This is a genomic window from Sphingomonas sp. (assembly GCF_019635515.1).
Lineage (GTDB): Bacteria > Pseudomonadota > Alphaproteobacteria > Sphingomonadales > Sphingomonadaceae > Sphingomonas.
Genome location: NZ_JAHBZI010000001.1, coordinates 165354 through 218893 on the forward strand (window position 1 = coordinate 165354; position 53540 = coordinate 218893).

Here is a 53540-nt window from a genome sequence, read left to right on the forward strand (position 1 = left end):
CGGCGAGGACGCCGATCATGATCCAGGTGACGAGATCGTCGGCATGGGTGCGCGACATCGGCGCGCCGGGGCGGGCGATCAGCTTCAGCAGGTACCACCAGCCGATCGCGATCATCGCGACATAGCTGATCGCGTACCAGCGCAGCTGGAACAGCCCGAGATCGAGCGCGACGGGCGAGAGGCCGAGATCGGCGAAGTGGATGGGCATGCGCGCGAGCTTAGCGCGGTGCTTTGCGGGGGCAATACAGTGCTTTGTTTCGGGGGCATCGCGCGTGGCGATCCCCCTCCACCACCCTTCGGGTGGTCCCCCTCCCCGTGCCGGGGAGGATTTTTATGAGCGGGAGAATGAGCATGATCGAAGTGAAGGCGGATGCGCTCGAAGCGAGTTTCGAGGCGGTGGAAAAGGCGGGGCTGCCGGCATCGCGGCCGATGCTGATGGGCGGGCGGCCGGTGGCAAGCGCGGCGTTCGAGACGTTCCTGCGCTCGGGCGGCGGGTCGCTGGAGATGAAGGCGCTGTCGGGCGCGAGCGACGGCGCGGGCGGCTATGCGGTGCCGGAGGAAATCGACACGCTGATCGATGCGACGCTCAAGGGCATTTCGCCGATCCGGGCGATCGCCAATGTCGTGCAGGTCGGGTCGGGTGGCTATCGCAAGCTGGTGACCAGCGGCGGGTTCGCATCGGGCTGGGCATCGGAGACCGGCACGCGCGCCGAGACCGATACGCCCGTCTTCAACGAGATCGCACCGCCCAGTGGCGAGCTGTTCGCCAATCCGGCGGCGAGCCAGGCGATGCTCGATGATGCGGCGTTCGACGTCGAGCAATGGCTGGCGGGCGAGATCGCGCGCGAATTCGCGGCGGCCGAGGGGTCTGCGTTCGTCAACGGCAACGGCACCAACAAGCCCAAGGGGTTCCTGGCAGCGACGCTTTCGGCTGCGGGCGATGCATCGCGGACGTTCGGCCAGTTGCAATATGTGCCGACGGGTTCGGCGGGCGCGTTCGCGGCCAACCCCGAGGAGAAGCTGATCGATCTCGTCCAGACGCTGCGCGCACCCTATCGCCAGGGCGCGAGCTGGGTGATGAATTCGGCGACGCTCGCGAAAATCCGCAAGTTCAAGACCAGCGACGGGGCGCTGCTGTGGGCGCCGTCGCTCGCCGCCGGGCAGCCGGCGACTTTGCTCGGCTATCCGGTGGTCGAGGCCGAGGACATGCCCGACATCGCCGCCAATTCACTGTCGATCGCGTTCGGCAATTTCAAGGCGGGCTATCTGATCGCCGAGCGCGGCGAGACGCAGATCCTGCGCGATCCGTACAGCAACAAGCCGTTCGTGCACTTCTACGCGACCAAGCGCGTCGGCGGGATGGTGAGCAACAGCGAGGCGATCAAGCTGCTCAAGTTCAGCGCTTCGTGACGGGCGGCGCCCTCCCCGCTTCGGCGGGGAAGGCGCGGCTTGCTCTGGATCTTTCGGGAGAGACGATATGGATGCTCCGCCCTTTCCGGCGGCGGCGCTGGCGGCTGCGCGCGAGGCGGCCAAGGCGCAGTTGCGCGTGACCGGTGACAATGAGGACGCGCTGATCGCGAGCTATGCGGCAAGCGCCCTGACGCTGTGCGAGGCGTTTACCGGGCGGGCGACGATCGCGCGCGAATGGCGGGCGGTGCTGCCGGCGGCACGCGGCTGGCAGGCGCTCGGGATCGGCGGGGTGACCGCGATCGGCGCGGTCAACGGACTGTCGGCGGATGGCGATACGATCGCGTTCGGGATCGACGCCTATGCCGTGGATGTGGATGCCGAGGGGTGCGGCTGGGTGCGGGTGATCGCGCCGGGAGCGGCGGGGCGCGTGGCGGTGACCTTCAGTGCGGGGATCGCTGGGGATTGGGCGAGCCTGCCCGCACCCATCGCGCAGGGCGTGGTGTTGCTGATCGCGCATCTGTTCGAGGCGCGCGACGGGGCGAGCCCGCCGGCGGCGGTGAGCGCCCTATGGCGGCCATGGCGGCGGCTGCGGCTGGCGCGGGCGGAGCGGGCGGCATGAGGGTGCGCATCGAAGCGGTGGCGCAGCGCGTCGCCGACGCGATCCGCGCCGAGGCGCCCGAACTGCGCGTCACGATCGAGGGCGACGATGTGATCGTCGAGGGCCGGGCGCTGGCGACGGATCCGCGGCTGCGCTGGATCGGAGGGCTGGTGCGATGAGCGTGCAGGCATTGCTGCAGGCCGCCGCCGCCACGGCGCTGGGTGAACATGACGCGCTGCGCGAGACGCTGACCGAGATTTTCGATTGCCCGCCGGTACGCGGCAGCCGGCCGTTCGCGGTGATCGAAGAGGCGGTGATGGCCGATTGGGGAACCAAGGATCTGGCCGGGCGCGAAGGGCGCTTCGCGGTGCGGGTGATGGATGTCGGCGAACGGCCGGTGCGGCTGCGCGGATTGGCCGGGGCGGTCGAGGATGCCGTCGAGGCGATGCCGCGGATGCTGGGCGAAGGCTGGGCGGTGGCGAGCCTGGTGTTCCTGCGGGCGCGGATCGTGCGCGACGGGGAGGGCTGGGCCTCGGTTTCGGAATTCCGGGTGCGGATGCTGCGCAGTGAAGTTTGATGGTCGCGGTGCCGGCCCGCTCCCCCACCCGACCTCCCATGAATTACTGTCGTCGGGGGATCGGGTGGGGAAGCGAGCCGGCACCGTCATGAACGAGGAGGATGGATATGGCGGCGGAGAAGGGTAGCGCGTTTTTGCTGAAGGTCGGCAACGGTGCGACACCGGTGGTCTATGCGACGGTGGCGGGGCTTCGGACGACGCAGCTGAGCGTCAATGGCGAGGCGGTGGCGATCACTTCCAAGGACAGCGGCGGGTGGCGCGAGCTGCTGTCGGGGGCGGGGGTGCGATCGGTCAGCGTCTCGGGCGCCGGGGTGTTCACCGGATCGGCGGCGGAAACCCGGGTGAAGAGCAATGCGCTGTCGGGCGTGCTCGACGATTACCGGCTGAGCTTCGAGAGCGGCGAGACGATGACCGGGCGGTTTCTGGTGACGCGGCTCGACTATGCCGGGGATTTCAACGGCGAGCGTTCGTACACGCTGAGCCTTGAGAGCTCGGGCGCGGTGGTTTCGGCATGAGCATCGCGAATCCCGCGCGGGGCGAGGCCGAGCTGCGGGTGGGCGGCGTGATCCTGGTGCTGCGGCCGAGCTTTCAGGCGCTGGTCGCGGCGGAGGCTGAGGTCGGGCCGTTGTTTGCCTTGGTCGAACGTGCGGCGGAAGGGCGGCTGGGGCTGGCGGAGATGGTGGCGTTGTTCTGGCACTGCCTGAGCGGGCGGCCGGAGGGGCTGACGCGCGAAGCGTTTGGCGAGGCGGTGATGGCGCGCGGGCTGGCGGCGGCGACGCCGGCGCTCAAGGTGCTGATCGGCCAGATCCTGGCGGGGCGGTGATGGCGGAAATGATCCTCCCCGGGACGGGGAGGGGGACCAGCGAAGCTGGTGGAGGGGGCGGGCCGCGAACGTTTCGTTTGCGGCCCGCCCCCTCCGTCAGCGCAGTCGCGCTGCCACCTCCCCGTGCCGGGGAGGATCGATTTGCCACGACGGCCGCGAAACTGGCGGGGGCGGCGGGCGTGATGTTTGGCTGGAGCCCGTGCGCGTTCTGGCAGGCGACGCCGGCGGAGCTGGGCGCGCTGATCGACGCGCTCAGGGGTGAGGCGGGGGTGGAGGCCGCGGATGCGGCGACACTGGCGCGGCTCAAGGAGCAATTTCCCGATGGATGAAGAAATCGAGCGGCTGATCGTGTCGGTGCGTGCCGATACGGCGGGCTTCGCCCGCGATGTGGCCGAGATGCGCGGCAGCCTGGAAGGGCCGATGGAGGCGGGGGCGAACCGCGCCGGGCGGGCGATCGAAGGCGCGCTGCTGCGCGCGGTGCGGACCGGCAAGCTGGGGTTCGACGATCTCGCCAAGGTGGCGCTGGGCGTGATGGACGAGATCGCCAAGGCGGCGCTGCGCGGCGGGATTTCGGCGGTGACCGGGCAGGGCGGGATCGGCGGCGTGCTGGCCGGCCTGATCGGCGGGCTGGCAGGGGCGCCGGGGCGGGCGACGGGCGGGCCGGTCAGCCCGTCGCGGCCCTATCTTGTCGGCGAGCGCGGGCCGGAATTGTTTGTGCCGACCGCCGCGGGGCAGGTGATGCCGGCCGGCGGCGGCGCGCGCGACGTACGGGTGGCGATCACGGTCAACGCCAGCGGCGCCGATGCGCCGCGGGCGCTGGCGCAGTCGAGCCGGCAAGTGGCGCGGGCGGTGAAGGCGGCGCTGGCCGGGGTGGACTAACGTTTCTGGAAGACTTCGAGGCGCTGCGCCACTTCCCACTGACCCTCACCCTTGGTGAGGCGGACGATCAGGAAGTTGCGGCCGGTGCGGTAGTGGAAGGTCGCCTTGCAGGTGACCGTGTTCTCGTCCCGGTCAGGTCTTTCGCAGAAGACGTCGGTGACCTGGCGGACGGGATTCTGGTCGTCGATCAGGATGCCCGTGCCCTTGTCCTCGTCGCGGAGAATCGCGAGGCGCAACTCGGCGACGGTCGGACAGAAGCCCGGGTCGGCGCAGTGCGCCGGCGCGGCGGCAAGCAGCATGGCGGTGATCATGATGGCGCTCCCGAATCTTGACGCGCCAGAGCTAACCAAAAATGACGGGAGTTCCTATGGGGCATTGGCTTGCCGGGCAGCGTCAGGGCCAGATCGAAGGCGTGGTATCGCGGTTCGATCCGGCCTTGTGGGCGGTCAATTTCCCCCGGCCGATGATGGCGGCGGTGACGGCCACCGCGCCGGATGCGCTGCGGGTGGATGCGGTGTTCTATCGCGCCGACCAGGCCGGCGGGCTGATCTGGGAGGCGGAGGACCGGCACGACCATCCGTTGCTGCGCTACGAGACCGCGCGGGATTTCCGCGGGTGCCGGTTGCGGTTTCGGTGGCGGGCTTCGGGGTTGCTCGGGCTCGACGCCGTCAACGGACCGGTGCTGACGATCGAGGGGCGCGACGCCACGGGCGCGGCGCGGGCTTGGTATGTGCGGCTGTGGAACTATGCGGCGGGCACGCCAGCGGACGCCCTGGTCTCGATCGACTTCGCGGCGGTCGATGGCGGCTTCCTGCTGCCGGGCGAGGCGGATCCGGTCTGGGCCGGGGATGTCGACCGGATGTTCGTGTCGCTGGTTCCGGAGGGGTATTCGGGGGTGGATACCGCGCTGGCCGCACCGGTCGAGGCATGGGCGGAGCTTTCCGGCATCGTCTGCGAGGGGCCGGGGGCGGTGCTGGCGATGGGCGACGTGGTGGTCCCCGAACATGGGCTGCAAATCGCCAATGGCTATGACGATTGCTACCATCTGACCCCGGCGCGGGTGCTGAGGAACATCCTTCAGCTCGGCTATCGCGGCAGCATCCTCCACTATGTCGGGATGAGCCATTTCCCGCGGCTCGAGGGGGTGGCGGGCGGCTATTATGCGAGCCCTGGCGACAGCGCGCTGAACGTGGCGTGCCAGGCCTGGCATCGCGATTTCGCGGCGCGGGCGAGGGCGCTGGGATATTCGGTGATCTGGTCGCTCAGCTATGAATTGCTCGAACGGCATTGCTGGGACGACTGGAAGCAGCGGGCGGCGGACGGATCGCCGGCGCTGACCGGCTGGGAGCCGCCATCGGCGCTGCTGTCGCCGGCGCGGCCGCAAGCGATGGCGTATCTGCGGGCGGTGGCGCTGGCGTTTTGCGGGATCGCGGCGGATGCGGGCCTCGCTGTGCGGTTCCAGATCGGTGAGCCGTGGTGGTGGACGCTGCCCGACGGAAGTCTCTGTATTCACGACGACGCGGTGGCGGGGCGCGACCCGGGGGCGTTGCTGGCCGATTCGACGCTGATGCTGCGCGATGCGGTGAAGGCGGCGCACCCGCAAGCCGAGGTGCTGCTGCTGGTCTATCTGCCGACGGCGCTGCGCAATCCGGAGGCGAACCTGCCGCCCGGCTGGGCGGCGCCGGCGTTCGATGCGCTGCAGCTCGAGGATTATGACTGGGCGGCGGCGGGGGATATCGCGGCGAGCGATCGCGGGCTGGCGCTGGCCGAGGCGCGGCTGGGGTATGGACCAGGCGACCAGCACTATCTGAGCGGGTTCGTATTGGCGGCGGAGGATGCCGCTGACTGGCGGAATATCGATGCGGCGGCAGAACGGGCGCGAGCGCGCGGCGTGGCCGAAACCTTCGTCTGGGCGCTGCCGCAGGTGCTGCGCGATGGCTTTGTGCATTTCGGCGCCTTTGAAGAAGAAACCTGGGAGGATGATGTGGACGCGTTCGACGACGTGCTGTTTCCGATCGCGCTGGGCCGCGAGGCGGAGGTGGCGCCCGAGACTTCGACGGCGATCGTGACCAGCGCCGGCGGAGCCGAGGCGCGCAATGTCGAATGGGCCGAGGCGCGGACGCATTACGATGTCGGGCCCGGAGTGCGCTCCGAGGCGGATATCGCGGCGCTGCTGGGGTTCTTCCGCGCGCGGATGGGGCCGGCGCGCGGGTTTCGCCTGCGCGACCCGTTCGACTGGCAGGGGGACGATGAGGTGCTCGGCATCGGCGATGGCGAGACGCGGACGTTTCCGCTGGTGCGGCATTATGGCGGGGTGACGCGGCGGATCACGCGGCCGGTTGCGGGCACGGTCTCGGTGGCGGTGGACGGCGTCGAGGCTTCGGATTTCGTGCTCGGCGCGGGCGGGGTGGTGACGCTCGACGCGGCGCCGGCGGCGGGCGCGGCGGTGACCGCGAGCTTTGTGTTCGACGTGCCGGTGCGCTTCGCCGAGGACCGGCTGACGGTGAGCCGGGCGACGTTCCTGGCCGGGGCGGCGGCGAGCGTGCCGCTGGTCGAGGTGCGCGAATGAGCTGGCTGGACGGGACGCTGACCAGCATCGCCCTGTGCTGGCGGATCGAGCGGCGCGACGGGGTGACGATCGGGCTGACCGCGCATGACCGCGATCTGATGATCGGCGGGCTGGTCTATCGCGCCGCGCCGGGGATGACGCCGAGCGCCATCCAGCGCGGCGCGGGGCTCGATGCCGACAGCATGGACGTGACCGGGGCGCTGAGCAGTTCGGCGATTTCGGAAGGCGATCTGCTGGCCGGGCGCTGGGACGGGGCGCGGGTGGAAGTGTTCGCGACCGACTGGACCGATCCGGGCGAGCGGGTGGCGCTGGGCGCGGGCACGATCGGGACGGTCGAGATCGCCGACGGGATGCTCACCGCCGAGCTGAAGGGCGTGGCGGCGGGGCTGGAGCGGCCGGTGGTCGAGGAGACCTCGCCCGAATGCCGCGCCGAGCTGGGTGACAAGCGATGCCGCGTGGCGATGGCGGGGCGGCGGCGGTTCGCGGTGGTGACGGGGATCGACGGGGCGGTGCTGACGCTCGATTCGGAAGAGCCGGAGGCGGGCTGCTATGGCGGTGGGCGGTTGCGCTGGTTTGGCGGGGCCAATTCGGGACTGGAGGATGCGGTTGCGCGGTCCGACGGCGCGACGGTGACGCTGCGGCGGGCGCCGCGCTTCGCGAGCCCGGGGCGAATCGAGCTGATCGAGGGATGCGACAAGAGCCTGGCGACCTGTGCGGGGCGCTTCGCCAACGTTCTCAACTTTCGCGGCGAGCCCTATCTGCCCGGGACCGACTTGCTGACGCGCTATCCGGGGGGATGAGCGCGGAGCGGGCGCGCCTGGCGATCGGCGCGCGCTTTCGCCCGCATGGCCGCGATCCGGCGACTGGGCTCGATTGCGTCGGGCTGGCGGCCTGGGCCTTCGAGGCGAGGGTGCCGCGCGATTACGCGCTGCGCAGCGGCGATGCCGCGCGGGTGTGCGCGGTGGCGGCGGCGCTGGGACTGGTCAAGGCGGACGACCGTATGGCGGGCGACCTGTTGCTGCTCCGGATGGGGCCGGGCCTTTTGCATCTGGCGATCGATAGCGGCGGCGGCGTGATCCATGCCGACGCGATGCTGCGCCGCGTGGTCGAGCGGCCGGGCGCGATTCCGGGCGACGTGATCGGGCGCTGGCGCAAACAAGGGGATTGAGATGGCGACATTGGTGCTGACCGTCGCGGGCGGACTGATCGGCGGGCCGGTGGGCGCTGCGATCGGATCGGTGGTGGGAAACGCCATCGATCGCGAAGTGCTGTTCAAGCCCAAGGGCCGCGAGGGGCCGCGGCTGAGCGAACTGAAGTTGCAGACCAGTTCCTACGGCACGCAGATCCCGAAGCTGTTCGGGACGATGCGGGTGGCGGGATCGGTGATCTGGGCGACCGACCTGATCGAGCATCGCAACACATCGGGCGGTGGCAAGGGGCGGCCGGGCACGACGAGCTATTCCTATACGGCGAGCTTCGCGGTGGCACTGTCGGCGCGGCCGGTGCTGGGCGTCGGGCGGATCTGGGCGGACGGGAAGTTGCTGCGCGGGCAGGCAGGCGACTGGAAGGCGCGGACCGGGTTCCGGCTGCATCCGGGCGGCGAGGATCAGGGGGCCGATCCGCTGATCGCGGCCGTCGAAGGCACGGGCGCGGCGCCGGCGCATCGCGGAATCGCCTATGCGGTGTTCGAGGATCTGGAGCTGGCGGAGTTCGGCAACCGCATCCCGTCGCTGACGTTCGAAGTGACCGCCGATGCCGGGCCGGTCGAGGCGGGAGCGATCCTGCGCGGGATCGGCGAGATCGGTTGCGACGAGCCGACGGTGGCGCTGGAGGGCTTCTCGGCGCACGGCGCGAGCGTGCGGGCGGTGGCGGAGACGCTGGCCGGCGCCTGTGGCGGCTGGTTCCGTGGCGATGCCGGGCTGACGCTGATCGGCGGGTCAGGCGCGGCGCTGGCGCTGGAGGATAAAGGCACGCGCGCGCGCGATCACGCGCGCGCGAGGCGAACGATCGCCGCCGCCGATACGGCTCCGCGGACGCTGACGCTCAGCTATTACGATCCGGCGCGCGATTATCAGGCGGGCGTGCAGCGGGCGGTGCGTCCGGGGGCGGGGAACCGCGAGGCGCGGCTGGAGCTGCCTGCGGCGATCGGCGCGGGAGCGGCCAAGACGATTGCCGAGAGCGCGCTGGCGCGGTTCGATGCTGAGCGCGAGCGGCGCAGCGTCGCGCTGGGCTGTGATCGACTGGATGTGCGCCCCGGCGAGCGGGTGACGATCGCGGGCGCGCCGGGGGTGTGGCGCGTCGACAGCTGGTCGCTCGAAGCGATGGTGGTGACGCTCGATTGCGTCTCGGTGGCGCCGGGCGCGCTGGCGGTGGCGGCCAGCCCGGGCCGCGTGCTGGCGGCGCCAGACGCGGCGATCGGCGGCACGATCGTGCACGCTTTTGAATTGCCGCCGCTCGACGAGGCGCTGGCGAGCGTGCCGCGGCTGGCGGTCGCGGCGGCGGGCACCGCCCCCGGCTGGCGGAGCGCGGCGCTGCTGACCAGTCTCGACGATGGCGCGCATTGGACGGCGGCGGGATCGACCGCGGCGGCGGCGGTGCTGGGAAGTATCGCCGTGCCGCCGGGGGCGGGATCGCCGGCGCTCGAGGATTTGCGCAACCGCTTCGAAGTCGAGCTGGCCCGGCCGGATATGATTCTGGCCGATGCCGACGGGGCGGCGCTGGCTGCCGGCGTGAACCTGGCGATGGCGGGGGACGAGCTGATCCAGTTCGGCCGCGCCGAGCGGCTGGGCGGGGCGCGCTGGCGGCTGAGCCGGTTGTGGCGCGGGCGGCGAGGAACCGAGGCCGCCGCGATGCAGGTGACCGGCGACCGCTTCGTGCTGATCGATGCTGACACGCTGGCGCTGCGCGATCTGCCGCTTTCGGCGATCGGGAGCAGCGTCGCCGTGCTCGCGCAGGGCGCGGGCGACGGTAGCGGCGCGGGCGAGGCGGTGGCTGGCGCCACCGGCATCGCTGTGATGCCGCCATCGCCCGTTCATTTCATGGCCGTGCCACAGCCTGACGGTGGCGCGCTGCTGCGCTGGGTGCGGCGCAGCAGAAACGGATGGGGCTGGATCGACGGCGCCGACGCGCCGCTCGGCGAGGCCAGCGAGCGCTACCGCGTCACGGTCACGCCCGCAGGTGGCGCTGCCTGGACGGCGGAACTGATGGCATACGGAATGCGGATACCGCCCGAGGCCCGCGCGATCACCCTTCATATCGCGGTGCAACAGATGGGCACGCACGGGCTATCGCGTCCTGCGACTCTGATCCTTCCAGCAATTGGAGATGCTTGATGACCGATTCTCTCACGCCCCGGCTGGCGCTGCCGTTGCTCGCCGCGGGCCAGGCGCAGAAGGAGATGTCTCATAATGAGGCGCTGGCGCGGATCGATATGACACTGCACGGAAACATAATTGCGGCGGACGCCGAGATTCCGCCGGGTGCGCCGGAACCGGGACAGTGCTGGATCCTCGGGAGCGTGCCCGAAGCCGATTGGGCGGGGCATCCGCACGAGCTGGCGGGGTGGACCGGGGGCGGCTGGCGCTTCGTGGCGCCATGCGAGGGCATGCGGCTGTGGCTGGGTATAAATGGCGGATTCGCGTTGTTTTCGGGCGGCGAATGGCGACTGGGTGACGCGTATGGACGGCTGATTGTTGCTGGCGAACAGGTGGTTGGGCCGCGGGTTGCGGCGATCACGGAACCTAGCGGCGGCGCAACGGTTGATGCCGAGGCGCGGGCCACAATCCTGGCAGTGCTGAATGCGATGCGCGAACACGGACTCGTCGATGCAGGCTGAATCTGTGACGTTCATGCAACAGTACCGGGATTTGTGCGCTTGCGTGGAAACCTTCGTTTCGGTACTGAGTTTGTCGCTGTCCGGAAGGACAACTTTGAAAGGGGATTAAGATGCGGAAGCTCGCCATTACTCTGGCACTTGCTACCACCGCGCTCAGCACGCCCGCTCTCGCTCGCGATGATGCGTGGTATGTGGGTGTCGAGGGCGGCACGATGCTGGTCGAGGACATTCACTTCGACGTCGGCGCTCAGAAGGACGCCGTTTCGGTCGATCACAAGGCTGGTTGGGACGCCGACATGACTGTCGGTTACGACTTCGGCGGTTTCCGCGCTGAAGCGGAAGTCGGCTATCGTCGCGCTTCGGTAACCGGCGTGAAGTCGGTTATCTCGCTGCCGAATGGCACTGCGATCAATTCGCCGGCGGGCACCTATCCGCTGGCCGGTGGCCGTACCTCGGCTTTGAGCTTCATGGTCAACGGCATGTTCGACTTCGGCGACGATGACGGCGTGCAGGGCTTTGTCGGCGGCGGCGTCGGCGTTGCCCGCGTCAAAGCGCGCTATGGCCTGAACGCGCGCAGCAACTTCATCGACGATTCGGATACCGTGTTCGCGTGGCAGGCGATCGCCGGCCTTCGCGCTCCGTTGTCGGACTCGATCGACGTGTCGCTGAAGTATCGTTTCTTCAACGCGGATAACCTGGACTTCGGCGCCGCCCGGGCGCGCTTCCGCTCGCACAGCATCCTTGGCGGTCTGACCTTCAACTTCGGCGCACCGCCGCCGCCGCCGGTCGAGCCGACTCCGGAGCCGACGCCGACGCCGACCTGGACCCCGACTCCCGAGCCGGCTCCGACCCCGGTTGAGGTGCAGTGCACGCCTGGGCCGTACATCGTGTTCTTCGACTGGGATAAGTCGAACATCACGCCGGAAGCGGCTTCGATCCTCGACAACGCCATCAGCAACTACCAGAGCTGCGGCAATGCGCAGGTGATGCTGGCAGGCCATGCCGACCGTTCGGGCTCGGCGAGCTACAACGTCGGCCTCTCGCAGCGTCGTGCGGATTCGGTGAAGGCATACCTCACCTCGCGCGGCATCCCGGGTGGCGTGATCGGTACCGAAGCGTTCGGTGAGAGCCGTCCGCGTGTCGATACCGCCGACGGCGTTCGCGAACTGCAGAACCGTCGCGTGGAAGTCATGTACGGCCCCGGCTCGGGCTACTAAGCCAAGCCGGTCCATACGGACTGACAAGATTTGGGGAGGCCGGGTAACCGGCCTCCCCTTTTCTTTGTGCCGACTTGCTATCGCGAGTCGCATAGCTGCTCCGCCGTGACCAAGTCTGCGGAAGAATGGTCTCGCGCGAGATGATATGTGCCGATACCTTGCAACCGTTCATCGGCAGGCGAAGCGAGGTTGGAGATGCGCAGGCTCACCCGCGGATGGCCCGCCCCCGGTAGAGACCGGGGTGCTGCCCGACGGCACAAGCGTCGTCGCCGGGCCCCAGTTCATGATCCTGAGCTCGGGCGATCCCGGACTGCTGAACATGAACGACGATATGCAGCACACGCCGTCCGGCTTTCACTGTCCGCGACGCTTCGAGGGCCTCGCGGTCTTGCTGATGACGATAGAGCCGAAGGCGGATCGCCTCACCTGCAGCTATCGTGCGGGAACCGATCTGCGCCTGCGCGACACCGATGAGGCCCGCTATCAGATTGTCCTGATCAGAGCCGGGAGCGGCCAGACACCGCGCAGCATTTTCGACGGATTGGTGGCGAGCGCGCGTGCCGGCCTGCGGATCAAGGGCGATCACCTTCCTCCACTGGCGGTCGGGCGGTCGCCGGCTCCGCTGTTTGTGGCTTATTGGGATACTGAGGGCGCGGGGGTGCAAGGCGTATGGGTCTACAAGGCGGGAAGGTGGATCGTCTGGCTGCGGGCGCAATATCCGCCAGCTTCGGCCAACGACGCCGAAGCCGGAAGTATCGCCCACATATTATTCGCCGAGGCCGGTAGGTTGAACTGATTCCGCAAGCGCGGCCTTCAGCCATTCCGGCACCAGCGCGTCGCCGAGCGCTTCGACGCGGCGCAATTCCACCATCAGCCCGAGTGCAGGATAGATCGCGCGGGTGCGGTCGCCGGGTTCGGCGAGCGGGGCGACGACCAGCCGGCGATTGACCTTGGCGCGGTAGTGCATGCGGGCGGTGTTTTCCTGGCCGACATAGCAGCCGGCGGTGAAGCTCACGCCGTGAAGCTCGGCGGCATTGGCCTCAAGCCAAAGCGTCTTGTCCTGACCGAGCTCGGCTACGCCCTCGGTGACACCGAGGGAGAGGCGATGGGCACGCCACTCCGCCGAGGTTGTTCCGCCTTCTTCGCCTCCCAGCCAGCGATAGCCCAATGCCGGGAGGCGCGGATCGGATACGCCTTGGCCGGGGTCACGTGACCAATGGACGCCGCCGTCAATCGCCTCGATGGTGATGGCGCGGCGGAGACGATACAGAGCGAGGCGGCGGAGCAGGGCCTCGCGCTGGTCGGCCTCGCAATCGATCAGGATCGCGTCGCCATCGGCCCAGAGCAGGAAATCGAACAGTGCCTTGCCCTGCGGGGTGAGAAGACCCGCCCATTGCGGAGTCTCGGGCGTCACCGTGGCGAGGTCCTGGGTGACGAGGCCCTGGAGGAAACCACGGACATCGTCCCCGGCGATGCGGATCAGGGCGCGGTCTTCGAGGCGGGTGGCATCGGACATGGTGAAGAGGTAGGGGGCATACACGCGCAACGGAAGAGGCCGGGCTTATGAACGTCGATCTCAAGCTGAAGGGCGGAACGGTATATCTGCCCGGAGGCCCGGCGCAGGTCGATGTCGGGGTGAGCGCGGGCAGGATCGTGGCGATTGGCGCAGTCGGCGGCGCCGGCGAGACGATCGATTGCGCGGGGCTCGACGTGCTGCCCGGGGTGATCGACAGCCAGGTCCATTTCCGCGAGCCGGGGCTGGAGACAAAGGAAGATCTCGAGAGCGGCGCGCGTTCGGCGGTGCTGGGCGGGGTGACGGCGGTGTTCGAAATGCCGAACACCAAACCCAATACCGATACCGCCGAGGCGGTGAACGACAAGCTCGCTCGCGCCAAGGGGCGAATGTGGTGCGACCACGCATTCTATGTCGGTGCGACCAATCATAACGCCGAGAGTCTCGCCGAGCTCGAGCGGATGCCGGGCACGGCGGGCGTCAAGATCTTCATGGGCGCATCGACCGGCGACCTGCTGGTCTCCGACGATGCGAACCTCGCCAGGGTGCTGGCGAGCGGGCATCGTCGCGTCGCGATCCATGCCGAGGACGAGTTCCGGATGCAGGATCGACTCGGCGAGCGCGTGCCCGGCGACCCTTCAAGCCATCCGGTCTGGCGCGACGATGAGAGCGCGATGCTGGCGACGCGGCGCATCCTCGGACTGGCGCGGGCGGCGCGGCGGCGTATCCATATCCTGCATGTGACGACGCCGGCCGAGCTGGAAGTGATTGGCCGGAACAAGGATATCGCCACCTGCGAAGTGACTCCGCAGCACCTGACGCTGGCGGGCGAGGAGGCCTATCCGCGGATCGGCACCTATGCGCAGATGAACCCGCCGATTCGTTCGGGCGCGCACCGCGACGGGCTGTGGGACTGGCTGCGCCAGGGCGTGCCCGACGTCATCGGATCGGACCATGCGCCGCACACGATTGCGGAGAAGACGAGGCCCTATCCGGATTCGCCGAGCGGGATGCCGGGAGTGCAGACCCTGCTGCCACTGATGCTCAACCATGTCGCCGAGGGGCGGCTGACGCTGCAGCGGCTGATCGACCTGACCAGCGCCGGGCCGCAGCGGGTGTTCGGGATCGCCGGCAAGGGGCGGATCGCGGTGGGATATGATGCCGACTTCACCATCGTCGATCTGAAGAAGCGATGGACGATCGAGGAAAGCTGGCTGGCGTCGCGGTGCGGCTGGTCGCCATTTACCGGCATGCAGCTGACCGGCAAACCGATCGGAACGATCATCCGCGGGCACAGGGTGATGTGGGACGGCGCCTTGGCCGCGCGGGCGATCGGCGCGCCGATCCGCTTCGAGAGCGTCGAGTTCGGATGAGCCGCACCGATGCCGCCTTTCGCGTGATCGCGGCGGCGGTGGACAAGCTGTATGCGGCGCTGATCGATCCGGAATCGCTAGTGAGGTGGTTGCCGCCGGAGGGCATGACCGGTGTGATCGAGGCGTTCGATCCCCGGCCGGGCGGGGTCTACCGGATTCGGCTGACCTATGACGATGCCGAGGCGGCGGTTGGCAAGACCGACGACGACAGCGATGTGAGCGAAGGCGAATTCGTCGAGCTGGTGCCGAACGTGCGGGTCGTCCAGCGCGGCACGTTCGAATCCGACGATCCGACGATGGCGGGGACGATGACCTTCACTTGGCGATTCGATCCGGTGGAGGACGGCACGCGGGTAACGGTGACCGCAGAAGGCGTGCCGCCCGGTATCCGCCGCAAGGATCATCTCGACGGTTTGCGCTCGACGCTGGCCAATCTCGCCGCCTTCGCCGAATAGTCAGCGCGGCCAGCCGAAGCCGATCAGCGCGCCGGCCTGGATAGCCGCGATCAGCCATAGCCATGTCGAGAAGGGCTGTTTGCGCGTCTTGTGACGGAAACGGTGGCGGGCGAAGAAGGCGCCGGGCGTACCGCCGATCAACGCCAGCGCGAGCAGATCGGCTTCGGGGATGCGGCGCGCGCCGGCGACGGCCCTGCGTTTGTCTTCGCGGAAACGCAGGATCGTCCACAGATTGACGAGCAGCAGGGCGCACAACGTGGCGGTCAGCATCGCGGCGTCAGGGCGCGGGCGCGTAATCGGGGCAATTGGCTGAGAGCCGGGTCCACATCCGGTCCAGCTCCTCCCGGCCCTTTTGCCCGATGATCTTCTCCGCGGTGACATTGTCGATGCTGTTATTCTCGACCCGCATCAGCTTGAACGGCCCGCCCTCGGGGCGCTGGTACCAGACGACATAGCCGCACTCGCGGTCGATATTTGCGTGGCGCGCGGCGATATCGATCACGGCGTAGATGCCGGGCGCGGGCGCCTGCGCCGGATCCTTGGTCCAGGTCAGCTGGAGCAGGCGACGTTCGCGTAAGGGGCCGGCGGCGTCGCGGGTCTTGCTGCTTTGCTCGAAGAAGATCCGGAGCGGAAGCTGGGCGCGGTGCTGCGGGGTGAGCATCTGATAGGCGCGGGCCGGGTCGCCCGCTTCGAGCGCGTCGAAGAATTCCCGGGTGGCGCGGAGTACGGCCTGTTCCAGCTCAGACGACGGCACCCAGCCCGGCGCCGAATCGGCGGTGATGTTGACCGTGCGCGGCGCGGTCTGCGCGACGGCGGGAACGGCGAGCAGCAAGGCGGCGAGGGCGAGCTTCATCGCCAAGACGTCGCACGCCGCATGGCGGCGCGCAATCGGGCGATCAGAACGGCACGATGCGGCGCTTCTCGCTGAACTTCATGTAGCCGGCATTGATGCCGACCCGCCAGCCGACGCCCAGGCGCACCGGGATCAGCACGATATTGCCGCGGCGCGTATAGGCGGCCGAGAAGCCGCCGACGAAATAGACGCGGCCTTCGCCGGCGGGGAAGCGCTTGTAGAGATCCTGGGTGTCGTAGAGATTATAGACCAGCACGAAGACCTTGCTGGCATCGCCGCCGAGATCGAAGCCCACCGACGGCCCGGTCCAGTAGACCGGGCGCTGGCCCTCGATCTTGTGGTACAGATCGCCCTTGCCGTAGCGGAAGCCGACGCCGATCGCTCCAGCGCCTTCGGCACCGGCGATATAGGCATTGGGGCGTCCCTGATCCTTCAGGATATTCTCGATGATCCCGGCGAGCCCCGAGGCGCCCTTGCCGAACACGCCTTCGGCCGCGACGACCAGTTCCTGCTGATCGAACGTATCGGCTTCCTTGACCCGCTGCCGGGCGAGGGTGCGCGCATCCGTGGCCGGCGGCGTTTGCGCAGGCGCGGCATCAGGCGGGGTTACCGGATCGAGCGGCGGCTGGCGATAATCCTGGGGCCGGGCCGAATCGCGCGCCGGGGGCGGCGTATCGAGATCCGAGTCGATCGCCGTGTTGGGATCGATCTTGGTCATCTCCTGCGCGGCGGCGGGTACCGCGCTGACGCCGAGCAACGCGGCCATCGCCCACAGCATTCCGTTTCGCGCGCGCATCGTCATTCCCCACCCTGATCGTGCCGCAAACGCTATGCCGCCGCGCCTGACCCCGCAATGAACACACGACGACCCGAGTCGATTTCGCGCCCGGGAGTTTCTACCGGTTGATAGCTGTGAAAGCCGTCGCTATAGCGCCGCCTTCGGGCCTTCTTCCGGAGACGTGGGTGAGTGGCTGAAACCAACGCTTTGCTAAAGCGTCCAACGGGAAACCGTTGCGCGGGTTCGAATCCCGCCGTCTCCTCCAGCCCTTCCCGCCAACAGACAAGCGAATGACGCAAGCCAAGGCGCTCTCCAGCCAGAAGAAACCCCGCCACCGCGCCCCGCGGCCGCGCTCGCTGCGGCTGCATGGCACGGTAGCGCGTGATCTTGGCATCCGGATCGTATCGGGCACCCTGAAACCCGGCGAGATCCTGGAGGGCGAGATCGCGGCGAGCGAGCAGTTCAAGGTGTCGCGCACCGCCTATCGCGAGGCGATCCGTATCCTCGCCGCCAAGGGGCTGGTGCATTCGCGGCCCAAGATCGGCACCCAGGTTTCTCCGCGCAGCGAATGGCATTTGCTCGATCCCGACGTGCTCGGCTGGATCTTCGTCGGCGAGCCAGACCAGGGGCTGATCGAGAATCTGTTCGAGTTGCGCCGGATCGTCGAGCCCGAAGCCGCGCGGCTGGCGGCAATGCGGCGGAGCGACGAGCAATATGCGCGGATGAAGGCGGGGCTCGACGGCGTCGCCGAGCATGGCTTCCACTCCGAAGAAGGGCGGCGCTGCGACCAGAGCTTCCATTCCGCTTTGCTCGAAGCATCGGGCAATGACTTCATCATCTCGCTGACCAGCGGGGTCGCCGCGGCGATCGAGATCACCACCGCGTTCAAGCAGGACCGCCTGCCCGCACCACACGACGCGCTGCCGGTGCATCTTCGCGTGCTGGAGGCAATCGAGGCGCGCGATGCGCAAGGCGCGCGCGATGCGATGGCGCGGCTGGTCGATCGCGGGCTTACCGACACGATGGAAGCGCGCGACCCCTCGGTCGGACGCAAGGGGCTGAGCGCGGTCTGCTGTTGATCCGCGGCGTAACGGTCCCTACATCGCTGGACCATGTTACCGCTAACTTTTAGCGAGTCCGGGAGAGATCAATGACGCTGACTGGGGAATTGTTCATCGCTTCGAAGCGAGTGAAGCGCGACGGCGGCGGCTTCCGCGCGGTGCAGGCATCGACGGGTCAGGAAATCGAGCCCGCGTTCAGCGTCGCCACCACAGACGATGTCGAGACCGCCGTCGCCGCTGCCGAGGCCGCTTTCCCGGTCTATTCGCAGATGCCGCGCGAGAAGCGCGCTGAATTCCTGGAGGCGATCGCCGACGAGATCGACGCGCTGGGCGATGCGCTGACCGAGCGCGCGCATGCCGAGAGCGGGTTGCCGGCGGCAAGGCTCAACGGCGAGCGCGGGCGCACCTCGGGCCAGATGCGGCTGTTCGCGCGCGAGCTGCGCCTCGGCGAATATCTGCGCGCGCGAATCGATCATGCCATTCCCGATCGCCAGCCCGCGCCCAAGCCCGATCTGCGCCTGCGCCTCGTGCCGCTGGGGCCGGTGACGGTTTTCGGCGCCAGCAACTTCCCGCTCGCCTTTTCGGTCGGCGGCGGTGACACCGCCTCGGCGCTGGCAGCGGGCTGTCCGGTGGTGGTGAAGGGTCATTCGGCACATCCAGGCACGGCCGAGCTGGTCGCCGGCGCGATTACCCGCGCGGCGGAGAAGACCGGCATGCCCAAAGGCGTGTTCTCGTTGATCAACGGCCCCGGCAATTCGGTCGGCGCGGCGCTGGTCACCGATCCGCGCATCAAGGCGGTCGGCTTCACCGGCTCGCGCGGCGGCGGTACCCAGTTGATGAAGCTGGCTGCGAACCGCCCGGTACCGATCCCGGTTTACGCCGAGATGAGCAGCGTCAATCCGGTATTCCTGCTGCCCGCCGCGCTCGAAGCGCGCGCCGAGGCGCTGGGCGCGGGGTTCGTCGCCAGCCTGACCATGGGGGCGGGGCAGTTCTGCACCAATCCCGGCCTCGTCCTCGGCATCGAGGGCCCGGCGCTCGACCGGTTCGTCACCGCCGCCACCGATGCGATGGCGGGAGCGCCGTCGCAGGTGATGCTGACTCCCGGCATCCACAAAGCCTATACCAGCGGCGTGGCGCGCTGGGCCTCGGCACCGGCGCTCAGTCAAGTCGGGCAGGGTCAGGAAGCGGCTGGCCCGACCTGTGGGCAAGCGGCGCTGTTCACGATGACCGGCAAGGATTTCCTCGCCGATCCCAGCCATGCCGAGGAAGTGTTCGGCGCGGCTTCGCTGCTGGTGCGCTGTGCCGATGTGAACGAGATGGCGGCGGTGATCGGCCTGCTCGAAGGCCAGCTGACCGCGACCTTGCATCTTGACGATGGCGACCTGGATTTGGCCAGGCAGTTGCTGCCCCGGCTGGAGCGGCTGGCGGGCCGCATTCTCGCCAATGGCTGGCCGACCGGCGTCGAGGTTACCGACGCGCAGGTCCATGGCGGGCCGTTCCCGTCGACGTCCGACGGACGCAGCACCTCGGTCGGCGCGCTGGCGATCGACCGCTTCCTGCGGCCGGTGGCGTATCAGGACTTGCCGGCGGCGCTGCTGCCCGTCGAGCTGCGCGATGGCGATGCCGGAATTCCGCGGCGCGTGGATGGCAAGCCGACGCTCTGACGCTCGCCCCGAGCGGTTCGTCCTGTTTGCGGGACGTTCATAGCGACCGCGATTGCCGGGTGTGGATCGTTGCGTATCGTGCTCCTTCTTTCCGGGGAGGTTTCACGATGCGCCTGACGTTCGCCCTTGCCACCATGCTGATCGCGGCGCCCGCTTTCGCGCAGGACCAGGATATTGCCGGCGCGCGCGTCGCGGTCGAGCATTATCTCGCCGGTCATGCCACCGGCAGCCCGGCTGAATTTACCGCCGCCTTCCACCCCAAAGCCATGCTCTACTGGAATCGCGACGGTCAGCTCGCCGAGCGTACCAGCGCCGAATATATAGCCGGCGCCACGGGCAAGCCGGCGGCTGACGAGGCGCAGCGCAAGCGGCGGATCGAATCGCTCGACGTGACCGGTGATGCCGGCATGGCCAAGGTCGTGCTCGAATATCCGGCGGTGACCTTCACCGATTATTTGTCGCTGCTGCGCATCGATGGCGAATGGAAGATCATCAACAAGATCTTCCACGTCGAGCGCAAGGCGCCCTAGCCGAACGCCTCGTTCGCATCCTTCGCCACCCGGAAACGGAAGGCGATGTCGTGCCGGTAGGTCTGTCCCGGATCGAGCCGGGCGGACGGGAAATTCGGCCGGTTGGGCGCGTCGGGGAAATTCTGCGGTTCGAGGCAGAGGCCGCCGCGCGCCTCGTAGGTTGCGCCGCCCGTGCCGGGCGCACCGTTTGCGAGATGGTTGCCAGTATAGAGCTGGACTCCGGGGGCGTTGGATTCGACGTCCAGCACGCGGCCCGAGCCGGGATCGAACAAGGTCGCGACGCGGCGGCGGTTTCCGCCGGGCGTATCGAGCACGAAATTGTGATCGTATCCGCGGCCGATCTTGAGCTGGACATCCTCCAACGCGATGTCGCGGCCGACCGGCTTGGGCGCGCGGAAATCGAACGGCGTGCCGGTGACGTCCTGGAACTCGCCGGTCGGAATCTGCGTCGCATCGACCGGGGTCATGCGGCTGGCCGGGATCTGGAGCAGGTGATCGAGGATCGTGCCGTGCCCCTCGCCGGCGAGATTGAAATAGGCGTGGTGCGTGAGGTTGATCACCGTCGCGGCGTCGGTGGTCGCGGTGAAGGCGATGTACAGCCCGTCTTCCTCGAGCGTGTACCGCGTCTCGACCGATAGCGTGCCGGGAAAGCCGTTATACCCGGCCGGATTGACCAGCGTGAATATCGCCGAATGCGCGTCGCGGTGCTTGAGCGTCCAGAATTGCTGGTCGAAGCCCAATGGCCCCGAGTGGAGATTGTTTACCCCGCCACTGTCCGTAGGCAGGCGATACTCCTTGCCGTCGAGGCTGAACCGCGCGCCGCCGATGCGGTTGGCGTAGCGCCCGGCGACCGCGCCATAGAAGCGCGGGTGGCCGCGATATTCTTCAAGATTCCGATAGCCAAGCGTGACATTGGCGATGCCGCCGTCGCGCGCGGGCACGTCCAGCCGGCGGAGGGTGGCGCCGAGATTGAGCAATTCGGCGCGGAACGCCCCGCGCCTGATCTCGACCGTCTCGATGCTGCCACCCTCGACCAGCCAGTTCATTTTCCGCCCGGGCAGATCGAATTGTTGGGATCGGAGACGATGCGGATATCCGCCACCGCGAAGCTCAGCGGCCCCGAGGCGCTGACCACGAACGGTGCGCTGACCTTGCTCAAATCGACGCCGTTCTCGACATAGCATTTGAGAAGGATCTTGGCGGTGCGCCATTTCCCCGTCTCGCCGGTGAACAGGCTGGTCGCGTCGATCGCACCGGTATTGGTGCCGCCTTCCATCAGCAACCGCACCTTGCCGGTGGCCGAGGTGGTGAGCTTGTAGCTGATCTGGATCGAGAGATCGGCATTGGCCTCGCGGGTGAGATCGAGCGGACCGCCGCTGATGCGCGCCGTCGCCGGGCCTGCCGGCCAGGTGAGCAGTTGTGCGCCCTCCTGCGTCGCCGGGCCATCGACCGCGCGGCGGTTCACCTTGCTGTCGGTGGCGAAGGAGAAGGGCGCGGCGGCTACACCCTTGGTGAAATAGATGGTGGTGTTGGCGAGCGAGGCATCGACGCCGGCATCTTCGCTCAGCGCGGGGACGGCGGCGGGCTTGGCATAGCTCAGGCCATAGCCGAACGCGAACAGCGGATCGTAGCCGGGATCGCGCTGGTTGAGCTTGAACTGGCCGGCGGTCTTCGGCCAGCTGTACGACAGCGTGCCGGTGAAGTCGCGGCGCGGCTTGCCGGCCTTGTCGCCGACCAGCACATCGGCGACGCCATCGCCCTCGCTGCCCGGCAGCCAGGCGGCGACGAACGCATCGGACTGGTTGAGCTCGGGATTGACCCATAGCGGCCGGCCCGAGAGGAACACCGAGACCGTGGGGATGCCGGCCTTTTTGAGTTTCGCGAGCATCGCCAGCGCCTGCTTGTCGCCGGGCTGGAATTCGAGCGTGCGGATGTCGCCGCGCATCTCGGCATAGGGCTGTTCGCCGAACACCACCACCGCGACATCGGGCCTGGCGGTGAAGCTACCATCGGCCGAAAGGGTCGCGGTGCCGCCCGATGCTTCGACGGCCTTCTTGATGCCGCCATAGATCGAGGTCGCGCCGGGGAAGAAGGAGTTGGGGTTGCCATCGCCCTGCCAGCTCAGCGTCCAGCCGCCGGTCTGCATCTGCAGCGAATCCGCGCCGGGGCCGGTGACGAGCACGTTCGCCGAGGCCTTGAGCGGCAGCACGCCCTCATTCTTGAGCAGCACCAGGCTCTTGGCCACCGCCTCGCGGGCGATGGCGCGATGCGCGGCGCTGCCCATGACATCGGGTTTGTCCTCGATCGGGCGGGCCGGATCGAACAGGCCGAGCTTGACCTTGACGCGGAGGATGCGGCGAACGGCATCGTCGACCCGGCGCATCGGGATGGTGCCGTCCTTGACCTGTCGCACGGTCGTTTCGAACAGGCCCTTCCAGCTATCCGGCGCCATCGCCATGTCGAGTCCGGCGTTGAAGGTCGCGGGGCAATCGGTGTTGGTGCAGCCTGGAATCTGGCCGTGCGCGTTCCAGTCGCCGACGATGAAGCCCTCAAAGCCCATCCGGCCCTTGAGCACATCGGTGAGCAACGACTTGTTGCCGTGCATCGGCACGCCGTTCCAGCGGTTGAACGAGGCCATCGCGGTCATCGCCCCGGCCTCGATCGCGGGCGGATAGCCGGCGCCATGGACGTTCGCGAGCGTCGCCTCGTCGACCTCGGTGTTGCCCTGGTCGATGCCGTCGGTGGTGCCACCATCGCCGAGGAAATGCTTGATGCTGGCGGCGACATAGCCTTGCTGGATGCGGTGCTCGGTACCTACCGGACCCTGCAGCCCGGTCACCACCTGCGGCGCATAGCTGGCGACGACCGACGGCTCTTCCGAATAGCCTTCATAGGTGCGGCCCCAGCGGTCGTTCTGCGGGGTGGCGACGGTCGGGCCGAACGCCCAGTGGATGCCCGACGCCGCCGTCTCGATCGCGGTGACTTCGCCGATCTTCCGGATCAGTTCCGGATCGCGCATCGCGCCGAGGCCGATATTGTGCGGGAAGATCGTCGCGCCGATGACGTTGGCGTTGCCATGGACCGAGTCGATGCCGAAGATCAGCGGGATCTTGAGATTGCCGGGGCGGTCCTCCATCGCGACCTTCTCGAAAGCGCGCGAGGTATCGATCCATTCCTTGCGCGGCGAGCGGTCGTCGCCCGAAAGCGGCGGTGAGTTGCCACCCGCCAGGATCGACCCGAGCGGATATTTGCGCAGGTCTTCGGGCTTCACGCTGCCGATATCGCCCTGGACCATCTGGCCGACCTTCTGCTCGACGGTCATCTTGGCCATCAGCTCGGTGACGAACTTTTCGGTCGCGGGATCGACCAGCCCCTGGCTATGCGCCGCCGGCCAGTTGGCGGGATTGGCGACGCTTGGTCCAGCGGAGGCCGGCCCGGCGGGCGCCTGCTGGGCCAGCGCGGGTACCGCTAACATGCAGGTTGTCGTCATCAGCAACGTCAGGCCCAGGCGCATTTCTCTCTCCCAATATCCGGTTTCCTGACAGCGTTATCAGAGGTTCAGCGCTTGAGTCCACTTTCAAGCCATCGTGCGGCATCGTCGGGGCTCTTTTTGCCCGTATCGCGATCGACCATGTAATTGGCCTCGCGCATCCGCTCGACCGCGATCGCGCCGACCAGAGGCTTGAGCAGCGCCTGCATTCTGGCGTCGCCGGCATGGGCGGGCGAAAGCAGCAGGATCGCGTCATAGCCGGGGATCGCGCCGAGCGGATCGCTCAGCACCGTCAACTTGTCGGCGGCGATGCGGCCGTCGGAGCTATAGGCGGTGATGACGTCGGCGGCGCCGCTGGCAAGCGCGCGGTACATGAAGGTCGGCTGGTATGGGCGCCCCGACTTGAACTCGATGCCATAGGCCTTACGCACCGCCGCCCATTCGGGGCGCTCGAGGAATTCGGGATCGGTGGCGAAGTTGAGCTGACCGGCCTGACGCGCCAGGTCTTCCAGGCTGACGATCCCGCGCCTGGCCGCATCGGGCCCGCGCATCGCAAAGGCATAGGTGTTCTCGAAGCCGAGCGAGCCGAGCATCGTCACCTCGTGCTGCGCCTTGACCCATTCGCCGACGCTCGCGACGATGGCCTCGCGGCTCGGCACATCGGTGCGCTTCATCTGGTTGGCCCAGACGGTGCCCGAATAATCGACGAGGATGTCGATATCGCCGCCGGCCAGCGCGGAGTAGGCAACCGCCGAGCCGAGACCCTCGCGGTAGCGAACCTTGTAGCCCGCATCCTCCAGCCGGTGTCCGATCACCCGAATCAGGATGTATTGCTCGGAAAAGCCCTTGGCGCCGATGGTGATCGTGCCCTTGGCCGAGGGCCAGGCGGGGGCGAGCGCGACGAGGATGCCGAGCAACAGGGCGCCGAGGCTAGCCCAGACCAGCGCGCGTTTGCGCCGGGCGATCCCATATTCGGCGATCCCGAGCAGGGCGTCGGCCGCCAGCGCGAGACCGGCGGCGGCGACACAGCCGGCCAGCACCAGCGTCCAGTTCTGTGTCTGCAGCCCGGCGAAGATCAGGTCGCCGAGGCTAGGCTGGCCGACCGTAGTCGAGAGCGTCGCCGCGCCGATCGTCCACACCGCGGCGGTGCGGATGCCGGCCATCAGCACCGGTGCGACCAATGGCGCCTCGACCAGCCAGAGCCGCTGGCCGCGGGTCATGCCGACGCCGTCGGCGGCCTCGATCACCGCCGGATCGAGATTGGCGAGGCCGGTGACACCGTTGCGGAGAATCGGCAGCAGGGCATAGAGCGACAACGCCAGCAGCGACGGCAGGAAGCCGAGCGCCGGAATCCCGCCGCCGACCAGATTCGAGAGCGAAAGCAGGATCGGATAGAACAGCGCGAGCAGCGCCAGGCTCGGGATCGTCTGGACAAGGCTGGCGAAGCCGAGCGCGATCCGCGCCACCGTCCGGTTGCGCGACGACAGCACTACCAGCGGCAGGCTGACCGCCAGCCCGAGCAGCAACGCCGCGAACGCCAGCAGCAGATGCTGGGCGAGCAGTTCCGGCACGCGGGCGAACGCGGCGGTCACCGGGTGCGCCGGCTATTCAGCAATTTTCGTATTTCCAGTTGCGTCGCTTGCCCTCGCGAATCCAGCGCAACGCCTCGGCGACGCGCCTGGCCTTGGTCTCGGGGCGCTTGGCTTCCCCGATCCATTCGCAATATTCGCGGCGGCAGCTTGGCGGAAAGGCATCGAAATGCGCGGCGGCGGCATCATCCCCGGCCAAAGCCTGGGCGAGCTCGGGCGGCACCGGCAGTTGGGGCTTGGGAGCGCCCGCGCGCTTCGGCTTCGCCCCCGAATCGGTCAGCGCCATCGCCTCCTTGACCTGCCGCTCGAGCGTCGCCGCGTCGGGCAGATCATCGAGCGCTTCGACGCGGCCATATTGCCCCATCGCCGAGCCTTCGAGGCCGGTCTTCAATTCCTGGCGGTGCCAGAAGCCGAAGGTGGCATGCGCCTTGAACGCGGCCATGTTGGCGAGCGGCTTGCCCTTGTAGACGAATGCCGGGATCGACCATTTGATCGTCTCCTCGGCTTCGGGGCAGGCGGCGTGGACACGCTCGCGCAGCCAGATGAGGATCGGCTGGGCGAATTCGGCGCGGCTGGCGATATAATCGTCGATACGGGTGTCTCGGGGCATGGTCGCGATGCTGTCGCGCGTGGCCCCGAGCGTCAAGGCAATCAGGGTTCGAGCGAATCCTCATCGGCGTCGTCGAGATCGTCATCGTCGTCGAGGCTATCCTCGTCGAAATCCGCCTGGACCTCATCTTCCGCGCTTGCGGTGGCGGTCAGCTCGGCATCGTCATTCTCTTCGCCCAGCTCGTCATCGGCCATGCGCAGATCGTCTTCGTCATCGTCGGCATCCTGACCGAGATCGGGCATCAGATCGGTAAGGATCGCCCCGTCGGTCGGGCCGTTGCTGGTCGCTTCGAGAATTTCGGCACGCTGGCTCTCGTCATAACCCTCGTCATCGAAACCGTCATCGCCCGAACCCTGTGCGGGAACCTGATGTCCGCCCATCGCCTGTCCTCTCTTGCGCGCCCGGAACAGCCGAGCCGTCACAAGCGCTAACCGCGCGAGGGGGTGACTCGTTCCCTCAGGTCGCGCGGAACATGCGGCCCTTCTCGGTGATGGCGATGATCGCGAACGACAACACCCCCATGGTCACGAAACCGATGTAGAGCGGCACGGTGGTGCCGTCGAACGCCTGGCCGATCGCCGCGCCGAGCAGGGCGCTGCCCATCGTCGCGACAAAGCCCTGCAGGCTGGAGGCGGTGCCGGCGATCTCGCCCATACGCTCCATCGCCATCGCCGAGAAATTGGCGTTGGCCAGGCCCATGCAGCCCATCATCAGGGCCTGGAGCAGCGTGAAAGACCAGAGCGCCTCATGGCCGGTCCAGGTCACCGCGAGGTGGATCGCGGCGAACAGGATCACGCCGCTGAGCGCGGTGTGCGAGATGCGGCGCATCCCGATTTTCATCACCAGCTTCGAGTTGATGAACGAGCCGACCGCCATCGTGCCGGCGACGACGGGGAAGATGATCGCCAGTAGCTCGGGGCGATGGAAAACATCTTCCATCACCTGCTGGATCGAGCCGATGAACCCGAACATCGCGCCCGACAGCAAGGCGATGGCGAGCGTGTAGCCGACCGCACAGCGATCGCGGAGCACCAGCAGATAGTCGCCGAGGACGCGGCGGGGGGCTAGCGAGAGCCGCGCCTCGGGCGCCAGCGTCTCGGGCATGCGCAGCCAGAACCACAGCACGACGAGCATCGACACGCCCGCGACCGCCCAAAAGATCAGCCGCCAGCTACCGCCAAGCAGGATTAGCTGACCGAGGCTGGGCGCGAGGATCGGCGCCGCCATGAAAACGATGAACGCCAGGCTCATCACCCGCGCCATCGCCCGGCCCGAATAGCAATCGCGGACCAGGGCGACCGAAACCACGCGCGCTCCCGCGGCGGCGGTGCCCATCGCGAAGCGCGCGACGAGCAGCAGCACGAAGCTGCCCGAGATCGCGGCAAGCGCGCTGGTCACCACATAGGAAGCGAGCGCGAGCGCCAGCACCGGGCGGCGGCCATAACGGTCTGACAGCGGGCCATAGGCGAGCTGCGAGATGGCGAAGCCGAGCAGGAAGGCGGTCAGGACATATTGGCGGTGATTGGGCTCGGTGACGCCCAGCGCTTCGCCGATCGCGGGCAGCGCCGGCAGCATCGAATCGATGCCCAGCGCCGTCAGCCCCATCATCGCGGCGACCAAGGCCACGAACTCGCCAAAGGCGAGCGGAGACTTGTTGGCGCTCTGGGCGCTGAGGTGCGGCTGGGCGTCCATCGCGCGTGCAAATGGCGGATCGGGGCGGACGCGTCACCCCCCGGCTTGACCAAAATGCGGTAAAAGGGTAGTGTGTTGCATAGATAATACGCCTACGGAGATGTGCCATGATCCGCTTTGCGCTGCTGCTCGCGCCGTTCGCCCTCGCCGCTTGCGGCGGTGCGGGCACCTCGATCTCGCTGACCGGAAACGGCGCTGACGGGGAAGGCAATGTCAGTATCAAGACCGGCGCCGATGGCGGCGTCTCGATCGAGGCGCCGGGCGTGTCGATCTCGACCAAGCTGCCCAAGATCAACCTCACTGCCGAGGATTTCGACGTCAACGGGCTGAAGCTCTATCCCAAATCGGCGATCCGCGAACTGAACGCGGTGGGCAATGACAAGATGGGCGCCAAGCAGGACAGCCATGTCACCGTCGCGTTCGACAGTCCGGGGCCGCTGGCCACGGTCCAGGCATGGTTCCGCGAGAACCTCGCCAAACAGGGTTTCAAGGTCGAGGCCAAGGGCAATGGCTTTGCCGGGACGACCAAGGACGGCGATCCGTTCACGCTCGAGCTCACCGCCGATGGCGAGCAGAAGGCCAAGGGCAGGATCGAAGTGAAGGGCAGCTGAGCTCGGCTGCTGCTGCGGAAGCATGAGCGCGTTGCGCGGACATATGCTTGTCCGCATGGGCGATGCGGGTCTATCCGGGTCCGATTCAGGAGACTCGCATGTCCACCAATATTCTCGAGCAGGTTCCGCTCATCTCGATGGCCGATCAGGCCGCTGATCCCGAAGGCTTCGCGCGGAAGCTCGGCGAATCCTTCCAGCGCTTCGGCTTCGCGATGGTCTCGGACCATGGCGTGCCGCAGGATATCGTCGACCGCGCCTGGGCCAAGACCAAGGAATTCTTCGCGCTGAGCGAGGAAGAGAAGCGTCGATACCATGTCCCCGGTCAGGGTGGCGCGCGCGGGCTGACGCCGTTCAAGACCGAGATCGCCAAGGGCGCGACCTATGTCGACCTGAAGGAATTCTGGCACGTCGGCCGCGAACTGGCCAAGGGCCACCGCTTCGAGGAATTCATGCCCGCGAATATCTGGCCGGACCGGCCGGAGGGGTTCAAGGAGACCTTCCTCGCGCTGTTCCAGGCGCTCGACGATGCCGGCGACCGGCTGCTCTCGGCGATCGCCCGCTATCTGAAGCTCGCGCCCGACTGGTTCGATCATGCGGTCAAGGACGGCAATTCGGTGCTGCGCCTGCTCCATTATCCGCCGGTCGATGCGAATGCTCCCGAGGTTCGTGCGGGCGCGCATGAGGATATCAACCTGATCACCCTGCTGCTCGGTGCCGAGGAAGCGGGCCTCGAGCTGCTCGACCGCGATGGTTCGTGGCTCGCGGTCAAGCCGCCCGAAGGGGCGATGGTGGTGAACGTCGGCGACATGCTCCAGCGGCTGACCAACCACGTTTTGCCATCGACGACGCACCGGGTGGTCAATCCGCCGCCCGAACGTCGCGGCCATGCCCGCTATTCGATGCCCTTCTTCCTGCATCCCGCGCCCGATTTCGTGATCGAGACGCTGCCCGGCTGTATGCAGGACCGGCCCAATCGCTATCCAGAGCCGATCAGCAGCCATGATTATCTGCAGGAGCGGCTGGTCGAGATCGGGCTGGTCAAGAAGTAAAGCTTTCTTCCCCTCGCCTTCCCGCAACGGCTAGGGGAGGGCGATCCAGGGGAGACCGCATGACCGCACCGCTTCGTATCGCATTGGCCGGGCTCGGCACCGTCGGCGCGGGCGTGATCCGCCTGCTCGACACCAATGGCGAACTGATCGCTCGGAGGGCGGGGCGTGCCATCGAAGTGGTCGCGGTCTCGGCGCGGGATCGTTCGAAGGATCGCGGCGTCGATATTTCGCGGTTCGACTGGGTCGACGATCCTGTCGGGCTGGCGGAACATGCGGACGCCGATGTCGTGGTTGAACTGATCGGCGGATCGGACGGACCGGCGCTGACTCTGGCGCGTAAATCGCTTGCCGCGGGCAAGAGCGTGGTCACCGCCAACAAGGCGATGATCGCGCATCATGGTCTTGAACTGGCGCGGGCGGCCGAGAGCGCCGACCTCGCGCTCAAGTTCGAGGCGGCGGTCGCGGGCGGCGTGCCGGTGATCAAGGGACTGCGCGAGGGTGCCGCGGCCAACGTCATCGGCCGCGTCTATGGCATCCTCAACGGCACCTGCAATTTCATCCTGTCGAAGATGGAGGCTGAGGGCCGCGATTTCGCCGATATCCTCAGCGAAGCGCAGCGGCTGGGCTATGCCGAAGCCGATCCGAGCTTCGACATCGACGGCGTCGATGCCGCGCACAAGCTTTCGATCCTCGCCAGCCTGGCGTTCGGCGCGCAGCCGGCGTTCGGCGACGTCGCGATCACCGGCGTGCGCCATGTCATCGCCGCCGACATCGCCGAAGCGGCAGCGCTGGGCTACCGGGTGCGGCTGCTGGGCGTGGCGGATTCGGGGCCGCACGGGCTGTTCCAGCGCGTCCATCCGCACCTCGTGCCGATCAGCCATCCGCTAGCGCATGTCACCGGATCGACCAATGCAGTGGTGGCGGAAGGGAATTTCGCCGGGCGGCTGCTGTTCCAGGGCGCGGGGGCGGGCGACGGACCGACCGCCTCCGCCGTGGTCGCCGACCTGATCGACATCGCCCGTGGCGAGTTTGGTCCGCCTTATGCGATGCCCGCCGACGCGCTGGCGGCGCAGGGCGCGGCGGACAGCGGCGAGCGGCGCGGGCGTGCCTATCTGCGCTTCACCGTGCCCGACCGGGTCGGCGTGCTGGCGGAGATCGCCGCGGCGATGCGCGATGCGGGCGTGTCTATCGAAAGCCTGATCCAGCGCGGCGCGAGCGAGGATGACAGCGTGCTGCTGGCGATCGTCACCCACGAAGCGCCCGAGCGGTCGGTTGCGCAGGCGCTGGAGAAACTGCGCGGATCGCAGGCGCTCGCCGGTGAGCCGATGTGGATGCACATCCTCGGCGATTAGGCGCTATTTGTCGGTCGCGTCGAGCGGCGCGGTGACCAGCGTCTTGCCTTTGCTCGGGCACACCGGGGCGCCAACGACACCACAGGCCATGCCGGTGTTGCGCACCGCCAGATTCTTACCATCGACCTTTTCCGAAGGAAGGTCGGTCAGCCGGTAGCGCGCATTGCGATCGCGCGGCACGGCGACGATCGGGATCCGCGTAGCGCCAGGTCGCGCCCGCGCCGCGATACGCACGACCTTGGCGCGCCGGGCGCGCTGCGGATCGGGAGCGGGGGCGGCGGTGACGCCGGCAAGGGCAAAAGCGAGGAGCAGCATGCACGATCAAACGTGCATCCGCCGCGATGTATCCCTGCCATTGTCAGGGCGGTGTCTAGCGCAATTTGTAGCGGACACCGCCGCCCGAGCTGACAGTCACGCTGGCGCCGACCGATCCGCAATGGACGATGAAGGCGCCCTTGCCGCATTCGGCGAAGCCCTGCGCCTCGGGCGTCCACACCATATCGTCCTGGGCATGGGCGTTGCTCGTGCGCCTGGTCGAGACCACGAACGGCGTCTGGTAGCGATAGGCCTCGCGCGTGGCGCAGACGACGATCTCGCCATCGTCCTTGGGCTGGCGGCAGCGCACCACCGCGCTCGTCTTCTCGCGATACTCGGCATAGGCGGCGGCGACGTTGGTCGAATCCTGAAGCGCCAGCATGATCGGCAACAGCAACGCCGCTCTCCTTCCCGATATGCCCCGATCGAAACATTGCCGAAACCTTGTGGCCGAAATGCGATGCGACAACGGTATCGGCATCGACAATCCGGCGCCGCGCTCCTATCGGGTCGGCCAAGACTTTTGAGGGGATTTCACATCACCATGCAGCAGCCCGCCAGCCAGACGCTGGACCGCGTCCTCGTCCTCGAAATGGTCCGCGTCACCGAAGCCGCGGCGATCGCCGCATCGACGCTGATCGGGCGCGGCGACGAGAAGGCTGCGGACCATGAAGCGGTCGAGGCGATGCGCGATGCGCTCAACAAGCTGCCGCTCGACGGCACCGTCGTGATCGGCGAAGGCGAGCGCGACGAAGCGCCGATGCTCTATATCGGCGAGAAGGTCGGCGCGGCGCAGGGCAGCGGCCCCAGGATCGACATCGCGCTCGACCCGCTGGAGGGCACGACGATCTGCGCCAAGGCCGGCCCCAACGCGCTGGCGGTACTGGCGGTTGCCGAGGAAGGCGGTCTTCTTAACGCGCCCGACGTCTATATGGACAAGATCGCGGTCGGCCCGGGCTATCCCGAGGGCGTGATCGATCTCGCCAAGTCGCCTACCGAGAACGTCAAGGCGATCGCTGCCGCCAAGGGCGTGCAGCCCAATGAGATCATCGCCTGCGTGCTCGATCGCCCTCGCCACGAGAAGCTGATCGCCGAGCTGCGCGGCGTCGGCTGTGGCGTGATGCTGATCGGCGATGGTGACGTCGCCGGGGTGATCGCGACCACCGATCCCGACACGACGATCGACGTCTATATGGGTTCGGGCGGCGCGCCTGAGGGCGTGCTGGCCTGTGCGGCGCTGCGCTGCGTCGGCGGCCAGTTCAAGGGACGGCTGCTGTTCCGCAACGACGACGAGCGCGCCCGCGCGCGGAAGTGGGGGATCGAGGATCTCGACAAGATCTACGACCTCACCGAACTCGCCCGTGGTGATTGCATCTTCGCCGCGACCGGCGTGACTGACGGTTCGCTGCTCGAAGGCGTCAAGCGCCTGAAGGGCAAGATGACCACCGAGAGCGTGGTGATGCGCGCCAGTTCGGGCACGGTGCGCTGGATCAAGGGCGAGCATCGCAACTGATGGCGATCGCGCTGCTGATCGCGTCGCTGGCAGCGCTGTACTGGTTTCAACGCAACGATGTCCGCAACTTCCAGCGGTTCCGCGAGGTCGAGGACACGAAGACGCGCCAGCGCGCCTTTCTGCGCTGGGCGGCGGGCGCATGCGCGATGTTCCTCGGCGTGCCGCTCATCGGGCTGGCGACCCTCGGCCGCTTCGATGCGCTGACCGAATTTCCCGAGGAATTCTGGAGCGTCGCGCTGGAAGTCCCGGCGATCCAAACCGGCGGCGTCGCAATGGGTGCGGCGATCGGGGCGGTGATCGGCGGCGCGATCGCCGGCGCACTGATCGCGCTGCGCCGCGGCAAGGCGGCCAGGCCGCCCAAGGGCATGGACATCACCCCGTTGCTGCCGCGCAACCGCGCCGAACTGCTCCATGTCGTGCCGCTGGCGATCAACGCCGGGATCAGCGAGGAAATATTCTTCCGCGTCTATCTGCCGTTGCTGCTGGTGCTGGCGGGCGTCCCGGGCTGGATCGCCTTTGTCGCATCGGCGCTGATCTTCGGGGCGATGCACCGCTATCAGGGCGTGCTGGGCGTGGCGGTGACGCTGGTGCTCGGAATGGTCTTCACCGCGCTCTATCTGGCGAGCGGCGGGCTGTTGGTGCCGATCCTGTTCCACCTGCTGATCAACGCCAATGCCCTGCTGTTCCGCCCGGCGGTCCAGCTCCGGTTTCGTCGCCCCGCCGATTGACAGGCGCGGCGCGGGGTTCTCCAACGCTTCTCGAATAATGGGAGTTCGGCATGCGCAAACTTGGTCTGGTTGCTCTCGCGGCGATTGCCGTCCCGCTCGCCCCGGCGCCCGCGCAGCAAGCCGCGCCCGTCGCCGGCGCGCCGGTCGAGGCCGCCTTCACCTATCAGGAGGTGATGATCCCGATGCGCGACGGCATCACCCTGCAGACGGTGATCCTCCGCCCCAGGGACAAGACCGGCAAGCTGCCGATCCTGCTCCAGCGCACGCCCTATGGCGTTCCCGGCCAGGCGCCGCCGGCGGGGCCGGCTTCGTGGAAATATCTCGCCGAGGACGGCTACATCATGGTCTTCCAGAACATGCGCGGCCAGTTCAAATCGGGCGGCGATTTCACCATGTCGATGGCGCTCCAGCCCAAGGGGGCGAAGGGTGTCGACGAGGCGACCGACGCCTATGACACCATCGACTGGCTGGTGAAGCATGTCGCCGACAACAACGGCAAGGTCGGGATGTGGGGTGTTTCCTATCCCGGCTACGCGGCCGCGGTCGCGCTGGCCAGGCCGCATCCCGCGCTCAAGGCCGTCAGCCCGCAGGCGGCGTGGAACGACTGGTGGATCAACGACGATCTCCATCGCAATGGCGCGATGCGGCTGAGCTACGCCACCGACTGGTTGTTCTCGCTGCAAAACAACGATTCCGGCAACGGCTTCGATTATGGCGGCAAGACCCCGGTCGATACCTATGACTGGTTTCTGAAGCTCGGCCCGGTCGCCAATCTCGATCGGCTTTATTTCAAGGGCAGCGTGCCGCGCCTGACCGAGATCATCGAGCATCCCGATTATGACGATTTCTGGAAAAGCCAGCGCTGGACCGACCGGCTGGGCGTGACGACGGTGCCGACGCTGCACGTCGCCGGCTTCTGGGATCAGGAGGATCCGCTCGGCACCTGGAAAATCTACGAGAAGATGGAGGAGAAGGATCCCAAGGGGCTCAACATGATCGTCGCCGGCCCCTGGGCGCACGGAACTTGGCACACCACCAACGACAAGGTCGGCTATGTGCCGATCGGCAAGGATGCCGGCAGCGATTTCATGCGCGATATCGAGGCGCCGTTCTTCGCCTATTGGCTGCATGGCAAGGGCACCCAGCCCAAATTCGAAGCCAAGATGTTGCAGAGCGGATCGTGGGAGTGGAAGAGCTACGCCAAATGGCCGGCGCCCGGCGCGACCGCGACCAACCTGTATCTGCATGGCGACGGCACCTTGTCGTTCACCGCGCCGGCGGCGGGCGAGGCATGCCGCGAATATGTCTCCGATCCCGCCAATCCGGTGCCGTTCCGCGAGCGCCCGATCTCGCGCACCTATCCGTCGCAGGAATGGCGCTGGTGGGAGAGCGCCGACCAGCGCTTCGTCGATCACCGCCCCGATGTGCTCAGCTACACCAGCGCGCCGCTCGATGCCGACCTGACCGTCACCGGCGATATCGTCGCCAGGCTGATGGCATCGACCTCGGGCACCGACAGCGATTTCGTGGTCAAGCTGATCGACGTGCTGCCCGACGATATGGAAGCCAAGGGTTCGGGCGGGCCGCTCGGCGAGTATCCCAAGACGCTCAACGGCTATCAATTCCCGATCGCGATGGAGGTCCGCCGCGGCCGCTATCTAGCCGATCCGGGCAAGGCGACGCCGCTGGTGCCCGATCAGGTGATCGCCTGGGATGTGCCGCTGCGCGACCATGACCATGTCTTCAAAAAGGGTCACCGGATCATGGTCCAGATCCAGTCGAGCTGGTTCCCGGTGATCGACCGCAATCCGCAGAAGTTCGTGCCGAACATCTACAAGGCGAACGAGGCGGATTTCGTGAAGGCGAACCAGCGGGTGTGCAGCGGATCGATGATCACGCTGCCGGTGATGAAATAGCCGTCAGCCCGAATTGCGGAGCGCCGTCGCGATGGCGTTGATCGAGAGCAGGATGCCCTCGCCGATGCGGGGGTCGTCCTCGCCGGCGCGGTGGCGCTTCATCAGCTCGATCTGGAGCAGGTTGAGCGGCTCGATATAGGGCAGGCGCAGGCGGATCGAGGTCTCCAGCGCCGGGTGCCGCTCCAGCAGCCGCGTCTGACGGGTGACCTGGAGCAGGCCGTCATGCGTCGCCTGCCAGCCCTGCTTGATGCGGCCGAAGATGCTGTCGCGCAGCGCTGCGTCCTCGACGAGCGCGGCATAGTGCCCGGCGATCTCCATGTCGGACTTGGCGAGCACCTGTTCCATATTGGCCAGTGTCGAGGCGAAGAGCGGCCAGGCGCCGGCCATTTCGCGCAGCAGCCCCTTGTCCTCAAACGCTTCGAACGCGGCGCCGACGCCGTACCAGCCCGGCAGCATGATCCGCGCCTGCGCCCAGCTGAACACCCAGGGGATCGCGCGCAGATCCTCGATCGCGTCGGATTTCTTGCGGCTGGCCGGGCGCGAGCCGATCTTGAGGCCGGCGATCTCGGCGATCGGTGTCGCCTGGCGGAAGAACTGGCGGAAACCCTCCGTCTCGTAGACGAGGCCGCGATAGGCCTTGAATGCCGAGTCCGAGAGCCGGTCCATCGCCGCGGCGAAGCGTGTGGCATCGGCCTTGCCAAGTTTCTCGGGCTCGAGGCTGGCGAGCAGGGTGGCCGATGTCATCGCCTCGAGATTGGTCATCGCGCTCTCGCGGGTGCCGTACTTGGCGGCGATGACTTCGCCCTGCTCGGTGATGCGGATGCGGCCCTGCACGGTGCCCTTGGGCTGAGCGAGTATCGCCGCGAACGAAGAGCCGCCGCCGCGTCCGACCGCACCGCCGCGGCCATGGAAGAGCTGCATGCCGAGATGCGCCTTTTCGAACACCGGCCTGAGCGCGGTCGATCCGCGCGACAATTGCCAGGTCGAGGTCAGATAGCCGCCATCCTTGTTCGAATCCGAATAGCCGATCATCACTTCCTGATGCCCGCGCGCGGCGGCGATGTGCGCGACCTCGGGAATGGCGAGCCACGCCTCCATGATCGCGGGCGCGCCCTCCAGGTCGGCGATGGTCTCGAACAGGGGGATCGCCATCACGTCGGCGCGGGGTTCGTCGCCGGGAATATAGAGCCCGGCTTCCTTGAGCAGCAGATGGACTTCGAGCAGGTCGGACACCGACTGCGCCATCGAGACGATGTAATGGGCGATGCAGGCGCGGCCATATTTCCGGTGGCTCGCCGCCGCCTCGCGGACGACCGCCAGCTCGGTCGCGGTCTCCTCCGAATAATCGGCATAGGGGCTGGTCAGCAGCCGCGGACTTTCGAGCTCCTTGCGCAGCAGCGCGACGCGAACCTCCTCATCAAGCACGAGATAGTCCTCGCAGACACCCCCCGCCTTGAGCAGTTCGCCGACGACGCGCTCATGAACGGCGCTGTTCTGGCGCATGTCGAGGGTGGCGAGGTGGAAGCCGAAGGTCTCGACCGCGCGGATCAGCCGCCCGAGCGCGCCGCCGGTCGCGAGCGGACCCTCGCCCTCGCCGGCCAAAGCGTGCGCGACCACGACCAGATCCTCGCGAAGCTCGGACGGCGTTGCATAAGGTGCCCCCGTCAGCGGCGCGGGGCGCGGAGCGGGCTTGCCGGTCAGTGTTTCGTGCGTTGCCGAAAGCCGCGCGTAGATGCCCGAAAGCGCGCGGCGATAGGGTTCGTCGGCGCGGCTGCGGGCATCGTCGCCACTGGCATCGGCAAGCGCGAGCAGCGCATCGCTGACCATGACATGCTCGGTCGAGATCGACAGTTCGGCGCCGAGGGCATGAACCGCGTCCATATAATAGCCGAGCACGGCCTCGGCCGATTTGGCGAAGGCAAGCCGCATCGATTCGGCGGTGACGAACGGATTGCCGTCACGGTCGCCGCCGATCCACGAGCCGGCGCGCAAAAAGTTCGGCACGCGCTCGCCCAGCGCACGATCCCAGCGCGCATAGAGCGTCGGCATCACCGGCAGGAACACGTCACGCAGATAGGAAAGCGCGATCTCGACTTCATCGGCCACGCCGAGCTTTTCGCGGCGCAGCACGCGGGTCTGCCACAGCAGGGCGATCTGGCGGGCGATCGCCTCGTCGATCAGATCGCCATCCCGCGTCTCGGACAAATCCATATCCTTGAGCGCCATCAGCTCGGCGATCCGGTTCTTGTGATCGATCATCGATTTGCGGCGGACTTCGGTGGGATGCGCGGTCAGCACCGGCACGATCAGCGCGTGCTCGAGCAGCCGCATCACCGCGTCGTGCCCGATGCCTTCGGCCTCCAGCCGGGCGAGTGCGCCGGCCATGTCGGCATCGGCTTCGGCAGCGACGCCCTGGCGGTCCTCGGCGAGATTGGCGAGCATCGAGAACAGCATGAAGCCGCGCGTGAAATCGAGCGTCTCGTCGAGGCTCAACCGGTCGAGCCCGCGATCTATCGCGCCGGCGCCAGCCACGCCACGGGCACGATCGACCGAGGTCGCGCGGATATATTCAATGCGCTTGAACAGCTCCTCGCCGCCATAGGCGCGGATCACATCGCCCAGCAGCTTGCCGAGGAAGCGGACATCGGAATTGTTTGCGATCGCGAGACTGGCCATGGGATTATTGCTGCACCGCAATGAAGTGTCGGGTCAACGAAGTTATCCTTTGGCGCCGGCATCGCGGCGCCAATACGAATCTCACGCACCAACATTTGGGGGTACGCCCGGTTCCTGCGGCGGGAGTGTGGCGATCCCGCTAGGCGAAGCGCATGACGGATATGCCAGGGGACGCGGCGCCAGCCGCCAGCCCCGCCTAGCGCGCGGAAGCGCTGCCGCTCAGCTCGTCGTCCTCAAGCCACTGGGCGACCAGCGGCTCGTTCTCGATCACCGTCATCTGCTGCGGCGGGAGCGTGCCGCCGCCGTTCATGCCGAGCGTGTCGGGAATGACGACCATGGTCGTGCCGGGGCCCACGACGTTGGCGAGCGCGCGGCGGAACGGATCGCTGCCCTGGAAGCGGCCCGAGGGTTGCGCCGGCATATCATAGGCGATCGCGGCGGACTGGCCGGGCAGCGGCACTTTCGCCCAGCGATAGTCGCCACCGGTCACGTCGCGCAGCACATAGGCCTGGACGCGGTCGATCACCCCTTCGAAGGTCACCGGCGCCGATCCGATCTCGACGCCGTTGCGCAGCACCACCATCCGCCGGTCGGCGGCGCTGACCACGATCGAGACCGGGCCGCTCGGCGACAATTCGGGCCGCCACACCGCCGGGCCGGCGGCCGGCTGCCGCGTCAGTTGCGGAGTCGGGGCGAGGCGCAGTTCGGCGGGCTGGTCGACGATCACCACCGTCATGCCAAGGGCGGTCTCGCCGAACAGCAGCGGCGCGAATGCGTGCGGCAGGCGAACACAGCCATGCGACGCGGGATAGCCGGGCAGCGAGCCGCCATGCAGCGCGATCCCGTACCAGGTCAGCCGCTGCATATAGGGCATCGGTGCGTTGGAATATTTGCTCGAGCGGTGCTTCACCGCCTTTTGCAGGATCGGGAACACGCCGAGCGGCGTCCGATGGCCGGGGCGCCCGGTGGAGATGGTCGAGACGCCGATCGGCACGCCGTTGCGATAGGCGATCAGCCGCTGGGTGGCGATATTGACGATCACCAGCATCGGGCCCTGGGGGGCGATTTCGGGGGCCCAGATATATTCGCCGGGTTTCAGCCGCGCGACCGCGTCCATGACGGTGCCCGATGAGATCGGCTGCATCTGCGCGGTGCCGGCGGTGGCCAGCAGAGCGACCGAGGCGGCGAGGATCAACGCACGGCTACGCTTGGACCTCAGCATCGCGAATCCCCCCGGCTCGTATAGCGAGCATTAACCATTGCGATCCTGAAATCAAACGCGCGATTGACCCATATCGAGCGGACGTCTAGGGGAGCCCGGTCCTTCGGGGAGTAGCCGCCGCCGGGTTTCTGGCGGAGCGCAGCGTCAACATACTCGGTGGAGACACCGTGGCGCGCGTGAGGCGGGCGGAAGCCCGGCTGGCGAGACCGATGGCATGGCTTTTCGCTCGGGTCGGGCGGGAAAGCGATGCTGTCGTTCGTCTCTGCCTGACCCCGGGAATTTTCATGGAAGCCTTTCTCTCCTCGCTCGGGCTCGTCGCACTTGCCGAAATGGGCGACAAGACGCAGTTGCTCGCCGCGGTGCTGGCGATCCGGTTCCGCAAGCCATGGGCGATTATCGCCGGCATCCTCGCGGCGACGCTTGCCAATCACTATCTCGCCGCCCTGCTCGGTACCGTCGCCGCGGCGTGGCTGGCCAGTCCCGCCTTTCGGGTCGCGATCGGCGTCTCCTTCCTCGCCATGGCGGCGTGGACCCTGATCCCCGACGAGCTCGACGAAGGCGAGCAAAAGGCGCCGCGTTACGGCCCGTTCCTTACCACCCTGGTCGTCTTCTTTCTGGTCGAGATGGGAGACAAGACTCAGCTCGCAACCGTCGCGCTGGGCGCGCGCTTCAACGATGTGCTGGTGGTGACCGCCGGAACGACGCTCGGCATGATGCTTGCCAACGCGCCGGTGGTCTTGCTGGGCAACAAGCTGCTCGCCAAAGTCGATTTCGTGCTGGTGCGGCGCGTCGCCGCCCTGCTGTTTTTCGGCCTCGGCTTGTGGACGATATGGGACGCACTAAGCTGAGCGCGATGCCGCCGAACCCGCTCAAACGCCTGCTGATCGCGCAGGTCCGCAAGACCTTCAACGACGCCGCCAAGGGCGAGACGCCGGTGATCCGTCAGCCCGACGGGCTGTTCGGCCCACAATCGGTGTGCTGGCGCGTGCATGGCGATGTCGTGACGATGATGGTCGGCGGCGTCGCGGCACTGCTGTTGCAGATGCTGCATCCGGCGGTGCTCGCCGGGGTCTGGGATCATTCGGCGTTCCGGCAGGATATGTTGGGGCGGCTCAGGCGCACCGCGCGGTTCATCGCCGTCACCGGCTATGATTCGCGCGCAGCGGCCGAAGCGGCGATCGCGAAGGTACGCGAGGTGCACACCCGCGTGAAGGGCACGCTGCCCGATGGCACGCCCTATGCCGCCGACGATCCCCATTTGCTCGCCTGGGTGCACGTCACCGAAGCGGTGTGCTTCCTCGATGCGTGGATCCGCTATGCCGAACCGCGCATGTCGACGGCCGATCAGGAGCGCTATTTCGCCGAGTTCGCGATCATCGCCGAAGCGCTCGGCGCCGATCCGATCCCGCGCAGCCGCGCCGAGGCTGAAGCCTTGATCCTGTCGATGCGAGGCGAGCTGGTTGCCGATGCGCGGACCCGCGAAGTCGCGCGGCTGGTGCTGGCGCAGCCCGCGCCGAGTCTGGCGATGAAGCCGTTCCAGGCAATGGTGTTCGGCGCGGCGGTCGATCTGCTGCCGGATTGGGCGCGGGCGATGCACGGGCTTTCGGGGGCGGGAGTCGCGACGCCGGTGATACGCACCGGCACGGCGGGAATGGCGAGCGCCTTTCGCTGGGCGTTTCGCTAAGGGTCCGTATCTAGTCCGCCGGATCGTCGATCCCGCCGGCATTGGCGGGCACCAGCTGTACCTGGCTATGGCCGCGCCGGATCAGCCCCAGCTCGCGGGCGGCGGCGCGGGAGATGTCGATCAGGCGATCATTGCCCCATGGGCCGCGATCGTTGACGCGCACGATCACGCTGTGCCCGTTTTCGAGATCGGTGACACGGACGCGGGTGCCGAACGGCAGCGTGCGATGCGCGGCGGTGAAATCTTCGGGATCATAGGCTTCGCCGCTGGCGGTGCGCTTGCCGGTGAAGCGATCGGCGTAATAGCTGGCGGTGCCCATCGTCGTCGCCAGTTCGGCATCCACGCCCGGTGCGCGTGCATGGGAAGCGGATCCCGCGCACAGCGCCGCTGCCGCCAGCATCGTCAGCCGAATCCCGAAATGCCCCATATGCGCCTCCCGGGGCGCGGACATGCCGTGGAAACGTTACCAAACCCAAGCCGCACGCGCCGGAACCGCGACATGCGGTGCCGGCGGGGCGGTGAACGGAGGCTCAGACGTCGAGATTGGCGACGCTGAGCGCGTTTTCCTGGATGAATTCGCGGCGCGGCTCGACAACGTCGCCCATCAGGCGGGTGAAGATTTCGTCAGCGACATCGGCCTGATTGATCTGCACCACCAGCATCGAGCGGTTGGTCGGATCGAGCGTGGTCTCCCAGAGCTGCTCGGCATTCATCTCGCCGAGACCCTTGTAGCGCTGGATCGCCAGCCCCTTGCGCCCGAAAGCGAGGATCGCGTCGAGCAATTGCGACGGGCGCGAAACCAATGTCTCGCCCTTGGCGACGGTCACCGGTTCCTCGGTATCTTCCGCGCCTTCATCCGCTGCGACTACGGCCTCGGCTTCCGCGGCGGCACCCTTCGACGAAACCAGCTTGGACGGCAGCAGATATGACGGCGCCTGCTCGACCGCGAGGGCATGGAGCTTGCGGGCTTCGGCGGAGACGAGGAATGCCGCCTCGACGATATGATGATCGGTCACGCCGCGCCACAGCCGTTCGAAATGATAGCCGCCCTCCTCGGTGATCCGCGCCGACCAGCGCGCCTCGGGGTCGGCGGCGTCGAGGCGGGAGACCACGGTCCTGAGGCTCTCGGCCCGTGCCTCGCGCGTCGCATTGGGATCGAGCCCGTTGCCAAGCGCCAGCACCTCGATGATGTCGGGCGAATAGCGCCGCGGCACATAGCGCATCAAGGTTCGCATTCTTCGCGCATGTTCGACCAGGGTACGCAGATCCTCGCCGCTGCGCTGCTGCCCTTGCGTATCGAGCATCGTCCCGCCGATGCCGGCATCGACCAGATACTGATCGAGCGCGCCATCGTCCTTGAGATAGACTTCGCTGCGGCCCTTGGTCGCCTTGTAGAGCGGCGGCTGGGCGATGTAGAGGTGCCCGGCCTCGATGATCTCGGGCATCTGGCGATAGAAGAAGGTCAGCAGCAGCGTGCGGATATGCGCGCCATCGACGTCGGCGTCGGTCATGATGACGATCTTGTGGTAGCGCAGCTTTTCGAGATTGAAGTCGTCGCGGCCGATGCCGGTGCCCATCGCCTGGATCAGCGTGCCGATCTCGCGGCTGGCGAGCATCCGGTCGAAGCGCGCGCGCTCGACGTTGAGGATCTTGCCGCGCAGCGGCAGGATCGCCTGGAAGTGGCGGTCGCGGCCCTGCTTTGCCGATCCGCCGGCGGAATCGCCCTCGACCAGGAACAGTTCGGACTTGGCGGGATCGCGCTCCTGGCAATCGGCGAGCTTGCCGGGCAGCGACGCGATATCCATCACGCCCTTCCGCCGGGTCAGCTCGCGCGCCTTCTTGGCGGCCTCGCGGGCGGCGGCGGCGTCGATCACCTTCTGGATGATCTGGCGCGCGACGGCGGGGTTTTCCTCGAGCCATTCGGCGAGCTTGTCGGCCATCAGCGATTCGAGCGGCTGGCGCACTTCGGACGAGACCAGCTTGTCCTTGGTCTGCGAGCTGAACTTGGGATCGGGCAGCTTGACCGAGACGATCGCGGTCAGACCCTCGCGCATATCGTCGCCGGTAAGCGTCACCTTCTCCTTCTTCAGCGCGCCGGATTTGTCCGCATAATTGTTGATGGTGCGGGTCAGCGCGGCGCGGAAGGCGGCGAGGTGGGTGCCGCCGTCGCGCTGCGGGATGTTGTTGGTGAAGCAGAGGACGTTTTCGTAGTAGGAATCATTCCACTCCAGCGCGACATCGATGGTGACGTCGTCACGCGTGCCGTTGATCGCCACCGGATCGGGCATCAACGCGGTCTTGTTGCGATCGAGCCACTTCACGAACGCGGCGATGCCGCCCTCGTAATAGAGCTCGACTTCCTTGACCTCCTCGTGCCGCGCGTCGCGCAGGAACAGGCGCACGCCCGAATTGAGGAACGCCAGCTCGCGATAGCGGTGTTCGAGCTTTTCGAAGTCGTACTCGGTGATCTTGAAGGTCTGGGGGCTGGCGAGGAAGGTCACGCGCGTGCCCTTCTTGCCCTCGGGCGCCGGGCCAAGCACGCGCAGCGGCGCGACCGCATCGCCGAACGCGAAGCGCATGTAATGCTCCTCGCCGTCGCGCCAGATATTGAGATCGAGCCACTCGGAAAGCGCGTTGACCACCGACACGCCGACGCCGTGGAGGCCGCCGGAAACCTTATAGGCATTGTCGTCCGAGGTGTTCTCGAACTTCCCGCCGGCATGGAGCTGGGTCATGATGACCTCGGCCGCCGAAACGCCTTCCTCGGCATGGATGCCGGTGGGGATGCCGCGGCCATTATCCTCGACCGAAACCGATCCATCGGCGTTCAGCTGGATGACGATCCGGTCGCAATGACCCGCCAGTGCCTCGTCGATCGCATTGTCCGAAACCTCGAACACCATGTGGTGGAGACCCGAACCATCGTCGGTATCGCCGATATACATGCCCGGCCGTTTGCGCACCGCATCGAGGCCCTTCAGGACCTTGATCGAATCGGCGCCATAGGCGTTCGCGTTGGGAGTGTTTTCGGGAGTTGCGTCGTCGGTATTTGCCATGCCCAGCATATAGGGTCGGCACCAGCAAAACGAAAGCGAAATGGGGCGGGTGCAAGCCCGCCCCGTCAAGCTTTTTCGAGGCTATATCCCCGGGATATCGTAGCTGACGAAGCTGGTGCCGATCGCGGCGACCGGGGTGCGTGCGCCCGTGGTGGTCAAAGCCGCGCGCGCGGCGTTCAGGCGATCGCGCCGCCCGCCACATGGTAGCGCGTCGCCTCGCCCGGCACGGCGGCGAACAATTCGGGCTCGGTGCCGGTCATCCACACCTGGCCGGCGCCGGCGAGTCGCGCGAACAGGGCGGCGCGGCGGCCGGGGTCGAGATGCGCGGCGACCTCGTCGAGCAGCAGGATCGGCGCGCGTCCAGTGCGCTCGGCGACCAACTCGGCATGGGCGAGGACGAGCCCCAGCAGCAGCGCCTTTTGCTCGCCGGTCGAGCAGAGATGGGCGGGCTGGTTCTTGCCGAGATGGGTGACGATCAGATCCGCCCGGTGCGGCCCGGCCAGCGCGCGGCCGGCGGCGGCGTCGCGGCGGCGGCCTTCGGAAAGCGCATGGCCGAGCTGCGAGGCATCACCCTGCCAGCCTTCCAGCGCGAGGCCGGCGCGCGCGAACACGCCTTCGGGCTGCGTGGCAAGCCGTTCGTCGAGCAGCGCCACGGCCTCGCGCCGTGCCGCGTCGATCGCCGCGCCATGCTCGGCCATGCGCGCCTCCAGCGCGGCGAGCCAGTCGGGATCGGCGGGCGTGTCCGCCGCCAGCAGCCGGTTGCGCTGGCGCATCGCCGCTTCGTAGCGCGCCGAATGATGGGCGTGGCCCTGGGCCAGCGCGAGGGTCAGCCGGTCGAGGAAACGGCGGCGTTCGCCCGGTCCCTCGACGAACAGCCGGTCCATCGCCGGGGTCAGCCACAATATTGTCAGCCATTCCGCCAGCGCCGACGCCGAAGCGGCGGCACCATTGACGCGGACCAGCCGCCGCTCGGGCGCGCTCGCCTGGGTGCCGGTGCCGATCGCCGCCCCGGCGCCGAGCTCGGCGGCAACGCCGAACCCGCCACTTCCCCCCTGCCGCGCCATTTCCGGCAGCGCCGCGCGGCGCAGGCCGCGCCCGGGCGCGAGCAGCGACACGGCCTCGAGGATATTGGTCTTGCCCGCGCCATTCTCGCCGGTCAGCACCACGAAGCCCGCGCCCGGCATCAGCGCGGCGTCGGCATGGTTGCGGAAATCGGTCAGGACGAGGCGGGTAACGGCCATTACGGCGTCTCTAGCGCAGCCTCTTGCCGCCGGACAGCGCTTCGCGGATGATCGGAGGTGAAAAGGGGATGTCGATGATCCGGACCTGCCTTGCCGTGGCGGCGCTGCTGCTTTCCGCCTGCTCGCCGTCGAAGCCGGAGGACATGACCGCGCGCTATGCCCGCGAGGGACAGCCGGCGCTGGTCGCGATGACCGCCGCGAACGGCGATGCGCGCGTCGCGGCGGGCGAGACGCTGTTCCTGCGCAAAGGCGGCCAGGAATATATCGTGCTCCACGATGCCGCGGGCAGCTTCAGCGCCAGGATCGACGACGCCCTGGCGGTGTTCGCCGAGGATAAGTCGGGACTGATGGCCAGCAACGGCCCGCGCCCCCAGCCCCAATATGCGCTGAGCGAGGCCGGTTCGGAGAGCGTTGCCGGGGTGAAGGGCAAGGTATGGAAAGGGCATCCGCGCGACGTTCCGTCGCTGACTTCGTTCGAAGGGGTGGTCAGCGGCGATCCGGCGCTGGCGCCACTCGGGCAGGCGCTGGCGATGCAGACCCGCTTCGCGGTTCTGCGCAACAGCGCCGATTTCGGCGGGCCGGGCAATTTCGAGAAGGCGATGCTCGATCTGTTCGGCAAGGGGGCGGTGCTGCGGTTCAACACCATCCTCAAGCTCGAAAAAATCGACAAGGCGCCGATCCCGGCGACGATATTCGCGCTTCCCGAACCGCTGCTCGGACGCGATGCGCTCCGTGCCCGACTCCGCAAGCCCGCAAAGGAATGATCATGCGTTTGCTGTTCGCCGCGATCCTCGCGCTGCTTCCGCTTCCGGCCTGGGCCGACGTCACCGCCACCTATTCGCTGGGTAAGCAGGCCCTGATCGTCGAGGCCGACGATGGCGGTAATTCGCGGATCGGCATCGACGGCAAGTTCGGCATCCTCCGCCGCGACGGGGTCGATTATGTCCTGATGATCCAGCCGAGCGGCGAAACCCGGGTCGCTGAGCTGAGCGAAGTGTTGGCGCTGATGTCGGCCGTGATCGCCGGTGAATCGCAAAAGGGCGGTGCCGGCGGGATCATCGACAAGCCGTTCGTGCTGCAGGCGAAGGGCGATGCCGTCGTCGGCGGCTATACTGGCGCGGCATGGGCCTTCGGTCCCGAACAGGAAGCGGATGGCAGAAAGGGCGAGATGAAGGAGTTCGTGATGAGTGCGGACCCGGTGCTCGCGCCGGTCGGCGCGATATTCGCGCGCACGGTGGACGTCCTGCTGCCGCTGATGCGCGCGATCATCCCCGATTCGACCGGCTTTGCCGCAAAGGCGCGTGAGCTGCTCGCCACCGGCACGCCGCTGCGGGTCGATACGCTGTTCGAGCTGAAGACCGTCACGACGACGGAGATCGATGCCAAGCGCTTCGAATTGCCCGCGCCGGTGATCCCGGCGATGGAGTTCTTGATGGCGATGGAGCCGGGCGCGGGCGGCAGCGGGTTCAATCCGCTGCCCTGAGCGGTCAGATGCCCTTGAGGCCCGCAGCCGCCAGGCTCGCCTGTGCGATCTGATACTTGACCGGCTCGACGACGTTCAGCCTGCGGCGGATCTGATCGAGCGGCTCGGCGAGCAGCGTTTCGTAATCCTCGCCATGCAGCCAGCCGGCCTGCTTGCCGCGGCGATAGCCTTCGACCACCGCTTTGAAGAAGTCGGCCTTGCCGGTGACGCGGAGACTCTTCAGCGCGGCGCCAGCGCCGATGAATGCCCAGCCGAGACCGCCGGTCTGGGCATAGGAGAAGGCGACGAGGCAGGCTTCGCCAAGATGCTCGTCGGCCTGATAGCCGGTGATGACATGCCACAGATCGTGGATGTCGCGTTCGCGGCGGCCCATCCACGTATAGGGATGGTCGATCTGGGCATCGCCGAACTCGGCCATGCTGACTTCGGCGAGCCCGTCGGCGGAATAGCCGGTGGTGTCGAGGAAGTTGCGATAGGCGGCGCCGAGCGTGCCCTCGGGGAAACTGTCGATCCAGGCGCGGTCGGTCAGCCGCTCCGCCAGCTCGACGCGCTTATAGGCGATCGCGCCCCCTTTCGGCGTGGTCAGCAACTTGCGATAATTGCGCTGGGTGACGTCGCCGTTCAACGCGCGCATGATCTTGAAAACCTGTTCGGTATCATCGCCGTTCGAAAGCAGACGGCGGAGCGCGCTCAGGGCGGTGCCCCATTCGCGCTTCATCGGGAGGCCGGGATTGAACGGCGCGGGTGCGATTTGCGTAGCCATGCAACTCACATAGCCATTACTTACATCAATGTCAATAGCGTGTGTTGGCCGCTATCACACCCGCATCGGCATCAGCACATACAGCGCCGGTGAGGCGTCGTTCTCGCGGATCAGCGTCGGGGCGGCGGCGTCGGCGAGGTGGACCTCGACCATGTCGCCCTCGATCTGGGCGAGGATATCCATCAGATAGCGGCTGTTGAAGCCGATCTCGAAGCCCGCCGCGACATAATCGCCCGGCACTTCCTCGGCGGCCGCGCCATTTTCGGGGCTGGTGACCGACAGGGTCACCTTGTCGCGGTCGAGCGCCATCTTGACCGCGCGGGTCTTCTCGGTGGCGATGGTCGAGACGCGGTCGACGCCTTCCATCAGGCTCTTGGGGTCGATCTTGAGGATCTTGTCGTTGCCGGTCGGGATGACGCGGCTGTAGTCCGGGAAGGTGCCGTCGATCAGCTTCGAGGTCAGGATCGCCTGGCCCATGTCGAAGCGGATCTTCGAGCCCGACAGCGACACGCCGACCGAGCCGTCAACCTCGTCGAGCAGCTTGCGCAGTTCCGCCACGCACTTACGCGGAATGATCACGTCGGGCATGCTTTCGGCGCCGTCGGGCCGCGCGACGGTGACGCGGGCAAGGCGGTGGCCATCGGTGGCGGCGGCGCGCAGCAGCGGGGTCGCCTCGTCGGCGACGTGCAGGAAGATGCCGTTGAGGTAATAGCGCGTCTCTTCGGTCGAGATCGCGAAGCGGGTCTTGTCGATGATCTGCTTGAGCGTCTCGGCGGGCAGCTCGAACGTCGTCGGCAGCTCGCCCTCGGCGATCATCGGGAAGTCGTCGCGCGGCAGCGTCGCCAGCGTGAACTTGGCGCGCCCGGCATTGACGGTGATGCGGCCCTCGGCGGCGCTGAGCTCGACCTGCGAGCCTTCGGGCAGCTTGCGGACGATATCGAACAGCGTGTGCGCCGAGATCGTCGTCGCGCCGGGTTGATCGACCGCGGCGGGAATCGTCTCGTCGATCTGGAGATCGAGATCGGTCGCCATCAGGCGGAGCGCGCCCGAAGCCTGCGCCTCGATCAGCACGTTCGACAGGATAGGGATCGTGTTGCGCCGCTCGACCACGGACTGGACGTGGCTGAGGCCCCTCAACAGAGTTGCGCGTTCGATCGTCGCCTTCATTGATAAACCCCCGGGGCCAAACTGCCCGAATCCGGCAAAGCCGGGCCTAGATTTGGGAAATAACCTTAACGGCAAAAAGGGCCGGAGCAAGCGCCCCGACCCTTCTGTTCACAGCATATTTGCGGTGTTTTGGCTTCAGAAGCGAACGCCGAGGCCGGCGACCACCTGGTGGCGATCGACATGGATGCCCGAATTGTCGTCATACCGCGAATAACGATATTCACCCTTGGCGTAGAGCTTGCCGCCGAGCTTGACCTCGGAGCCGGCGCCGACGCGCCAGCCGCTGTAATCGTCGAACGCCGAGAAGTTCGTCGTCGGCGTGGTGTAATTCGCGCTGAGGCGGGCATTGGTGTAGCCGCCCTTGGCGTAGACCAGCGCCCGATTGCCCACGGTGAAGCCGACGCGCGCGCCGAGATACAGATCGCGGCCCGCATCGATGCTGTAGCGGTCGCCGGCAACGCGCACGTTCTGCGCGGCATGGCGCGTGGACGAGTCCATCGCCTCGCCCTCGATCCCGAACACCGCATTGCCGACCTGGAAATCATAGCCGATCGCGCCGCCATAGGTGACGCCGTCCGCCTTGGTCGTGCGGTCCTTGGCATGGTCCCAGCCGACCAGCGCTTCGACGCGAGGGCCGGTGAAGTTGGGATCGGCGTCCTGCGCGAAGGCGGGGGCCGCGAGTGCCGACGTGGCGATCAGGGTGACAGCGAAAATCTTGATATGCATGATATTTCCTTAGCGTATGCGCCCGCGCATCGCGCAGACGGGTCCAGCGCCGGAGGCGGGGCCTCCAGTCTGGCGGATCCTGGACATGAAATTCAGGGTAGCTGGCGGGCGTTGGTTGCCCGCAGGTTTTGCGCGGTTCAGGTCTTGATCATTCGGAGCCACTCCCTCACTCGTTGCGCCCCGGAAGCTCAAGTGACGGCACCAACCTGTTCGTTAACTGAACGAAACGAGGCGCAAATCGGGCATCGCCTTGCCGCTGCCATCAAGCCCGGCTGGAGCGTGGCAATCCTGTGGCGCGCGCGCAATTTATTGGACGAAGAGAAGAGGGGAGCCGGACAGGGGGGCGGCTTGGCGCCGCCCCCCTGCTGACGAAGATGTAGAAGCGGACTTTAGAAACGGACGCCGACGCCGCCGAGCACCTGGTGGCGCTTGGCGTCCACGCCTGACGAATTGTCGTCATACTTCGAATAACGATATTCGGCCTTGGCGTAGATCTTGTCGGTCAGCTTAACTTCGGCACCAGCGCCCAGGCGCCAGCCATCGGCGTTGTCCTTGCTGGTAACCGTGGTCGTGCCCGTGGTGTAGCGGGTGTTGAAGCCGGCATTGGTGTAGCCGCCCTTGGCATAGATCAGCGCCTTGTCGCCAACGGTGAAGCCAACGCGGGCGCCGACATACAGGTCGCGGCCCGCCTTCACGCGCAGCGAGTCGCCGGCGACGAGAACGCTGGTGTCGCGCGCGCGGGTCGTCGCGCCGGTCGCTTCGCCCTCGACGCCGATCACGGCGCTGCCGGCCTGGAAGTCGTAGCCGATCTGGCCGCCATAGACGACGCCGTCGCGGTGCCCGCCATTGGCGGCGCTATCCTCGACGCGGTCCCAGCCGACCACCGCTTCGGCGCGCGGGCCGGTGAACGGCGCGGCATCCTGCGCGAAGGCGGGTGCGGAGAGCGCCGACGATGCGATGAGGGCGGCTGCGATGAACTTGAAACGCATGATAAACTCCTTGGGTACTCAAATCAGCCCGCCAAACTGTGCGGGTCGAGACATAAATAGGCATGCCCGGCGCGGTGTTTCATGAACCTCAGACAACAAGGAAAGGCGTTGCTTTCCGGCCACAGGGGCTTGAAACAGCGGCGATGGATTCCAAGCCGTCAGTTCCGCACTCTCCCCCCCTCCGGCAGGGCCGCGACTTCATCGCGCGGCATGGCGAGACCGTCTTCAATTTCGCCAGAAGAATGCAGGGCCATCACCCGCATACGCCGCTGACCCGCGCCGGCTTCGCGCAGGCCGATGCGATGGGCGCCGCCCTGCGCGAGATCTTGGGCCCGAAGCCCAGACTGACGATGTGGTCGTCGAGCGCGGGCCGGGCGCTGCAGACGCTGGCGGTGATCGCCGAGCATCTCGAACTCGACTGGCATCAGGCGCATCATGACGACCGGCTGGTCGAGATCGGCATGGGGGAGTGGAGCGGGCGCTATTATGCCGATCTCGCCAGCGAGGCGAACGGTTTCCTCGATCTCGAGCACGGGCTCTACACCCGCCCGCCGCCGGGCGGCGAATGGTATGATCAGATCGCGGTGCGCGTCTCGTCCTGGCTCGCCGATACCGATGAGGATTCGGGCGACCGGCTGGTGATCATGCACGGCATGTCGTCGCGGGTGCTGCGCGGGGTGATGACCGGGATGAATGTCGCGCCCCGGTTCGATGCGCCGATCGCACCCGATCTGCCACAGGGCTCGATCGTCCGGATCGAGCGCGGTGTCGAAACCGTCGTCCATTGGGGCAGCGGCCGGGATTCGGCGCCGGCATGATCGCGCTCGCGCTCAGTCTGTTCTTCGCCCGCGACGCGCTCGGCACCTATGACGGCTGGGGCGCGTTTCGCGACGCCTCTCCCCTGCGCTGCTACGCCATCGCGAGGCCGGTCGAGAAACAGGCGCCCGGCCCCTTCGCCAGCATCGCCACCTGGCCCAGAGACGGCGTGCGCAACCAGCTTCATATCCGCCTCAGCCGCGCCCGCGCCGGCAATGCCCGCGTGACGCTGTCGATCGGCGAGCGGCGCTTCGAATTGAAGGCCGGCGCCGCCGATGCCTGGGCGCCCGATGCGCGCACCGATCAGGCGGTGGTCGCCGCGATCCGCTCGGGCCGCTCGATGAGCATCGAGACCGTCGCCGCGAATGGCGCGCCGTTCGCGGATACCTATGCGCTGAAAGGCGCGGCGACCGCGATAGACGCGGCGGCCTTGGGGTGCGCGGGGAAATAGGGAGGATCGGGGACGGCTCGGCAAGCGCCGCCCCCGGAACGCCGTTTACTGCGCCGCTGGCGCCTGTGCCGCCGCGGCATCGGTAACGCGCTTGTTGAGCGCAGGGTCGGCTGGCAGCATCTTGGCGATCTCGTTGAAGCGCTCGGCGGTAAGGCCTGTGGCGGTGATCGCCGCGACGATCTGGGCGGTCTTGGCGTCCGCGGCGATCGTCGTGTCGTTGTTGATCTTGCCTGCGGCGACCGCGGCGGTGGCGAATTGCGTGACCTCGGCATCGGTGACAGGCGCAGGCGCGGAGGGTTCGAGTGTGGCTTGCGGCGCGGTCTGGGGTGCGGTCTGCGCGACCGCGGCGGGCGCCGACATCAGGGCCGCGGCCAGCGCGATCGATGAAATGAACTGCATATCCTACTCCAACTGGGGTGCCCCCGCGCACGAATTGGGGGGCGGGGGCCGAACGCGGCAACCGTGAAGGCGTTGCGGCGTGGCATATGCGGGACGGATGCTGCGTATGGGTCCGCGCGCCGCGCTGCTGGCCATGGCTGGAAAAGCCGGGCGAAATCCACTATGTGCGCCCCATGCAGACAGAGTCGGCCGCCCTCATGCCCATCCCCGGGCACATCGATCCCGTGCCCGTTCCGCGCGCGCGCGTCGCGCGTCCCGATGGCCGCATCGACCTGCTCGGCCTGTCCAAGCTCGAACTGCGCATGGCGCTCGAGACCTCCCAGCTCGAGCCCAAACAGGCGAAATTGCGCGCCAAGCAGCTGTTTCACTGGATCTATAATCGCGGCGTCACCGATTTTTCGCTGATGACCGATATCTCGAAGACGATGCAGCCCTGGCTGGCCAATCGCTTCGTCATCTCGCGCCCCCAGGTGGTCGAGGCCCAGGTCTCGACCGACGGCACCCGCAAATGGCTGCTGCGCTCTCCCGACGGGCAGGATTACGAGATGGTCTTCATCCCCGATGCGGACCGCGGCACGCTCTGCGTCTCGTCACAGGTCGGCTGCACGCTCAACTGCCGCTTCTGCCACACCGGAACGATGCGGCTGGTGCGCAATCTCGATCCGTCCGAGATCGTCGGTCAGGTCATGCTCGCGCGCGACGCGCTCGGTGAATGGCCGAGCCAGCCCGAGGGGCGCATGCTGACCAATATCGTCATGATGGGGATGGGCGAGCCGCTCTATAATTTCGATAACGTCCGCGATGCGCTGAAATTGGTGATGGACGGCGACGGCCTCGCGCTGTCGAAGCGCCGCATCACCCTCAGCACTTCGGGCGTGGTGCCGATGATGGCGCGGGCGGGCGAGGAGATCGGCGTCAATCTCGCGGTGTCGCTGCATGCGATCACCAAGGAGGTCCGCGACGAGATCGTGCCCCTCAATCGCAAATACGGGATCGAGGAGCTGCTCCAGGCCTGTGCCGAGTATCCCGGCGCCAACAATGCCCGCCGCATCACCTTCGAATATGTGATGCTCAAGGACAAGAACGACAGCGATGCCGATGCCCGCGAGCTGGTCCGCCTGCTCAAGCAGTATGATCTGCCGGCAAAGGTCAATCTGATCCCGTTCAACCCTTGGCCCGGCGCGCCCTATGAATGCTCGACGCCGGAGCGGATCCGGGCGTTTTCGAACATCATCTTCGAAGCCGGCATCTCGGCGCCCACGCGCACCCCGCGCGGCCGCGACATCGACGCGGCATGCGGCCAGCTCAAGACCGCCGCCGAGAAGAAGTCGCGCGCCGAGCTCGACCGGCAGGCCGAAGAGAAACTCGCGGCACTGGGCTAGGCCACCGGCCGTCACCCCTGATTTGCTTCGGGAGGCGCCCCTCCACCCGCGACGCTGTCGCCTGTTGCACGATGGATGCTGAAACAAGTTCAGCATGGCGGTAGGGGGAAGTGTGATCGACTTTTCTTCTACCTTGCTCGCTTTCGCCGCCGGCACCCTTGGCGGCGTTATGAACGCCCTCGCCGGCGGTGGTACCTTTGCCACGCTCCCCGCGCTGATCGCGCTCGGCTTGCCTTCGAACGTCGCCAACGCCACCTCGAACGTCGCGCTGCTGCCCGGTGCCGGCGCCAGCGCGCTTGAATATCGCGACGAGCTCGCGCCCGTCGGCGGCATGTCGATCAAGACGCTCGCCGTGATCACCTTCGCCGGGGGGCTTGCCGGCAGCGTTCTCCTCGCGGTCACGCCGACCCGCGCCTTCGACCTGATCATCCCGTGGCTGCTGCTGTTCGCCTTCGCGGTCATGGTCTTCGGCAAGAGCGCGTCGG

58 protein-coding genes and 1 tRNA gene (2 of these 59 cut by a window edge) are annotated in these 53540 nt (G+C 67.3%); 35 read left to right on the forward strand and 24 right to left on the reverse strand.

The genetic code is table 11. The annotated features are described in order from the left end of the window. Positions 1-208: the 5' end (the start) of a prolipoprotein diacylglyceryl transferase gene (gene lgt / locus KF730_RS00890; protein WP_294091611.1), read on the reverse strand. The gene continues 605 nt to the left of window position 1, outside the view; 208 of the gene's 813 nt are visible here — the first part of the coding sequence; it begins with the start codon at positions 206-208; the stop codon falls past the left edge of the window. A gap of 143 nt (positions 209-351) precedes the next feature. On the opposite strand from lgt, the gene KF730_RS00895 reads away from it, so the two are divergent. The 8 genes from KF730_RS00895 (at position 352) to KF730_RS00930 (ending at position 4287) form a co-directional block, all read left to right on the forward strand. Continuing rightward, positions 352-1410 (forward strand): phage major capsid protein, encoded by a 1059-nt coding sequence (locus tag KF730_RS00895; protein ID WP_294091612.1) that lies wholly within the window; start codon positions 352-354, stop codon positions 1408-1410. Between the two features lie 67 nt (positions 1411-1477). Continuing rightward, positions 1478-2029, forward strand: a complete 552-nt coding sequence (locus KF730_RS00900; protein ID WP_294091614.1) for a hypothetical protein — start codon at positions 1478-1480, stop codon at positions 2027-2029. After that, complete coding sequence (locus KF730_RS00905; RefSeq protein WP_294091615.1) at positions 2026-2187, forward strand: hypothetical protein; 162 nt, start codon at positions 2026-2028, stop codon at positions 2185-2187. Before KF730_RS00900 ends, KF730_RS00905 begins: the two co-directional genes overlap by 4 nt. Further along, on the forward strand, positions 2184-2585 hold the full coding sequence (locus KF730_RS00910; RefSeq protein WP_294091616.1) for a DUF3168 domain-containing protein: 402 nt from the start codon (positions 2184-2186) through the stop codon (positions 2583-2585). Before KF730_RS00905 ends, KF730_RS00910 begins: the two co-directional genes overlap by 4 nt. 107 nt (positions 2586-2692) lie before the next feature. Continuing rightward, positions 2693-3100: a phage major tail protein, TP901-1 family gene (locus tag KF730_RS00915; protein WP_294091618.1), complete on the forward strand. Its 408-nt coding sequence runs from the start codon at positions 2693-2695 to the stop codon at positions 3098-3100. Continuing rightward, on the forward strand, positions 3097-3408 hold the full coding sequence (locus KF730_RS00920) for a gene transfer agent family protein (protein ID WP_294091619.1): 312 nt from the start codon (positions 3097-3099) through the stop codon (positions 3406-3408). The genes KF730_RS00915 and KF730_RS00920 overlap by 4 nt, the downstream gene beginning before the upstream one ends. Positions 3409-3590: 182 nt before the next feature. Beyond that, the gene (locus KF730_RS00925) at positions 3591-3737 is read left to right on the forward strand and encodes a phage tail assembly chaperone (RefSeq protein WP_294095629.1); all 147 of its coding nucleotides are present in this window, start codon (positions 3591-3593) and stop codon (positions 3735-3737) included. Beyond that, on the forward strand, positions 3730-4287 hold the full coding sequence (locus tag KF730_RS00930) for a tail tape measure protein (protein WP_294091620.1): 558 nt from the start codon (positions 3730-3732) through the stop codon (positions 4285-4287). Before KF730_RS00925 ends, KF730_RS00930 begins: the two co-directional genes overlap by 8 nt. On the opposite strand, the gene KF730_RS00935 is transcribed toward KF730_RS00930, so the two are convergent. Continuing rightward, positions 4284-4598 carry a hypothetical protein gene (locus KF730_RS00935; RefSeq protein ID WP_294091621.1) on the reverse strand — a complete coding sequence of 105 codons (315 nt, stop codon included), beginning with the start codon at positions 4596-4598 and terminating at the stop codon, positions 4284-4286. The two genes, KF730_RS00930 and KF730_RS00935, sit on opposite strands and share 4 nt — an antisense overlap. A gap of 56 nt (positions 4599-4654) precedes the next feature. Between KF730_RS00935 and KF730_RS00940 the strand changes: the two genes are divergently transcribed. The 7 genes from KF730_RS00940 to KF730_RS00970 all read left to right on the forward strand — a co-directional run bounded on the left by KF730_RS00940 (position 4655) and on the right by KF730_RS00970 (position 12704). Further along, on the forward strand, positions 4655-6856 hold the full coding sequence (locus tag KF730_RS00940; protein ID WP_294091622.1) for a DUF2460 domain-containing protein: 2202 nt from the start codon (positions 4655-4657) through the stop codon (positions 6854-6856). Then, entirely contained in the window at positions 6853-7656 is an 804-nt protein-coding gene (locus KF730_RS00945) for a DUF2163 domain-containing protein (protein ID WP_294091623.1), read from the forward strand. Before KF730_RS00940 ends, KF730_RS00945 begins: the two co-directional genes overlap by 4 nt. Next, positions 7653-8024: a peptidoglycan endopeptidase gene (locus tag KF730_RS00950; protein ID WP_294091624.1), complete on the forward strand. Its 372-nt coding sequence runs from the start codon at positions 7653-7655 to the stop codon at positions 8022-8024. Before KF730_RS00945 ends, KF730_RS00950 begins: the two co-directional genes overlap by 4 nt. A gap of 1 nt (position 8025) precedes the next feature. Beyond that, on the forward strand, positions 8026-10188 hold the full coding sequence (locus KF730_RS00955) for a phage tail protein (RefSeq protein WP_294091625.1): 2163 nt from the start codon (positions 8026-8028) through the stop codon (positions 10186-10188). Further along, positions 10188-10691, forward strand: a complete 504-nt coding sequence (locus tag KF730_RS00960) for a DUF2793 domain-containing protein (RefSeq protein ID WP_294091626.1) — start codon at positions 10188-10190, stop codon at positions 10689-10691. The genes KF730_RS00955 and KF730_RS00960 overlap by 1 nt, the downstream gene beginning before the upstream one ends. 110 nt (positions 10692-10801) lie before the next feature. Beyond that, a complete protein-coding gene (locus KF730_RS00965) occupies positions 10802-11908 on the forward strand; it encodes an OmpA family protein (protein ID WP_294091627.1) in 1107 nt (368 codons plus the stop codon). 241 nt (positions 11909-12149) lie between these two features. Next, positions 12150-12704 (forward strand): hypothetical protein, encoded by a 555-nt coding sequence (locus KF730_RS00970; RefSeq protein ID WP_294091628.1) that lies wholly within the window; start codon positions 12150-12152, stop codon positions 12702-12704. On the opposite strand, the gene KF730_RS00975 is transcribed toward KF730_RS00970, so the two are convergent. After that, the gene (locus KF730_RS00975; RefSeq protein ID WP_294091629.1) at positions 12675-13424 is read right to left on the reverse strand and encodes a folate-binding protein; all 750 of its coding nucleotides are present in this window, start codon (positions 13422-13424) and stop codon (positions 12675-12677) included. The two genes, KF730_RS00970 and KF730_RS00975, sit on opposite strands and share 30 nt — an antisense overlap. Positions 13425-13471: 47 nt before the next feature. On the opposite strand from KF730_RS00975, the gene KF730_RS00980 reads away from it, so the two are divergent. Both KF730_RS00980 and KF730_RS00985 read left to right on the forward strand, forming a co-directional pair. Beyond that, on the forward strand, positions 13472-14794 hold the full coding sequence (locus KF730_RS00980; protein WP_294091631.1) for a dihydroorotase: 1323 nt from the start codon (positions 13472-13474) through the stop codon (positions 14792-14794). Then, complete coding sequence (locus KF730_RS00985) at positions 14791-15249, forward strand: SRPBCC domain-containing protein (protein WP_294091632.1); 459 nt, start codon at positions 14791-14793, stop codon at positions 15247-15249. Before KF730_RS00980 ends, KF730_RS00985 begins: the two co-directional genes overlap by 4 nt. Here the strand turns inward: KF730_RS00985 and KF730_RS00990 are convergent, their stop codons facing one another. The 3 genes from KF730_RS00990 to KF730_RS01000 are packed head-to-tail and all read right to left on the reverse strand — an operon-like array spanning position 15250 to position 16898. Beyond that, positions 15250-15519, reverse strand: a complete 270-nt coding sequence (locus KF730_RS00990; RefSeq protein ID WP_294091634.1) for a DUF1294 domain-containing protein — start codon at positions 15517-15519, stop codon at positions 15250-15252. It lies immediately after the preceding gene. A 7-nt stretch (positions 15520-15526) separates the two neighbouring features. Beyond that, positions 15527-16102: a DUF4019 domain-containing protein gene (locus tag KF730_RS00995; RefSeq protein ID WP_294091635.1), complete on the reverse strand. Its 576-nt coding sequence runs from the start codon at positions 16100-16102 to the stop codon at positions 15527-15529. 43 nt (positions 16103-16145) lie between these two features. Then, on the reverse strand, positions 16146-16898 hold the full coding sequence (locus KF730_RS01000; RefSeq protein ID WP_294091636.1) for an EipA family protein: 753 nt from the start codon (positions 16896-16898) through the stop codon (positions 16146-16148). 157 nt (positions 16899-17055) lie between these two features. On the opposite strand from KF730_RS01000, the gene KF730_RS01005 reads away from it, so the two are divergent. The 4 genes from KF730_RS01005 to KF730_RS01020 all read left to right on the forward strand — a co-directional run bounded on the left by KF730_RS01005 (position 17056) and on the right by KF730_RS01020 (position 20135). Further along, positions 17056-17145, forward strand: a tRNA-Ser gene (locus KF730_RS01005). A gap of 25 nt (positions 17146-17170) precedes the next feature. Next, positions 17171-17959, forward strand: coding sequence for a FadR/GntR family transcriptional regulator (locus KF730_RS01010; protein WP_294091637.1), 789 nt, complete (start codon positions 17171-17173; stop codon positions 17957-17959). Positions 17960-18030: 71 nt separating this feature from the next. Next, on the forward strand, positions 18031-19605 hold the full coding sequence (locus KF730_RS01015; RefSeq protein WP_294091638.1) for an aldehyde dehydrogenase (NADP(+)): 1575 nt from the start codon (positions 18031-18033) through the stop codon (positions 19603-19605). A gap of 107 nt (positions 19606-19712) precedes the next feature. Then, on the forward strand, positions 19713-20135 hold the full coding sequence (locus tag KF730_RS01020) for a nuclear transport factor 2 family protein (RefSeq protein WP_294091640.1): 423 nt from the start codon (positions 19713-19715) through the stop codon (positions 20133-20135). Here the strand turns inward: KF730_RS01020 and KF730_RS01025 are convergent. The 6 genes from KF730_RS01025 to KF730_RS01050 all read right to left on the reverse strand — a co-directional run bounded on the left by KF730_RS01025 (position 20132) and on the right by KF730_RS01050 (position 27516). Next, positions 20132-21181 carry an aldose epimerase family protein gene (locus tag KF730_RS01025; protein ID WP_294091641.1) on the reverse strand — a complete coding sequence of 350 codons (1050 nt, stop codon included), beginning with the start codon at positions 21179-21181 and terminating at the stop codon, positions 20132-20134. The two genes, KF730_RS01020 and KF730_RS01025, sit on opposite strands and share 4 nt — an antisense overlap. Continuing rightward, the gene (locus tag KF730_RS01030) at positions 21178-23649 is read right to left on the reverse strand and encodes a glycoside hydrolase family 3 protein (RefSeq protein WP_294091642.1); all 2472 of its coding nucleotides are present in this window, start codon (positions 23647-23649) and stop codon (positions 21178-21180) included. The genes KF730_RS01025 and KF730_RS01030 overlap by 4 nt, the downstream gene beginning before the upstream one ends. A gap of 44 nt (positions 23650-23693) precedes the next feature. Further along, the gene (locus KF730_RS01035; protein ID WP_294091643.1) at positions 23694-25217 is read right to left on the reverse strand and encodes an ABC transporter permease/substrate-binding protein; all 1524 of its coding nucleotides are present in this window, start codon (positions 25215-25217) and stop codon (positions 23694-23696) included. Positions 25218-25233: 16 nt separating this feature from the next. Beyond that, a complete protein-coding gene (locus KF730_RS01040) occupies positions 25234-25824 on the reverse strand; it encodes a YdeI/OmpD-associated family protein (RefSeq protein WP_294091644.1) in 591 nt (196 codons plus the stop codon). Between the two features lie 41 nt (positions 25825-25865). Then, positions 25866-26204 (reverse strand): DNA primase, encoded by a 339-nt coding sequence (locus tag KF730_RS01045; RefSeq protein WP_294091645.1) that lies wholly within the window; start codon positions 26202-26204, stop codon positions 25866-25868. Between the two features lie 76 nt (positions 26205-26280). Further along, a complete protein-coding gene (locus KF730_RS01050; protein WP_294091646.1) occupies positions 26281-27516 on the reverse strand; it encodes a multidrug effflux MFS transporter in 1236 nt (411 codons plus the stop codon). Positions 27517-27623: 107 nt separating this feature from the next. Here KF730_RS01050 and KF730_RS01055 point away from each other — a divergent pair, with 107 nt between their 5' ends. The 3 genes from KF730_RS01055 (at position 27624) to KF730_RS01065 (ending at position 30528) form a co-directional block, all read left to right on the forward strand. After that, positions 27624-28127 carry a hypothetical protein gene (locus KF730_RS01055; RefSeq protein ID WP_294091647.1) on the forward strand — a complete coding sequence of 168 codons (504 nt, stop codon included), beginning with the start codon at positions 27624-27626 and terminating at the stop codon, positions 28125-28127. A 98-nt stretch (positions 28128-28225) separates the two neighbouring features. Beyond that, positions 28226-29176 (forward strand): 2-oxoglutarate and iron-dependent oxygenase domain-containing protein, encoded by a 951-nt coding sequence (locus KF730_RS01060; RefSeq protein ID WP_294091648.1) that lies wholly within the window; start codon positions 28226-28228, stop codon positions 29174-29176. A gap of 59 nt (positions 29177-29235) precedes the next feature. Continuing rightward, entirely contained in the window at positions 29236-30528 is a 1293-nt protein-coding gene (locus KF730_RS01065) for a homoserine dehydrogenase (RefSeq protein WP_294091649.1), read from the forward strand. Positions 30529-30531: 3 nt separating this feature from the next. On the opposite strand, the gene KF730_RS01070 is transcribed toward KF730_RS01065, so the two are convergent. Continuing rightward, positions 30532-30843 carry a hypothetical protein gene (locus KF730_RS01070; protein WP_294091650.1) on the reverse strand — a complete coding sequence of 104 codons (312 nt, stop codon included), beginning with the start codon at positions 30841-30843 and terminating at the stop codon, positions 30532-30534. Positions 30844-30898: 55 nt separating this feature from the next. After that, complete coding sequence (locus KF730_RS01075) at positions 30899-31240, reverse strand: hypothetical protein (RefSeq protein WP_294091651.1); 342 nt, start codon at positions 31238-31240, stop codon at positions 30899-30901. Positions 31241-31387: 147 nt separating this feature from the next. On the opposite strand from KF730_RS01075, the gene glpX reads away from it, so the two are divergent. Genes glpX through KF730_RS01090 form a run of 3 tightly spaced genes read left to right on the forward strand, consistent with a single transcriptional unit; the run spans position 31388 to position 35000 of the window. Next, positions 31388-32356: a class II fructose-bisphosphatase gene (glpX, locus tag KF730_RS01080; RefSeq protein WP_294091652.1), complete on the forward strand. Its 969-nt coding sequence runs from the start codon at positions 31388-31390 to the stop codon at positions 32354-32356. Then, on the forward strand, positions 32356-33084 hold the full coding sequence (locus KF730_RS01085) for a CPBP family intramembrane glutamic endopeptidase (RefSeq protein ID WP_294091654.1): 729 nt from the start codon (positions 32356-32358) through the stop codon (positions 33082-33084). The genes glpX and KF730_RS01085 overlap by 1 nt, the downstream gene beginning before the upstream one ends. A gap of 50 nt (positions 33085-33134) precedes the next feature. Next, positions 33135-35000, forward strand: coding sequence for a CocE/NonD family hydrolase (locus tag KF730_RS01090; protein WP_294091656.1), 1866 nt, complete (start codon positions 33135-33137; stop codon positions 34998-35000). A 3-nt stretch (positions 35001-35003) separates the two neighbouring features. On the opposite strand, the gene ppc is transcribed toward KF730_RS01090, so the two are convergent. Both ppc and KF730_RS01100 read right to left on the reverse strand, forming a co-directional pair. After that, entirely contained in the window at positions 35004-37676 is a 2673-nt protein-coding gene (ppc, locus tag KF730_RS01095) for a phosphoenolpyruvate carboxylase (protein WP_294091657.1), read from the reverse strand. Positions 37677-37872: 196 nt separating this feature from the next. Beyond that, a complete protein-coding gene (locus tag KF730_RS01100) occupies positions 37873-38898 on the reverse strand; it encodes a L,D-transpeptidase (protein ID WP_294091658.1) in 1026 nt (341 codons plus the stop codon). Positions 38899-39182: 284 nt separating this feature from the next. Here KF730_RS01100 and KF730_RS01105 point away from each other — a divergent pair, with 284 nt between their 5' ends. Then, entirely contained in the window at positions 39183-39746 is a 564-nt protein-coding gene (locus KF730_RS01105) for a TMEM165/GDT1 family protein (protein ID WP_294091659.1), read from the forward strand. Beyond that, positions 39728-40582 carry an oxygenase MpaB family protein gene (locus KF730_RS01110; protein WP_294091661.1) on the forward strand — a complete coding sequence of 285 codons (855 nt, stop codon included), beginning with the start codon at positions 39728-39730 and terminating at the stop codon, positions 40580-40582. Before KF730_RS01105 ends, KF730_RS01110 begins: the two co-directional genes overlap by 19 nt. Positions 40583-40592: 10 nt before the next feature. Here KF730_RS01110 and KF730_RS01115 read toward each other — a convergent pair whose 3' ends face one another. The 3 genes from KF730_RS01115 to recF form a co-directional block, all read right to left on the reverse strand. Then, positions 40593-41033, reverse strand: coding sequence for a septal ring lytic transglycosylase RlpA family protein (locus KF730_RS01115; RefSeq protein WP_294091663.1), 441 nt, complete (start codon positions 41031-41033; stop codon positions 40593-40595). Positions 41034-41112: 79 nt separating this feature from the next. Continuing rightward, positions 41113-43647 carry a DNA topoisomerase (ATP-hydrolyzing) subunit B gene (gene gyrB / locus KF730_RS01120; protein WP_294091664.1) on the reverse strand — a complete coding sequence of 845 codons (2535 nt, stop codon included), beginning with the start codon at positions 43645-43647 and terminating at the stop codon, positions 41113-41115. 167 nt (positions 43648-43814) lie between these two features. Then, positions 43815-44879 (reverse strand): DNA replication/repair protein RecF, encoded by a 1065-nt coding sequence (gene recF / locus KF730_RS01125; protein WP_294091665.1) that lies wholly within the window; start codon positions 44877-44879, stop codon positions 43815-43817. Positions 44880-44953: 74 nt separating this feature from the next. Here recF and KF730_RS01130 point away from each other — a divergent pair, with 74 nt between their 5' ends. Further along, on the forward strand, positions 44954-45643 hold the full coding sequence (locus KF730_RS01130; RefSeq protein ID WP_294091666.1) for a hypothetical protein: 690 nt from the start codon (positions 44954-44956) through the stop codon (positions 45641-45643). Positions 45644-45645: 2 nt separating this feature from the next. Further along, positions 45646-46362 carry a hypothetical protein gene (locus tag KF730_RS01135; RefSeq protein ID WP_294091668.1) on the forward strand — a complete coding sequence of 239 codons (717 nt, stop codon included), beginning with the start codon at positions 45646-45648 and terminating at the stop codon, positions 46360-46362. A gap of 4 nt (positions 46363-46366) precedes the next feature. Here the strand turns inward: KF730_RS01135 and KF730_RS01140 are convergent, their stop codons facing one another. From KF730_RS01140 to KF730_RS01155, 4 genes are all read right to left on the reverse strand, one after another. After that, positions 46367-47125 carry a Coq4 family protein gene (locus tag KF730_RS01140; protein ID WP_294091670.1) on the reverse strand — a complete coding sequence of 253 codons (759 nt, stop codon included), beginning with the start codon at positions 47123-47125 and terminating at the stop codon, positions 46367-46369. A 54-nt stretch (positions 47126-47179) separates the two neighbouring features. After that, on the reverse strand, positions 47180-48292 hold the full coding sequence (gene dnaN / locus KF730_RS01145) for a DNA polymerase III subunit beta (protein WP_294091671.1): 1113 nt from the start codon (positions 48290-48292) through the stop codon (positions 47180-47182). Positions 48293-48427: 135 nt separating this feature from the next. Further along, a complete protein-coding gene (locus KF730_RS01150; RefSeq protein ID WP_294091672.1) occupies positions 48428-49018 on the reverse strand; it encodes a porin family protein in 591 nt (196 codons plus the stop codon). 389 nt (positions 49019-49407) lie between these two features. Next, the gene (locus tag KF730_RS01155) at positions 49408-50007 is read right to left on the reverse strand and encodes an outer membrane beta-barrel protein (protein WP_294091674.1); all 600 of its coding nucleotides are present in this window, start codon (positions 50005-50007) and stop codon (positions 49408-49410) included. A 143-nt stretch (positions 50008-50150) separates the two neighbouring features. On the opposite strand from KF730_RS01155, the gene KF730_RS01160 reads away from it, so the two are divergent. Both KF730_RS01160 and KF730_RS01165 read left to right on the forward strand, forming a co-directional pair. Beyond that, a complete protein-coding gene (locus KF730_RS01160; RefSeq protein ID WP_294091675.1) occupies positions 50151-50825 on the forward strand; it encodes a histidine phosphatase family protein in 675 nt (224 codons plus the stop codon). After that, a complete protein-coding gene (locus KF730_RS01165) occupies positions 50822-51274 on the forward strand; it encodes an invasion associated locus B family protein (RefSeq protein WP_294091676.1) in 453 nt (150 codons plus the stop codon). Before KF730_RS01160 ends, KF730_RS01165 begins: the two co-directional genes overlap by 4 nt. Before the next feature lie 45 nt (positions 51275-51319). On the opposite strand, the gene KF730_RS01170 is transcribed toward KF730_RS01165, so the two are convergent. Beyond that, a complete protein-coding gene (locus tag KF730_RS01170; protein WP_294091677.1) occupies positions 51320-51673 on the reverse strand; it encodes a DUF4168 domain-containing protein in 354 nt (117 codons plus the stop codon). A 173-nt stretch (positions 51674-51846) separates the two neighbouring features. Between KF730_RS01170 and rlmN the strand changes: the two genes are divergently transcribed. Together rlmN and KF730_RS01180 are read left to right on the forward strand one after the other, a co-directional pair. Then, positions 51847-53055: a 23S rRNA (adenine(2503)-C(2))-methyltransferase RlmN gene (gene rlmN / locus KF730_RS01175; RefSeq protein ID WP_294091678.1), complete on the forward strand. Its 1209-nt coding sequence runs from the start codon at positions 51847-51849 to the stop codon at positions 53053-53055. 94 nt (positions 53056-53149) lie between these two features. Continuing rightward, positions 53150-53540: the 5' portion of a sulfite exporter TauE/SafE family protein gene (locus KF730_RS01180; protein ID WP_294091679.1), read on the forward strand. The gene runs 386 nt beyond the window's last position; only the first 391 of its 777 coding nucleotides appear in the window; its start codon is at positions 53150-53152; its stop codon lies beyond the right edge, outside the window.

What these genes read in the sequence shown, in the direction of transcription:
- KF730_RS00950 (WP_294091624.1), top strand. Translation starts at nt 7,653, where the DNA reads ATGAGCGCGGAGCGGGCGCGCCTGGCGATCGGCGCGCGCTTTCGCCCG.
- KF730_RS01140 (WP_294091670.1), bottom strand. Translation starts at nt 47,125, where the DNA reads ATGGCTACGCAAATCGCACCCGCGCCGTTCAATCCCGGCCTCCCGATG.
- KF730_RS01170 (WP_294091677.1), bottom strand. Translation starts at nt 51,673, where the DNA reads ATGCAGTTCATTTCATCGATCGCGCTGGCCGCGGCCCTGATGTCGGCG.
- KF730_RS00895 (WP_294091612.1), top strand. Translation starts at nt 352, where the DNA reads ATGATCGAAGTGAAGGCGGATGCGCTCGAAGCGAGTTTCGAGGCGGTG.
- KF730_RS00925 (WP_294095629.1), top strand. Translation starts at nt 3,591, where the DNA reads ATGTTTGGCTGGAGCCCGTGCGCGTTCTGGCAGGCGACGCCGGCGGAG.
- KF730_RS01100 (WP_294091658.1), bottom strand. Translation starts at nt 38,898, where the DNA reads ATGCTGAGGTCCAAGCGTAGCCGTGCGTTGATCCTCGCCGCCTCGGTC.
- KF730_RS01030 (WP_294091642.1), bottom strand. Translation starts at nt 23,649, where the DNA reads ATGCGCCTGGGCCTGACGTTGCTGATGACGACAACCTGCATGTTAGCG.
- KF730_RS00900 (WP_294091614.1), top strand. Translation starts at nt 1,478, where the DNA reads ATGGATGCTCCGCCCTTTCCGGCGGCGGCGCTGGCGGCTGCGCGCGAG.
- gyrB (WP_294091664.1), bottom strand. Translation starts at nt 43,647, where the DNA reads ATGCTGGGCATGGCAAATACCGACGACGCAACTCCCGAAAACACTCCC.
- KF730_RS01130 (WP_294091666.1), top strand. Translation starts at nt 44,954, where the DNA reads ATGATCCGGACCTGCCTTGCCGTGGCGGCGCTGCTGCTTTCCGCCTGC.
- KF730_RS01040 (WP_294091644.1), bottom strand. Translation starts at nt 25,824, where the DNA reads ATGCCCCGAGACACCCGTATCGACGATTATATCGCCAGCCGCGCCGAA.
- KF730_RS01015 (WP_294091638.1), top strand. Translation starts at nt 18,031, where the DNA reads ATGACGCTGACTGGGGAATTGTTCATCGCTTCGAAGCGAGTGAAGCGC.
- KF730_RS01110 (WP_294091661.1), top strand. Translation starts at nt 39,728, where the DNA reads ATGGGACGCACTAAGCTGAGCGCGATGCCGCCGAACCCGCTCAAACGC.
- KF730_RS00945 (WP_294091623.1), top strand. Translation starts at nt 6,853, where the DNA reads ATGAGCTGGCTGGACGGGACGCTGACCAGCATCGCCCTGTGCTGGCGG.
- KF730_RS00910 (WP_294091616.1), top strand. Translation starts at nt 2,184, where the DNA reads ATGAGCGTGCAGGCATTGCTGCAGGCCGCCGCCGCCACGGCGCTGGGT.
- KF730_RS01070 (WP_294091650.1), bottom strand. Translation starts at nt 30,843, where the DNA reads ATGCTGCTCCTCGCTTTTGCCCTTGCCGGCGTCACCGCCGCCCCCGCT.
- KF730_RS00940 (WP_294091622.1), top strand. Translation starts at nt 4,655, where the DNA reads ATGGGGCATTGGCTTGCCGGGCAGCGTCAGGGCCAGATCGAAGGCGTG.
- KF730_RS01090 (WP_294091656.1), top strand. Translation starts at nt 33,135, where the DNA reads ATGCGCAAACTTGGTCTGGTTGCTCTCGCGGCGATTGCCGTCCCGCTC.
- KF730_RS01115 (WP_294091663.1), bottom strand. Translation starts at nt 41,033, where the DNA reads ATGTCCGCGCCCCGGGAGGCGCATATGGGGCATTTCGGGATTCGGCTG.
- KF730_RS00905 (WP_294091615.1), top strand. Translation starts at nt 2,026, where the DNA reads ATGAGGGTGCGCATCGAAGCGGTGGCGCAGCGCGTCGCCGACGCGATC.
- KF730_RS00955 (WP_294091625.1), top strand. Translation starts at nt 8,026, where the DNA reads ATGGCGACATTGGTGCTGACCGTCGCGGGCGGACTGATCGGCGGGCCG.
- KF730_RS00930 (WP_294091620.1), top strand. Translation starts at nt 3,730, where the DNA reads ATGGATGAAGAAATCGAGCGGCTGATCGTGTCGGTGCGTGCCGATACG.
- KF730_RS01060 (WP_294091648.1), top strand. Translation starts at nt 28,226, where the DNA reads ATGTCCACCAATATTCTCGAGCAGGTTCCGCTCATCTCGATGGCCGAT.
- KF730_RS01150 (WP_294091672.1), bottom strand. Translation starts at nt 49,018, where the DNA reads ATGCATATCAAGATTTTCGCTGTCACCCTGATCGCCACGTCGGCACTC.
- KF730_RS00920 (WP_294091619.1), top strand. Translation starts at nt 3,097, where the DNA reads ATGAGCATCGCGAATCCCGCGCGGGGCGAGGCCGAGCTGCGGGTGGGC.
- KF730_RS01155 (WP_294091674.1), bottom strand. Translation starts at nt 50,007, where the DNA reads ATGCGTTTCAAGTTCATCGCAGCCGCCCTCATCGCATCGTCGGCGCTC.
- KF730_RS01105 (WP_294091659.1), top strand. Translation starts at nt 39,183, where the DNA reads ATGGAAGCCTTTCTCTCCTCGCTCGGGCTCGTCGCACTTGCCGAAATG.
- KF730_RS00980 (WP_294091631.1), top strand. Translation starts at nt 13,472, where the DNA reads ATGAACGTCGATCTCAAGCTGAAGGGCGGAACGGTATATCTGCCCGGA.
- KF730_RS00960 (WP_294091626.1), top strand. Translation starts at nt 10,188, where the DNA reads ATGACCGATTCTCTCACGCCCCGGCTGGCGCTGCCGTTGCTCGCCGCG.
- ppc (WP_294091657.1), bottom strand. Translation starts at nt 37,676, where the DNA reads ATGGCCAGTCTCGCGATCGCAAACAATTCCGATGTCCGCTTCCTCGGC.
- recF (WP_294091665.1), bottom strand. Translation starts at nt 44,879, where the DNA reads ATGGCCGTTACCCGCCTCGTCCTGACCGATTTCCGCAACCATGCCGAC.
- KF730_RS01065 (WP_294091649.1), top strand. Translation starts at nt 29,236, where the DNA reads ATGACCGCACCGCTTCGTATCGCATTGGCCGGGCTCGGCACCGTCGGC.
- KF730_RS01025 (WP_294091641.1), bottom strand. Translation starts at nt 21,181, where the DNA reads ATGAACTGGCTGGTCGAGGGTGGCAGCATCGAGACGGTCGAGATCAGG.
- rlmN (WP_294091678.1), top strand. Translation starts at nt 51,847, where the DNA reads ATGCAGACAGAGTCGGCCGCCCTCATGCCCATCCCCGGGCACATCGAT.
- KF730_RS00965 (WP_294091627.1), top strand. Translation starts at nt 10,802, where the DNA reads ATGCGGAAGCTCGCCATTACTCTGGCACTTGCTACCACCGCGCTCAGC.
- KF730_RS00985 (WP_294091632.1), top strand. Translation starts at nt 14,791, where the DNA reads ATGAGCCGCACCGATGCCGCCTTTCGCGTGATCGCGGCGGCGGTGGAC.
- KF730_RS01165 (WP_294091676.1), top strand. Translation starts at nt 50,822, where the DNA reads ATGATCGCGCTCGCGCTCAGTCTGTTCTTCGCCCGCGACGCGCTCGGC.
- dnaN (WP_294091671.1), bottom strand. Translation starts at nt 48,292, where the DNA reads ATGAAGGCGACGATCGAACGCGCAACTCTGTTGAGGGGCCTCAGCCAC.
- KF730_RS01085 (WP_294091654.1), top strand. Translation starts at nt 32,356, where the DNA reads ATGGCGATCGCGCTGCTGATCGCGTCGCTGGCAGCGCTGTACTGGTTT.
- KF730_RS01160 (WP_294091675.1), top strand. Translation starts at nt 50,151, where the DNA reads ATGGATTCCAAGCCGTCAGTTCCGCACTCTCCCCCCCTCCGGCAGGGC.
- KF730_RS01135 (WP_294091668.1), top strand. Translation starts at nt 45,646, where the DNA reads ATGCGTTTGCTGTTCGCCGCGATCCTCGCGCTGCTTCCGCTTCCGGCC.
- KF730_RS00935 (WP_294091621.1), bottom strand. Translation starts at nt 4,598, where the DNA reads ATGATCACCGCCATGCTGCTTGCCGCCGCGCCGGCGCACTGCGCCGAC.
- glpX (WP_294091652.1), top strand. Translation starts at nt 31,388, where the DNA reads ATGCAGCAGCCCGCCAGCCAGACGCTGGACCGCGTCCTCGTCCTCGAA.
- KF730_RS00915 (WP_294091618.1), top strand. Translation starts at nt 2,693, where the DNA reads ATGGCGGCGGAGAAGGGTAGCGCGTTTTTGCTGAAGGTCGGCAACGGT.
- KF730_RS00990 (WP_294091634.1), bottom strand. Translation starts at nt 15,519, where the DNA reads ATGCTGACCGCCACGTTGTGCGCCCTGCTGCTCGTCAATCTGTGGACG.
- KF730_RS00995 (WP_294091635.1), bottom strand. Translation starts at nt 16,102, where the DNA reads ATGAAGCTCGCCCTCGCCGCCTTGCTGCTCGCCGTTCCCGCCGTCGCG.
- KF730_RS01045 (WP_294091645.1), bottom strand. Translation starts at nt 26,204, where the DNA reads ATGGGCGGACATCAGGTTCCCGCACAGGGTTCGGGCGATGACGGTTTC.
- KF730_RS01000 (WP_294091636.1), bottom strand. Translation starts at nt 16,898, where the DNA reads ATGCGCGCGCGAAACGGAATGCTGTGGGCGATGGCCGCGTTGCTCGGC.
- KF730_RS01050 (WP_294091646.1), bottom strand. Translation starts at nt 27,516, where the DNA reads ATGGACGCCCAGCCGCACCTCAGCGCCCAGAGCGCCAACAAGTCTCCG.
- KF730_RS01020 (WP_294091640.1), top strand. Translation starts at nt 19,713, where the DNA reads ATGCGCCTGACGTTCGCCCTTGCCACCATGCTGATCGCGGCGCCCGCT.
- KF730_RS01010 (WP_294091637.1), top strand. Translation starts at nt 17,171, where the DNA reads ATGACGCAAGCCAAGGCGCTCTCCAGCCAGAAGAAACCCCGCCACCGC.
- KF730_RS00975 (WP_294091629.1), bottom strand. Translation starts at nt 13,424, where the DNA reads ATGTCCGATGCCACCCGCCTCGAAGACCGCGCCCTGATCCGCATCGCC.
- KF730_RS01055 (WP_294091647.1), top strand. Translation starts at nt 27,624, where the DNA reads ATGATCCGCTTTGCGCTGCTGCTCGCGCCGTTCGCCCTCGCCGCTTGC.